The 57671-nt window shown below is 74.5% G+C and carries 46 protein-coding genes, 2 tRNA genes, 2 pseudogenes and 1 riboswitch (1 of these 51 running past the window's edge); of the genes and pseudogenes, 15 read left to right on the top strand and 35 right to left on the bottom strand.

Annotation, left to right across the window (positions count from 1 at the left end; genetic code table 11):
* From IE271_RS22495 to IE271_RS22475, 5 genes are all read right to left on the bottom strand, one after another.
* A protein-coding gene (locus tag IE271_RS22495; RefSeq protein ID WP_229919492.1) for a ricin-type beta-trefoil lectin domain protein crosses the window boundary here: on the bottom strand, window positions 1-1001 show its 5' portion. The gene continues 307 nt to the left of window position 1, outside the view; 1001 of the gene's 1308 nt are visible here — the first part of the coding sequence; it begins with the start codon at window positions 999-1001; its stop codon lies off the left edge, out of view.
* Between the two features lie 67 nt (window positions 1002-1068).
* Window positions 1069-2433, bottom strand: a complete 1365-nt coding sequence (locus IE271_RS22490) for an RICIN domain-containing protein (RefSeq protein ID WP_190192197.1) — start codon at window positions 2431-2433, stop codon at window positions 1069-1071.
* Window positions 2434-2453: 20 nt separating this feature from the next.
* Entirely contained in the window at window positions 2454-6590 is a 4137-nt protein-coding gene (locus tag IE271_RS22485; protein WP_190192196.1) for a hypothetical protein, read from the bottom strand.
* A gap of 456 nt (window positions 6591-7046) precedes the next feature.
* Window positions 7047-7466, bottom strand: a complete 420-nt coding sequence (gene panD / locus IE271_RS22480; protein WP_190192195.1) for an aspartate 1-decarboxylase — start codon at window positions 7464-7466, stop codon at window positions 7047-7049.
* Between the two features lie 261 nt (window positions 7467-7727).
* Window positions 7728-9665 carry an ABC transporter ATP-binding protein gene (locus IE271_RS22475; protein ID WP_190192257.1) on the bottom strand — a complete coding sequence of 646 codons (1938 nt, stop codon included), beginning with the start codon at window positions 9663-9665 and terminating at the stop codon, window positions 7728-7730.
* 440 nt (window positions 9666-10105) lie between these two features.
* Between IE271_RS22475 and IE271_RS22470 the strand changes: the two genes are divergently transcribed.
* On the top strand, window positions 10106-11185 hold the full coding sequence (locus IE271_RS22470; RefSeq protein ID WP_190192194.1) for a mechanosensitive ion channel family protein: 1080 nt from the start codon (window positions 10106-10108) through the stop codon (window positions 11183-11185).
* Window positions 11186-11320: 135 nt separating this feature from the next.
* On the opposite strand, the gene IE271_RS22465 is transcribed toward IE271_RS22470, so the two are convergent.
* Window positions 11321-11394, bottom strand: a tRNA-Pro gene (locus IE271_RS22465).
* A 103-nt stretch (window positions 11395-11497) separates the two neighbouring features.
* Here IE271_RS22465 and IE271_RS22460 point away from each other — a divergent pair.
* The 3 genes from IE271_RS22460 to IE271_RS22450 all read left to right on the top strand — a co-directional run bounded on the left by IE271_RS22460 (window position 11498) and on the right by IE271_RS22450 (window position 15448).
* Window positions 11498-12073 carry a DUF309 domain-containing protein gene (locus IE271_RS22460; protein ID WP_190192193.1) on the top strand — a complete coding sequence of 192 codons (576 nt, stop codon included), beginning with the start codon at window positions 11498-11500 and terminating at the stop codon, window positions 12071-12073.
* 120 nt (window positions 12074-12193) lie between these two features.
* Window positions 12194-12973, top strand: coding sequence for a precorrin-6A synthase (deacetylating) (gene cobF, locus IE271_RS22455; protein WP_190192192.1), 780 nt, complete (start codon window positions 12194-12196; stop codon window positions 12971-12973).
* 291 nt (window positions 12974-13264) lie between these two features.
* Window positions 13265-15448: an MDR family MFS transporter gene (locus IE271_RS22450; protein ID WP_190192191.1), complete on the top strand. Its 2184-nt coding sequence runs from the start codon at window positions 13265-13267 to the stop codon at window positions 15446-15448.
* A gap of 129 nt (window positions 15449-15577) precedes the next feature.
* On the opposite strand, the gene IE271_RS22445 is transcribed toward IE271_RS22450, so the two are convergent.
* From IE271_RS22445 to IE271_RS22435, 3 genes are all read right to left on the bottom strand, one after another.
* Entirely contained in the window at window positions 15578-16354 is a 777-nt protein-coding gene (locus tag IE271_RS22445; protein WP_190192190.1) for a sulfite exporter TauE/SafE family protein, read from the bottom strand.
* A 158-nt stretch (window positions 16355-16512) separates the two neighbouring features.
* The gene (locus tag IE271_RS22440; RefSeq protein ID WP_190192189.1) at window positions 16513-18069 is read right to left on the bottom strand and encodes a long-chain-fatty-acid--CoA ligase; all 1557 of its coding nucleotides are present in this window, start codon (window positions 18067-18069) and stop codon (window positions 16513-16515) included.
* A gap of 80 nt (window positions 18070-18149) precedes the next feature.
* Window positions 18150-19337, bottom strand: coding sequence for a thiolase family protein (locus tag IE271_RS22435; protein ID WP_190192188.1), 1188 nt, complete (start codon window positions 19335-19337; stop codon window positions 18150-18152).
* 117 nt (window positions 19338-19454) lie between these two features.
* On the opposite strand from IE271_RS22435, the gene IE271_RS22430 reads away from it, so the two are divergent.
* Both IE271_RS22430 and IE271_RS22425 read left to right on the top strand, forming a co-directional pair.
* Complete coding sequence (locus IE271_RS22430) at window positions 19455-20264, top strand: alpha/beta hydrolase (protein ID WP_190192187.1); 810 nt, start codon at window positions 19455-19457, stop codon at window positions 20262-20264.
* Between the two features lie 229 nt (window positions 20265-20493).
* Window positions 20494-20856, top strand: a complete 363-nt coding sequence (locus IE271_RS22425; protein WP_190192186.1) for a DUF3140 domain-containing protein — start codon at window positions 20494-20496, stop codon at window positions 20854-20856.
* A 203-nt stretch (window positions 20857-21059) separates the two neighbouring features.
* Here the strand turns inward: IE271_RS22425 and IE271_RS22420 are convergent, their stop codons facing one another.
* Window positions 21060-21962, bottom strand: coding sequence for a sugar phosphate isomerase/epimerase family protein (locus tag IE271_RS22420; protein WP_190192185.1), 903 nt, complete (start codon window positions 21960-21962; stop codon window positions 21060-21062).
* A gap of 252 nt (window positions 21963-22214) precedes the next feature.
* Here IE271_RS22420 and IE271_RS22415 point away from each other — a divergent pair, with 252 nt between their 5' ends.
* From IE271_RS22415 to IE271_RS22400, 5 genes are all read left to right on the top strand, one after another.
* Window positions 22215-23093 (top strand): Cgl0159 family (beta/alpha)8-fold protein, encoded by an 879-nt coding sequence (locus tag IE271_RS22415; RefSeq protein WP_190192184.1) that lies wholly within the window; start codon window positions 22215-22217, stop codon window positions 23091-23093.
* Between the two features lie 250 nt (window positions 23094-23343).
* The gene (locus IE271_RS22410) at window positions 23344-25860 is read left to right on the top strand and encodes a SpoIIE family protein phosphatase (protein WP_229919491.1); all 2517 of its coding nucleotides are present in this window, start codon (window positions 23344-23346) and stop codon (window positions 25858-25860) included.
* Between the two features lie 201 nt (window positions 25861-26061).
* Window positions 26062-26643, top strand: a complete 582-nt coding sequence (locus IE271_RS22405) for an Rv1733c family protein (protein ID WP_229919490.1) — start codon at window positions 26062-26064, stop codon at window positions 26641-26643.
* A gap of 246 nt (window positions 26644-26889) precedes the next feature.
* A complete protein-coding gene (locus IE271_RS43365) occupies window positions 26890-27024 on the top strand; it encodes a hypothetical protein (RefSeq protein ID WP_268256211.1) in 135 nt (44 codons plus the stop codon).
* 340 nt (window positions 27025-27364) lie between these two features.
* Window positions 27365-28912 carry an aKG-HExxH-type peptide beta-hydroxylase gene (locus IE271_RS22400; protein ID WP_190192182.1) on the top strand — a complete coding sequence of 516 codons (1548 nt, stop codon included), beginning with the start codon at window positions 27365-27367 and terminating at the stop codon, window positions 28910-28912.
* Between the two features lie 211 nt (window positions 28913-29123).
* Here the strand turns inward: IE271_RS22400 and IE271_RS22395 are convergent, their stop codons facing one another.
* The 3 genes from IE271_RS22395 to IE271_RS22385 all read right to left on the bottom strand — a co-directional run bounded on the left by IE271_RS22395 (window position 29124) and on the right by IE271_RS22385 (window position 31955).
* Complete coding sequence (locus IE271_RS22395) at window positions 29124-29903, bottom strand: LuxR C-terminal-related transcriptional regulator (RefSeq protein WP_190192181.1); 780 nt, start codon at window positions 29901-29903, stop codon at window positions 29124-29126.
* 495 nt (window positions 29904-30398) lie between these two features.
* Window positions 30399-30770, bottom strand: a complete 372-nt coding sequence (locus IE271_RS22390) for a hypothetical protein (RefSeq protein ID WP_190192180.1) — start codon at window positions 30768-30770, stop codon at window positions 30399-30401.
* A gap of 801 nt (window positions 30771-31571) precedes the next feature.
* The gene (locus tag IE271_RS22385) at window positions 31572-31955 is read right to left on the bottom strand and encodes a hypothetical protein (RefSeq protein WP_190192179.1); all 384 of its coding nucleotides are present in this window, start codon (window positions 31953-31955) and stop codon (window positions 31572-31574) included.
* A gap of 192 nt (window positions 31956-32147) precedes the next feature.
* Here IE271_RS22385 and IE271_RS22380 point away from each other — a divergent pair, with 192 nt between their 5' ends.
* Complete coding sequence (locus tag IE271_RS22380; protein WP_190192178.1) at window positions 32148-32627, top strand: HIT family protein; 480 nt, start codon at window positions 32148-32150, stop codon at window positions 32625-32627.
* 245 nt (window positions 32628-32872) lie between these two features.
* Window positions 32873-33142 carry a hypothetical protein gene (locus IE271_RS22375; RefSeq protein WP_190192177.1) on the top strand — a complete coding sequence of 90 codons (270 nt, stop codon included), beginning with the start codon at window positions 32873-32875 and terminating at the stop codon, window positions 33140-33142.
* On the opposite strand, the gene xynA is transcribed toward IE271_RS22375, so the two are convergent.
* From xynA to IE271_RS22305, 14 genes and pseudogenes are all read right to left on the bottom strand, one after another.
* Window positions 33132-33842: an endo-1,4-beta-xylanase XynA gene (gene xynA, locus IE271_RS22370; protein ID WP_190192176.1), complete on the bottom strand. Its 711-nt coding sequence runs from the start codon at window positions 33840-33842 to the stop codon at window positions 33132-33134. The genes IE271_RS22375 and xynA overlap by 11 nt on opposite strands.
* A gap of 1181 nt (window positions 33843-35023) precedes the next feature.
* Window positions 35024-35097, bottom strand: a tRNA-Pro gene (locus tag IE271_RS22365).
* A 188-nt stretch (window positions 35098-35285) separates the two neighbouring features.
* Window positions 35286-35651, bottom strand: coding sequence for an MmcQ/YjbR family DNA-binding protein (locus tag IE271_RS22360; protein ID WP_190192175.1), 366 nt, complete (start codon window positions 35649-35651; stop codon window positions 35286-35288).
* Between the two features lie 195 nt (window positions 35652-35846).
* Window positions 35847-36362, bottom strand: a pseudogene (locus tag IE271_RS22355) (GNAT family N-acetyltransferase); the annotation flags it as partial.
* A gap of 32 nt (window positions 36363-36394) precedes the next feature.
* Window positions 36395-37000: a helix-turn-helix domain-containing protein gene (locus IE271_RS22350; protein ID WP_190192174.1), complete on the bottom strand. Its 606-nt coding sequence runs from the start codon at window positions 36998-37000 to the stop codon at window positions 36395-36397.
* A 51-nt stretch (window positions 37001-37051) separates the two neighbouring features.
* Complete coding sequence (locus IE271_RS22345; protein ID WP_190192173.1) at window positions 37052-37957, bottom strand: LysR family transcriptional regulator; 906 nt, start codon at window positions 37955-37957, stop codon at window positions 37052-37054.
* A gap of 31 nt (window positions 37958-37988) precedes the next feature.
* Window positions 37989-39203: a glycine C-acetyltransferase gene (locus IE271_RS22340; protein WP_190192172.1), complete on the bottom strand. Its 1215-nt coding sequence runs from the start codon at window positions 39201-39203 to the stop codon at window positions 37989-37991.
* 56 nt (window positions 39204-39259) lie between these two features.
* Complete coding sequence (gene tdh / locus IE271_RS22335) at window positions 39260-40288, bottom strand: L-threonine 3-dehydrogenase (RefSeq protein ID WP_190192171.1); 1029 nt, start codon at window positions 40286-40288, stop codon at window positions 39260-39262.
* Between the two features lie 259 nt (window positions 40289-40547).
* Entirely contained in the window at window positions 40548-41129 is a 582-nt protein-coding gene (locus IE271_RS22330) for a GAF domain-containing protein (protein WP_190192170.1), read from the bottom strand.
* A complete protein-coding gene (locus IE271_RS22325; protein ID WP_190192169.1) occupies window positions 41126-41725 on the bottom strand; it encodes a GTP-binding protein in 600 nt (199 codons plus the stop codon). Before IE271_RS22325 ends, IE271_RS22330 begins: the two co-directional genes overlap by 4 nt.
* Window positions 41703-42074 (bottom strand): DUF742 domain-containing protein, encoded by a 372-nt coding sequence (locus IE271_RS22320; RefSeq protein ID WP_190192168.1) that lies wholly within the window; start codon window positions 42072-42074, stop codon window positions 41703-41705. Before IE271_RS22320 ends, IE271_RS22325 begins: the two co-directional genes overlap by 23 nt.
* 2 nt (window positions 42075-42076) lie before the next feature.
* A complete protein-coding gene (locus tag IE271_RS22315; protein ID WP_190192167.1) occupies window positions 42077-42508 on the bottom strand; it encodes a roadblock/LC7 domain-containing protein in 432 nt (143 codons plus the stop codon).
* Between the two features lie 86 nt (window positions 42509-42594).
* Complete coding sequence (locus tag IE271_RS22310) at window positions 42595-44685, bottom strand: sensor histidine kinase (RefSeq protein ID WP_190192166.1); 2091 nt, start codon at window positions 44683-44685, stop codon at window positions 42595-42597.
* A gap of 345 nt (window positions 44686-45030) precedes the next feature.
* A complete protein-coding gene (locus IE271_RS22305) occupies window positions 45031-46341 on the bottom strand; it encodes an MBL fold metallo-hydrolase (RefSeq protein WP_190192165.1) in 1311 nt (436 codons plus the stop codon).
* A gap of 269 nt (window positions 46342-46610) precedes the next feature.
* On the opposite strand from IE271_RS22305, the gene IE271_RS22300 reads away from it, so the two are divergent.
* The gene (locus tag IE271_RS22300) at window positions 46611-47237 is read left to right on the top strand and encodes a TetR/AcrR family transcriptional regulator (protein WP_229919489.1); all 627 of its coding nucleotides are present in this window, start codon (window positions 46611-46613) and stop codon (window positions 47235-47237) included.
* Window positions 47238-47397: 160 nt separating this feature from the next.
* Here the strand turns inward: IE271_RS22300 and IE271_RS22295 are convergent, their stop codons facing one another.
* The 3 genes from IE271_RS22295 to IE271_RS22285 form a co-directional block, all read right to left on the bottom strand.
* A complete protein-coding gene (locus tag IE271_RS22295) occupies window positions 47398-48183 on the bottom strand; it encodes an SGNH/GDSL hydrolase family protein (protein WP_190192253.1) in 786 nt (261 codons plus the stop codon).
* A gap of 255 nt (window positions 48184-48438) precedes the next feature.
* Window positions 48439-49377, bottom strand: coding sequence for a M23 family metallopeptidase (locus IE271_RS22290; protein WP_190192164.1), 939 nt, complete (start codon window positions 49375-49377; stop codon window positions 48439-48441).
* A 4-nt stretch (window positions 49378-49381) separates the two neighbouring features.
* A riboswitch (cyclic di-AMP (ydaO/yuaA leader) is annotated at window positions 49382-49546 on the bottom strand.
* Window positions 49547-49841: 295 nt separating this feature from the next.
* Complete coding sequence (locus tag IE271_RS22285; RefSeq protein ID WP_190192163.1) at window positions 49842-51947, bottom strand: alpha-galactosidase; 2106 nt, start codon at window positions 51945-51947, stop codon at window positions 49842-49844.
* 214 nt (window positions 51948-52161) lie between these two features.
* Here IE271_RS22285 and IE271_RS22280 point away from each other — a divergent pair, with 214 nt between their 5' ends.
* Window positions 52162-52959, top strand: coding sequence for a tyrosine-protein phosphatase (locus IE271_RS22280; protein WP_190192162.1), 798 nt, complete (start codon window positions 52162-52164; stop codon window positions 52957-52959).
* A 128-nt stretch (window positions 52960-53087) separates the two neighbouring features.
* Here the strand turns inward: IE271_RS22280 and IE271_RS22275 are convergent, their stop codons facing one another.
* The 5 genes and pseudogenes from IE271_RS22275 to IE271_RS22255 all read right to left on the bottom strand — a co-directional run.
* The gene (locus IE271_RS22275) at window positions 53088-53204 is read right to left on the bottom strand and encodes a DUF6126 family protein (protein ID WP_190192252.1); all 117 of its coding nucleotides are present in this window, start codon (window positions 53202-53204) and stop codon (window positions 53088-53090) included.
* 47 nt (window positions 53205-53251) lie between these two features.
* On the bottom strand, window positions 53252-53905 hold the full coding sequence (locus IE271_RS22270) for a helix-turn-helix domain-containing protein (RefSeq protein ID WP_190192161.1): 654 nt from the start codon (window positions 53903-53905) through the stop codon (window positions 53252-53254).
* 168 nt (window positions 53906-54073) lie between these two features.
* Window positions 54074-55474, bottom strand: coding sequence for an aspartate aminotransferase family protein (locus IE271_RS22265; protein WP_190192160.1), 1401 nt, complete (start codon window positions 55472-55474; stop codon window positions 54074-54076).
* Window positions 55471-57390 (bottom strand): 1-deoxy-D-xylulose-5-phosphate synthase, encoded by a 1920-nt coding sequence (dxs, locus tag IE271_RS22260; RefSeq protein WP_190192159.1) that lies wholly within the window; start codon window positions 57388-57390, stop codon window positions 55471-55473. Before dxs ends, IE271_RS22265 begins: the two co-directional genes overlap by 4 nt.
* Window positions 57391-57445: 55 nt before the next feature.
* Window positions 57446-57671: pseudogene (locus IE271_RS22255) on the bottom strand (flavodoxin-dependent (E)-4-hydroxy-3-methylbut-2-enyl-diphosphate synthase); the annotation flags it as partial.

The raw sequence follows: 57671 nt of genomic DNA, 5'->3' as shown, positions 1-57671 counted from the left end.
TGGGTGCCGTCGGTGCCCCGCCCGGCGCTCAGGCACTTCCCCGAGGCCTTGCTCACCAGGGCGTCGCCCGCGACGGTCACGGGGGCCCCGGCCGGCTTGCCGCCCGCGGCGGGCTCGTCCTTCTTCCCGTCCGACCCGGTGGGGGTCCGCGTCTTCTCCCCGGCCGCCCCCGCCGCGCCCCCGTCGTTCCCCTTCTCGTCCTTCTCCTCCTTTTCATCGCCCTTCCCGTCCTTGTCCGGGGAGGCGGACTCGGCCGACGGGGAGGAGGAGGGGGAGGGCGAGGGCGAGGAGGATCCGGCGGCGTACTGTCCGGGCGGTTCGGACGCCCCGGCCCCCAGGACCGTTCCGTCCGTGGGGCCGACCGCCGCCGCCGGGGCGGACCGGTCCCGGTCGGGCCCCAGGAGCAGGAACGGTACGGAGACCAGCACCACCCCGGCGACCGCCGCGGCGGCCAGGACCGACTTCTTCGGGCGCCCGGACGCCGTCTGAGCCGCCGTGCCGGCCGACTGCTCACCGGACCGGACCGCCGCGACCGGGACCGACACCGGCTCCCGGGCCGGTGCCGCGGCAGCCGCGGCGGCCGGGACGTCCGCGCCGGGGTCCGTATCGGGGTCCAGGGCGGGGTCTACGTCGGCGTCCGCGCCGGGGTCCGGGGTGGGAGCGGGAGCAGGGGCAAGAGCTGGGGCGGGAGCGGATTCCGGGCCGGTCCGCGAGGTCCCGACCGCGGTCTCCGGCCCTCGTGTGCCGGTGCCACTGTCCATGCCGGTGCCGGTGCCACTGTCCATGCCGGTGCCGGTGCCACTGTCCGCACCTGTGCCACCGGTGGTGCCGGTGCGGCCTTCGGTCGCCGCCGCCGCGCGCGCGACGGCCGGGGCCAGTTCCGCCGTCGGAGCGGCCACCGGCTCGGGCAGCGCGAACGCCTGACGCACCTTCGGCACCCCGGTGTCCGCGGCGGCCGGGGACGCGCCGGCCGGTTCCGCGCCGTCGTTCTGGGGGGACATCTGTCCTGCCTCGCAATCGTCCGGGTCGGGTCCTCAGCGGCTGAGGGGGTTCAGAGGGCCGGCGGACTCAGGAGAAGGACCACAGGTGGTCGTCCTTCAGGTTGCAGTCGAAGATCGTGAGCCGGGCGTCCTTGCCTCCGACCCCGTAGTAGCCGGACACGTCCAGGCAGCGGTTGCCGCTGGCGTAGTTGCGGATCCAGAACTTCCCCGCGGACTTCTTGTCGAGGTACCAGAGCTGGTTGTCGGCCGTGCTGCCGTCGCAGTGGAACTCGGACACCGGCGTACCGGCGGGCCGGCCCCCGTACTCGCCGAGGTCCAGGCAGTAACCGTCCTTGCTGTTGCGGATCGTGAAGAGGTCGGCTCCCGACGGTCCGGCACCGTTCTGGGCCACCACGAGGTCCCACAGCTGGTTGTCGCCGCTCCGGTCGCACGTGAACTGGTTGACGGGGCCGTTCACGGTGCCCTTGCCGTAAGCCGGGACGTCCACGCACATCCCCGTCATGACGTTCTTGACCAGCACCTTGGTGGTCGTGTCGAAGTTCGCGCCCTGCGGCAGGGACCGTCCCGGGGTCGCCTTGGGCTTGACCGCCGCGGCCTTCTTCTCGGTCTTGGGGCTCGGACTGACGGAGGGCGAGGCGGCCGACGCCTCCGGTGTCGTCCGGGGCTGCGCGGCGGCCTCGGTCTTCTTCGCCGGCTTGTCCTCGGGCGCGGTCCCGGTCTTCTCCGGCGTGGCGGAGGGCGGGGCGGTGGCGTACCCGCCGGCTCCCTGCGTGGCGGCCGGTCCGTCTCCCTGGAGGACGGTGCCGCCGACGGGCTCCGCCCGGTCGGACCCGGCGGACCGGTCGTCGTCCGACCCGGTCACGAGGAGGAGCGGCACGCTGATGAGGACGGCTCCGGCGATCGCGGCCGCCGCCAGCACCGGCTTCCTGGGACGGCCGTTCGGGACGTCGTCCGCGGCCGTGCGGCCGGACTCCCGGACCGCGGAACCGGCCGCGGCGGACGGCATGCCGACGACGACGGCGGACGGCGGGTCCGTGACGGCGGCGGCCTCGGGTTCGGAGGCGGTCCGGGACGGGACCTGCTGGGCGGCGGCCCCCTGGGCGTCCGTACCCTGCGCGTCCGTCTTCTGGGTGCCCGTCTCCTGAGTGCCCGTCTTCTGGACGTCCGCCTCCTGAGCGTCCGCCTCCCGCGCACTGTCTGCGGGGGCGGGGGCGGGCGACGCCGGGGCGGTGCCGGTCTCCGTCACGGGGGCGCCCGCCGGATCGGCCGCGGACGTGACCGCGGGTCTCCCGTCGCCGTCCGCGGCGGACCCGCCGGACGCCTTGGCGAGCCGTTCGAGCGCGGAGCCCGGTTCGGCCGCGACCGCGGGCAGGACGGACGCCCTGCGCACGGTGGGGTTCGACGGCGTCTTCCCGCCTTCTTGCTGCGGCATCGGTACTCCGTTCGGTCGTCTCACTGGTCGGGGGAGCCCACGGGCCCGGCGCAGCGTCCGGGCCAGTCGAACGCCGCGGCTCCCGAGGAGTGCCGGGCCAGGGCCTGGTCGAGGCGGGCGAGCACGGCACGGTCCTGATCGTCCAGTGGCGCGTGGCTGAGGGGGACGGGGGCCGGACCGGCCGGCAGCTCCCGCAGGAGGACGAGCGGCGAGGGGCCCTCGGCCCGCACCTCCAGCACCCGGAACGCGGTGCCGGGCGCGAAGACCACCTCGTCGTGCCGGGCGTCGGGGCCCGCGTCCTCGGACAGCTGCCGCACCCGGCGGCCGGTCACCGACCAGATGGCGTACCGGGCGCTCGCGGGGGACGGGCCGCGGCCGTCGCACGGCAGCGCGCTCACCGGGGCCGGGCCCCGCAGGACGGTGCCGGGGGCCGGTGTCCGGGTGGTCCCGCCGCCGGCCGGTCCGGCACCGCGGAGCGCCGCGCCGCGGAAGGACGGCATGCGCCGCAGGGCCGAGGCCACGCAGGCCGCGTAGGGCAGCAGCCGCGGGTCGTCGGTGCGCAGGCACCGGTTCAGTTCCTCGTGGCCGAGCGGGCTGCCCGGCGCCTGCAGGTAGAGCAGCAGTGCGATCAGATCGGCGCGCGCGGCCTCCTGCTCGTGGCCGCGCAGCGCGGGCATGCGGTTGAACGTACGGGTGACGACCGCCGCCTGGCGGTCCCACGCCGAGTCGGCGAGCGCGCGGAACGCGGAACGCTCCTCGGGCGTGCTCTGGTGCCCGGGCAGGAACGGCACGGGGGGCAGCGGCCGCGCGGGAACCGCCGTCGGCGGCGGCATGGGGGCGGCGCCCGTACCCGGTGACGCGGGGGGCGTCGCGGCCGTACGCGCGGGCGGGTCCGACGGCCGGTCGCGACGGGGGCGCTCCTCGGCGGCCCGGGGCGCGGCACCGGCGGGGGTGGGGGCGGGACGGCTCGGAGAGCCGGGCAGGGACGGTCCCCCGCGTCCGGCGTCCCGACCGCCGCTGCTCACGGGCGGGTTGGGGCCCGGGGCCTGGCTTGGAGACGCGTCCGGGCGCGGGGCCGAAGCCGGGCGCGGGGTCGCGGCCGGGTCCGGGGCGGAGTCCGGAGCCGGGGCGGCGTTCGGGGTCGGGGCGGCGTTCGGGGTCGGGGCCGGGCTCGTCCCCGTGTCGCCGCCCGGGCGCGCGGGTCCTCCTGCCGGAGGTACGGACGGGGGGACGGCAGCGGGCGCGGGAGCGGCAGGGGTGGTCCGTGCCCGCGCCCCGGCATCTCCCTCTCCCCCCGCCGGAGTGCGCGTGGGAGGCGCGGCAGGAGCATCACCCGGCACCGGAGGGACCGGTGGGCGCTGCGTCCGCTCCTGCTCCGGGCGCGGTCCGCGCTCCTGACCGGCCGTCGGCGACGGCGGGACGGGGCGGGACGGGGACCGGGGCGGCTCGGCGCCGGCAGCGCCGTGACCGGGCGCCGCGCCGGCTCCCGGCGTCGCGGGCCGGGCCGGACCGGGCCGGTGCGGCCCGGTGGCGGGCGGAGTCGGCGCACTCGCTCCCGCGGGAGGCGCGCCGGCCGGTGTCCCGGTCCCGGCGGGACCCGGGGGAACCTCCGTCGCGGCTGAACCGGAACGAGGCGGAACGGACGGCAGCCCCGACGCGGAGGCGCCGTCCCGGCCGGTGCCCCGACCGGAGCCCGGACCGGCGGGCGACGGGGGTGCGGCGGGTCCTTGCGGGCCGTGGGCACCTGTCGGCGCGGGTGCGGCAGGCCCCTGCGGGCTGCGGGGACCCGTCGGCGCGGGTGCGGCAGACCCCTGCGGGACACGGGCACCGGCCTGCGCGGCGGCTCCGGTTCCCGTCCGGCCGGGAGTTCCGGGTCCCGTCCCGTCGGGGGCTCCGGAGCCCGACGGCGCAGGTCCCCCGGCGCCCGCCGAGGCGGAAGCACCGGCAGCCGCCGGACCGGACACCCCGGTACGCGTCGGGCCGGCGGTCCCAGGCCCCGTAGCAGGAACTCCGGCACCCGCAGGCCCAGCGGTCCCCGGGCGCGCCGGGGCGGAAGCCCCAGGACCCGCAGGAGCAACGGTCCCTGGAGCCGCCGAGGCAGGAACCCCGGCAGCCGTAGAACCAACGGTCCCCGGGGCCGTCGGCCTGGAGGCCCCAGGACCCGTCGGGGCAGGTACCCCGGCGCCCGCCGGGCCGGGCGTCCCGGCACCCCTCGGAGCAGGCGCAGCGCCGGACGTGTGCGGGGCGGGGGTCCCAGGAGCCGCGGGCCTCCCCGGTCGGGGCGCCGCACCGGGCGCGTTCCCTGCAGGCACGTACTGCCCGGCAGGGGCCGCCGGCCCGGAAGGCGCCTGCTGCCCGGCGGACATCTGCCGCCCAGCAGGAGCCCCGGACCCACCAGGTATCTGCTGCCCAGCAGGGACCCCGGGCCCAGCAGGTATCTGCTGCCCGGCGGAAGCCCCTTGCCCAGCAGGCATCCGCCGTCCGGCAGGAGCCCCGGGCCCGGCGGGTACTCCCGGTCCGGCAGGCACGTGCTGTCCGGCAGGGACCCCTGGTCCGGCGGGCATCCGCTGCCCGGCGGGAGCCCCGGGGGCGGCGGCCGGCCCCGGACCGTGCGGCGCCGTCGTGTGCGCCGTCGCGGCGGGTCCGGCGGTCGCCGGCCTCTGCTGCGGCTGCCCGTACGCGGGGTGGCCCGCGGTTGCGGGCACGGGGCGGCCCGCGGTCGCGCCCTGCGCCACCGGCGGAGGAGGCACGGCGGCCGGCGCCCTGCCGAACGCCGCGAAACGCAGGCTGCGTACCTGGTACTCGGCGGCCAGCCGGCGCAGTTCCTGGCCGCCGTCCACGGCGGTGCCGTGGACGTGCACGCGCGCCCGTGCCGACACCCCCGACGGCAGCCCGCCGAGCAGTCGCTCCAGCACCGGCCACAGCGACCGGTCGAGCGCCTCCCCCGGCAGGCCCACCTCGATGTCCGGTCCCTGGGGGTCCACGGGCCTGCCCGCGAGGGCGGGCGGCTCCGCGTCCGTCCCGATGATCGACACGCCCGCCCGGGTCACGGCGGCCTGCCACCGGTCGGACAGGCGCACCACGCCGCGCTGGGGGTTGCCCGGGCCGGGCAGCGGCGGGCTCCAGCGCAGCAGGCGGGGCGAGGACGCGCCGGGCGCGCAGATCACGGAGTCGACGAACGGCTGCCAGCGCGGGGCCCCGTCGGCCCCCACGGTCGTGGAGCGCACGGTGTCGAGGTGCCGGGTGCCGGACTCGGCGAGCAGCGGCAGCCCGCTGTAGACGACGACCTCGGCACCGACCAGTTCGGCGGCGTCCTGGCCGACGCGCAGCACGTCCCGGCGGCCGCCCGGCGCGAACCGCAGGACGGAGCGCGCGGCGGCGGGCAGCGCCGTCACGACGTCCGCCACGTCGTCGGTGACGACGTCCTCGCCGTCCGGCACGCCGAGGACGACGAGGAGGCCGTGCCGGTCGACCGGCACGGCGTAGCAGAGGTCGCCCGGGCGCGGGGCGCGGGCGCCGTCGGGGCGGATGAGCACGCCGGCCGGGATCTGCTCGACGACGCAGCCGCTGCGGGTACGGGACGGCAGGGTGCCCGGGACGGGCTGCCAGAGGGGGGCGGGCTGGCGGGGGCCGAGCGCCACGGGCTCGGCGCCGGGCGAGAAGCGCCACCAGCCGCGTTCCCGGCCGCCGGCCGCCCCGTCGTCGGACGGCACGTCGTGGACGAAGAGCCCGCCGCCCGGCACGCCGAGGACCGTGCCGTCGGGGGCGATGACGTCGACCTCCCAGGCGTCGGCGATGCGGCGGGCGACGGCCGGCCGGCCGGGGCGGTCGTCGCCCGCGCCGGACATGGCCAGCCGGATGGTGCCCATGCCGTCGCTGCACAGGGTGTCCAGCAGGGCGCCGAGCCGCGCCCACAGGGCGGCGGCCGTGTTCCCGTCGGCGCCCGCGACGACGGTCACCGTGTCGTCGCCGTCCACCTCGAGGACCCGGGTGAGGTCGGCGATGTCCGCGGGGCCGAGCAGCTCGTCGGAGGAGCGCCGGACCAGCAGGAGGCGGTCGTACTCCTCGACGAGGAGGCCGGGCCGGGAGGACTCGGCCTGCGGCGCCCGGCCGGTGTCGGACGGGCGCGACGCGGCCCGGCGCAGGCCCCAGCGCATCAGCGGTGGCCCCTTTCGACGACCGGCAACGGAAAACGCGTGGCCGACACCATTTCATACGCCACAAACATCGAAAGTGAATCCCGGGTTACGTACGTGAACTGGTATGGGGAATTGGACTCGGACCCGTGCACCGGCTTACCGCGATGCCATACCGGTGATCTTCTGGGCAACACTCCCCACCTGGCAACTCCCTTGTGCGGCGGGCGATCCGAAAGGCCACCGGACGACGCGTGCGAAGGCGACGGCATTCCCCCGCACCTGCCTGTCGTACGAGGAACCGGTGTCTCCGGATCATACTTGGCCACCCTGTCCGGATGTCACGATGGATCCACTGGGACGAAATACCGCATGCCGTCGAAAAGCGGCCGTACGGTGCCGTGTTGGGCGGACCGCGGAAGACGGGGAGGGGCGGCCGGAAGACCGGCCGCCCCTCCCCGTCGCGTCGCCCGCGGATCAGGCGCCGACGGCCTGCGGGCTGCGCTCGGTGCCGGAGCCCGGTACCGGCTCGGACGCGTCCGAGCCGAGCGCCACGATGCGGTTGCCCTGGTCCACGTGCACGACGCGGGGTCGCAGTTGCCGCGCCTCGGCGTCGGTGACCTGGGCGTAGCTGATGATGATCACCAGGTCGCCGGGGTGCACCAGGTGCGCGGCGGCGCCGTTGATGCCGATGACCCCGGAGCCGCGCTCGCCCTCGATGACGTACGTCTCCAGGCGGGCGCCGTTGGTGACGTCGACGATGTGGACGAGCTCGCCGGGCAGCAGGTCGGCGGCGTCCAGCAGGTCGGCGTCGATGGTCACGGACCCGACGTAGTGCAGGTCGGCCTGGGTCACGGTGGCACGGTGGATCTTGGACTTGAACATGGTGCGCAGCATCGAGGCACTCCCGGAAGTAGGCTCCCTGCCTGCGTTTTGCAGGTCAAGGGCTGTTTGCTCAGCTTACGACGCGGAGCCCCGCCCCAGTAGGCCCGCACCGGGTCGCCCCGGCCACACACCGGCGGCCCGGTCACCGCCCCTCACGCCGCCACCACTCGTGCCGCCACCCGCTCACACCGCCACCACCCGCGCCGCCACCGCTCACACCGCCACCACCCGCGCCACCGTCGCCCGCGCCACCGTCGCCCGCGCCACCGCCGTCTACGCCGCCGGCTCCCCCGCCGCGGTGCTCCCCGCGGCACCGGCGGGCCCCGCCTCCCCGTCCGGACCGGCAAAGGGCTCCCCGGCCCCGGCGAGCCGGGTGCGGTGCAGCTGCGCGTACCGGCCGTCCGCCGCGAGCAGTTCCTCGTGCGTGCCGCGCTCCACGACGCGGCCGGCCTCGACCACCAGGATCAGGTCGGCGGAGCGCACGGTGGACAGGCGGTGGGCGATCACCAGCGCGGTGCGTCCCTCCAGCGCCTCGGCGAGCGCCTCCTGCACGGCGGCCTCGGAGGTGTTGTCGAGATGGGCCGTGGCCTCGTCCAGCACGACGACGCGCTGGCGGGCCAGGAGCAGCCGGGCGATGGTCATGCGCTGGCGCTCGCCGCCCGAGAGCCGGTAGCCGCGCTCGCCGACCACGGTGTCGAGGCCGTCGGGCAGGGCGCGGACCAGGTCCTCCAGGCGGGCCCGGCGCAGAGCGTCCCACAGTTCGTCCTCGGTGGCCTCCGGGCGGGCGAGGAGGAGGTTGGCGCGCACGGAGTCGTGGAAGAGGTGGCCGTCCTGGGTGACCATGCCGACCGTACGCCGCAGCGCGGCCGCGCTCAGGTCGCGCACGTCGACGCCGCCGACGCGGACGGCGCCCTCGTCCACGTCGTACAGGCGGGGCAGCAGGTGGGCGACGGTGGACTTGCCCGCGCCCGAGGAGCCGACGAGCGCGACGGTCTGCCCGGGCCCGGCGCGGAAGGAGACGCCGTGCAGGACCTCGGCGCCGCCCCGGGTGTCGAGGGCGGCGACCTCCTCCAGGGAGGCCAGGGAGACCTTGTCGGCGGACGGGTAGCCGAAGCGGACGCCGTCGAACTCCACGGCGACGGGGCCCTCCGGCACGTCCCGCGCGTCCGGCCTCTCCGCGACGAGCGGCCTCAGGTCGAGCACCTCGAAGACCCGCTCGAAGCTGACCAGGGCGCTCATCACCTCCACGCGCGCCCCGGCGAGGGAGGTCAGCGGCGCGTACAGCCGGGTCAGCAGCAGGGCGAGGGAGACCACGGCGCCCGCCTCCAGGCCGCCGCGCAGGGCGAACCAGCCGCCGAGCCCGTAGACCAGCGCGAGGGCGAGCGCGGAGACGAGGGTGAGCGCGGTGATGAACGCCGACTGGGCCATCGCCGTACGGACCCCGATGTCGCGCACGCGCCGGGCCCGCGCCGCGAACTCGGCGGACTCCTCGTCGGGCCGCCCGAAGAGCTTGACCAGGGTGGCGCCGGGCGCGGAGAACCGCTCGGTCATCCGCGTGCCCATCGCCGCGTTCAGGTCGGCCGCCTCGCTCTGGAGCCGGGCCATCCGCCGGCCCGTACGCCGCGCGGGGACCACGAACACCGGCAGCAGGACCAGCGCGAGCAGGGTGATCTGCCAGGAGAGGGTGAGCATGACGGCGAGGGTGAGCAACAGTGTGACCACGTTGCCCACCACACCGGACAGGGTGTTGCTGAACGCCCGCTGCGCGCCGATCACATCGTTGTTGAGGCGGCTGACGAGCGCCCCCGTGCGCGTCCGGGTGAAGAAGGCGACGGGCATGCGCTGCACGTGGTCGAAGACGGCGGTCCGCAGGTCGAGGATGAGCCCCTCGCCGAGCGTCGCCGACAGCCACCGGCCGAGGAGGCCGAGGGCCGCCTCGGCGAGCGCGATGAGGGCGATGAGGACGGCGAGGCGTACGACGGTGTCCGCGTCGCCGCCCGACACGATCGCGTCGACGACCCGCCCCGCGAGGACGGGCGTGGCCACGGCGAGCAGCGCGGTCGCCACACCGACCAGCACGAACCGCGCGATGCGGCGGCGGTGGGGGCGGGCGAAGGCGGCGACGCGGCGCAGGGTCGCGCGGGCCAGGGGCCGGCGCTCCCGCTGGGCGTGCGTGACGCTGTACAGCTGGGTCCAGGCGGTGGTCTCCATGCTCATGCGGACGACGCTAGGACCTCAAGCATCATTGAGGTCAAGGTCCGGGACCGCGCCCTCCTCACCGCCCGCCGCCGCTCTCCGCGGCTTTTCATCGCTCCGCGCCGCCCTCCGTCGCCAACCGTCATCACCCGTCACCTTCCATCACCCCCCGCCGCTCCCCACCGCCCGTCGTCCTCCCCGTCGCTCCCCGCCGCCCGGCGCCGTCGTCCGCGGTCGTCCGCGCGCGGGGCGGGACCGCATCCCCGGCCGCCCGGCGGGGCCCTCGCCGCGCGGACCGCCCCGCGCGTACGGCAGGATGATCGGGTCCGCCGTTCGACGGCCTCGGAACAGGCGGGAAACGCCCGTATGTTCAGCATTCATGAGCAAGGTGACAAGGTGACGACACATCACATACCGGGGGCGCGGCCCGTGTCCGGCTCCGCGGGAGGCGCCCGGTGAACCGCGCCCTCACCGCCCACGACCTGATCGTCGCCGGGGTCTGGCTGGTCGCCGGCGTCGTGGCGGGCCTGCTGCTGCGCCTGCTGATGCGCTGGCTCGCGAAGCACGCGACCCGGACCCGCTGGACCGGCGACGACGTCGTCGTCGACGCGCTGCGCCCCCTGGTGCCCTGCGCCGCGATCACGGCCGGCGCCGCGGCCGCAGCGGCGGCCCTGCCCCTGAAGGCCCGCATCGAGCAGACGGTCACCCAGACGCTGACCGTGCTGCTGATCCTCGTGGCCACACTGACCGCCGCCCGCGTGGTCACCGGCCTCGTGCGGTCCCTGGCGCAGTCCCGGTCGGGCGTCGCGGGATCGGCCACGATCTTCGTGAACATCACCCGCGTCGTGGTGCTCGCGATGGGCTTCCTGGTGGTCCTGCAGACCCTGGGCATCTCGATCGCCCCGCTGCTCACCGCCCTGGGCGTGGGCGGTCTGGCCGTCGCGCTCGCCCTGCAGGACACCCTCGCCAACCTCTTCGCGGGCGTCCACATCCTCGCCTCGAAGACGGTCCAGCCCGGCGACTACGTCCGCCTCACCAGCGGCGAGGAGGGCTACGTCGTCGACATCAACTGGCGCAACACCGTGGTCGAGGACCTGTCGAAGAACCTCGTGATCATCCCCAACAAGCAGCTGGCGGGGACGAACATGACCAACTTCAGCCGTCCGGAACAGCAGATGACGCTCACCGTGCAGGTCGGCGTCGGCTACGACAGCGACCTGGAGCACGTCGAGCGCGTCACGTCCGAGGTGGTCGCGAACGTGATGACCGGCGTCTCCGGCGCCCTCCCCGACCACGAGCCAGCCGTCCGCTTCCACACCTTCGGCGACTCCCGGATCGGCTTCACGGTGATCCTCGGCGTCGGGGAGTTCAGCGACCAGTACCGGATCAAGCACGAGTTCATCAAGCAGCTGCACAAGCGGTACCAGGAGGAGGGCATCCGCATCCCGGCGCCCACCCGCACCGTGGCCCTGCATCCGGGCGGCACCGCTCCCGGCATCCCCGCGCAGCGCGACGGGTCGGCGACGTTCTCGTAGGCTCTCGCAGGGACTAGGTCCTCGCAGGGGCGCCGGTTCACGCGGGGACGCCGGCGGCGTTCCCCCGGGACGGGACGGCCCCGCGACGCACGAAAGGGTCTCCCGGGCTCACGCCCGCGGAGACCCTTTCCGCTGTCGGGACGACAGGATTTGAACCTGCGACCCCTTGACCCCCAGTCAAGTGCGCTACCAAGCTGCGCCACGTCCCGATGCGTCCCGTCGCGGCCAAAGCCGCGTGAACGCTCGGACAGAACTTTACCTCACCTGCGGCACCGCTCCGTGAGGGGCACGGCCCGGGGGACAATCCAGGGCATGAACGGGACTTCTGACACGGACCGCGACCGGGACGACGAGGGGCCGGGCCGGCACGAGGGCGGACACGGCCCGGGCCGGGACGGCCGGGACCGGGACAGCGAGGGGCGGGCGCGCAACGCGCGGCCGCGGGACGGCCTCGGGCGGCCGCTGCCGTACGGGGCGGACGGTGTGGAACGGCAGCCCGAGGGCGTCGTGCGGGCCCCGGAGGAGACCGTCGCCGAGGCCCAGGCCCTGCTCACGGCGGGCAGGCCCTTCCACGCGCACGAGGTCTTCGAGGACGCCTGGAAGTCCGGGCCGCCCGGGGAGCGGACGCTGTGGCGGGGCATGGCGCAGCTCGCGGTGGGCCTCACCCATGCGGCGCGCGGCAACGCCAAGGGCGGGGCGCGGCTGCTGCGGCGCGGTGCGGGGGCCGTCGAGGAGTGGGCGGCGGTCTCCGGGACGCCCCGGCCCTACGGGATGGCGACGGCGGACCTCGCGCGCTGGGGCCGGGAGCTGGCGGACGCGGTGGAGCGGGCCGGGACGGCGGTGGACGCGGCGGCCTCGGCCCCCGTGCTGCGCCCCGACGGGCGGTAGCGGGGCAGGGCGGCCGACGACGGTGCACGGTGGGACCGGGCGCGGAGCGGGGCCCGGCGGGACCGTCCGCGCAACAGGGCCCGGCGGCCGGGGCCGGGCGGTGTGCGGCAGACTCGGGGCGTGCGAAGGATTCATGTCATCGGCATCGGGGCGGGCGACCCCGACCAGCTGACCCTGCAGGCGGTCAAGGCGATGCGGGACACGGACGTGTTCTTCCTGCTCGACAAGGGCGAGGCCAGGTCCGGCCTCGTGGGGCTGCGCCGGGACATCCTGGACGCGCACCTGCCCGAGGGGACGTACCGGCTGGTGGAGGTGCGCGACCCGGAGCGCGACCGCGCGGCCGGGGGTACGGCCTACTCCCCCGCCGTCGGGGACTGGCGCAGCGCCCGCGCCGGCCTCTACGAGCGCGTGATCGCCGAGGAGCTGGGCGCGGACGAGAGCGGCGCCTTCCTGGTCTGGGGCGACCCCGCGCTGTACGACAGCACGCTCGGGATCCTGGAGGAGGTCCTGGAGCGGGGCGCGGTGGCGTTCGAGTACGACGTCGTGCCGGGCGTCAGCAGCGTGTCGGCCCTGGCCGCCCGGCACCGCACGGGGCTGAACCGCGTGGCGCGCCCCGTGCAGATCACCACGGGCCGGCGGCTCGCCGAGGGCCTGCCCGACGGCGTCGACGACGTGGTCGTGATGCTGGACGCCCACCGGGCCTACGAGCGGTACACGGACCGGCAGGGCGAGGACATCGACATCTACTGGGGCGCCTACATCGGCACGCCCGACGAGATCCTGCTCTCCGGCCCCCTGGCCGAGACCGCTCCCCGCATCACGGAGGCGCGCGAGGAGGCACGGCGCCGCAAGGGCTGGATCATGGACACGTACCTGCTGCGGAGGAACCCCCGGGACTGAGGCGCGCCGGTCGCGGAGGAACTCCGGCGGTGGGGCGCCCTGCCACCGGAGCCGCCTCCCGCCACCGAAACCGCGCCCCGCCACCGAAGCTGCGCCCCGCCGCCGAGTGCGCGCCCCGTACCCTCCCGGCCCCCGTACCCTCCCGGCCCCCGTACCCTCCCGGCCCCCGTACCCTCCCGGCCCCCGTACCCTCCCGGCCCTCGTCCCTCCCGGGCTCCGTCCCTCCCGGCCCTCGTCCCTCCCGGTCCCGCCCCTCCCGGGCTCCGTCCCACCCGCCCGGACAGTCTCCGCATGCACACTCCACCCATCGGTGTGAGAGTGGCGGATGTGACGCCTCCGACGACCTCCGACGCCACCGTGTCCCCGTCCGCCGGGCGGCCCGCCGGGTCCGCGGGGGGCGGCGCGCCCGCCGCGCCGCAGCCGCCCGTCCTGGACTCCCGCCGCCGCAACGTCATCGTCGTGACGATCGTGCTCGGGATGCTGCTCGCGGCCCTCGACCAGACCATCGTCGGCACCGCGCTGCCCACGATCGTGTCGGACCTGGGCGGGGCCGAGCACATGTCGTGGGTGGTCACGAGCTACCTGCTCGCGGAGACCGTCGCCACGGTGCTGGTCGGCAAGTTCGGCGACCTGTTCGGCCGCAAGGTGGTCTTCCAGGTCTCGGCGGTCGTCTTCGTCGTCGGGTCCTTCCTGTGCGGCCTCGCCGGCAACATGACCCTGCTGATCGTGTGGCGGGCCATGCAGGGCGTCGGCGCCGGCGGCCTGATGGTCACGGCGATGGCGCTGATCGCCGACGTGATCCCGCTGCGCGAGCGCGGCAAGTACCAGGGCGCGATCGGCGCGGTGTTCGGCCTGGCCACGGTCGTCGGGCCGCTGCTGGGCGGCCTGTTCACCGACCACCTCAGCTGGCGCTGGGCCTTCTACGTCAACGTGCCCGTCGCGATCGTCGTCGTCATCGCCGCGGCCCGCACCATCCCGGTGGTGAAGTCGGCCTCCCGCCCGGTGATCGACTACCTGGGCATCGCGCTGGTCGCGATCGGCGCGAGCGCCCTCATCCTGGCGACGAGCTGGGGCGGCAACGAGTACGCCTGGGGCTCGCCGGTCATCATCGGCCTCTTCGCGGGCGGCGTCGTCGCCCTCGCCCTGTTCTGCCTGGCCGAGACGCGCGCGGCGCAGCCCATGCTGCCGATGCGCCTGTTCCGCAACCCGGTCTTCACCGTCTGCTCGATCCTGAGCTTCATCGTCGGCTTCGCCATGCTCGGCGCGCTGACCTTCCTGCCGACCTACCTGCAGTACGTGGACGGCGACTCGGCCACGATCTCCGGCGTGCGCACGCTGCCGATGGTGGTCGGGCTGCTGGTCATGTCCGTCATCAGCGGCAACGTCGTCGGCAAGACCGGCACGTACCGGATCTTCCCCATCATCGGCTCGCTGGTCATGGCGCTCGGTCTCTTCCTGCTGTCCCTGATGGACGCGGGCACCAGCGGCTGGCTGGAGTCGCTGTACATGCTCGTGCTCGGCGCCGGCATCGGCCTGTCCATGCAGGTCCTGACGATCGCCGTGCAGAACACCGTGGACTACGCCGACCTGGGCACGGCCACCTCCGGCGTCACCTTCTTCCGTACGCTGGGCAGCTCGTTCGGCACCGCCGTGTTCGGCACCATCTACGCCAACACGCTGCGGCCGAACCTCACCGACGGCGTCGCCGAGGCCGCCCGCACCGGCGCCGCCGATCCGACGGTCATCGGCCGGGCCGCCACCAGCCCCGAAGGGCTGCACGACCTGCCCTCGGCGGCGGCCGCGCCCCTCATCGGCGCGTACGCGGACACGCTGCGGACCGTGTTCCTGTGGACGGTCCCGGTGGCGCTGCTGAGCTTCGTGGTCGCACTGTTCCTGAAGCAGGTGCGGCTGCGCGACAGCGCCCGGCTCGGCTCCTCGGACATGGGCGAGGGCTTCGCCTCCCCCTCCCCCGCGGACTCCCGCCAGGTGCTGGAGTCCGCCGTCGGGAGGATCATCGGCAGTACGACGCTGGAGACCGCCGGGCGGATCGTCGCCGAGTCCGACACCCGGCTCGACCGGGCGGGCGCCTGGGCCGTCATGCAGGTCGACCTGTACACCCGGCTGGTCGGCCACGCCCGTCTCGGGCTGATCTCCGCCCGCCGCCGGATGCCGCCCGAGGTGCTGGTGCCCGTCTTCGAGCGGATGGTCGAGGAGGGCTATCTCACCCGCGACGGCGCGTTCTTCTCGCACACACCGGCCGGCGCGCGCGAGGCGCGGGTGATCAGCGAGGCGTGGGCCGCCTGGCTGACGCAGCGCGTGGAGCGGTCCCTGGGCCGCCCGTCCGGGCAGGACCTGCGCGCCGCGGTCGACGCCATCGCCAAACGCCTGCTGGTCGAGGACCTGACGACCGGGTTCGCCTCGGGGTCGCACCTCGACGCCCCGGCGCGCGCGACGGCCTCGGCGGGCGCGCGCTGACGACCGGACCGCGGCCGGACCGCGACCGGGCCGCAGCCGGGCCGCGACCGGGCGGTCCGGGCCGTCCGGCCCGTCCGGCCGACGCCGGTCGGCGCGCCCCCCAGCGTCCGGGCCTCCCGGCCGGCACGGTCAGCGCAGCAGGAGCTGGAGCCCGCCCAGCACCGTCGCGGCGATCACGAGCCGCTCGAAGAGGCGCTGGTCGATCCGGTCGACGGCGAACTTGCCGATCAGGGCTCCGGGCAGCACGAACAGCGCCAGCACCGCGTCGAGCAGCAGCGAGCGGCCGTCGATCAGGCCGAGGCCGACGCTGAAGGGCACCTTGGAGACGTTGACGATCAGGAAGAAGAACGCCGAGGTGCCGAGGAAGCCGAGCTTGCGGAAGCCCGCCGAGAGCAGGTACATCGACATCACGGGGCCGCCCGCGTTGGCGACCATGGTGGTGAAGCCGCCGAGCACCCCGTAGGAGCGGGCCTTGACCCGCCCGGCGCGCGAGGCCACCGGCTCCGGGCCCTCCTCCTCCCGGTCGGCCCGGCGCCGCCGCCACACCGTGACCCCGGCCATCACCAGCAGGATCACGCCGATCGAGACGCGGACGGCCGCGTCGTCGGCCCACAGCAGGAAGAGGGTGCCGACGACGACGCCCGCGGCGACCGCCGGGAACAGCCGCCACAGCGTGGGCCAGTGGGCGTGCCGCCGGTAGGTGAGCACGGCGAGCACGTCCCCGACGATGAGGACCGGCAGCAGGACGCCGGTGGACTCGCGGGCGGGCAGGACGGCCGCGAAGATCGCGAGGCTGACCGTGTTGGCCCCGCTGACGGCCGTCTTGGAGAAGCCGACGAGCAGGGCGGCGGCTGCGAGGGCGGCGAACTCCCCGGTGGAGAGGTGCCAGAGCGTCATCGTGTCCATTGCGGGACCCGATGCTACGTGCACCTATATGCCGCGGGCGCCGGCGTCTCACGGACGGCGCCGCCAAACGACACCGCCGGGCGAGGCGTACGGTCGTCGCCGGTCCGCCGGGCGGCGCGGCGCGCAGTCGTCGCCGGCCCGTCCGGCGCCGGCCGGCCTCACTCCGCGTACCGCGCCCGCAGCTCCCGCTTCAGCACCTTCATGCTGGGGCCGAGCGGCAGGTCGTCGGCGAACTCGACGCGGCGCGGGTACTTGTGCCGCCCCAGGCGCTCCTTGCACCAGGCCGTGAGCGCGGCCGCGTCGACGCTCCCGGCCTCGGTCCCGGCCCCGGCCCCGCCGTCCGTCCCGGCTCCGGTCTCCTCCGGGGCGCGGACGACCACCGCGCAGACCTCCTCGCCGTGCAGGTCGTCCGGTACCCCGATCACGGCGGCCTGGGCGACGGCGGGGTGCCGCATCAGGGCCTCCTCGACCTCGCGCGGGTAGACGTTGTAGCCGCCGCGGATGATGACGTCCTTCTTGCGGTCGACGATCCGCAGGAAGCCGTCCTCGTCCTTGGTGCCGAGGTCGCCGGTGCGGAACCAGCCGTCGACCAGCGCCTTCGCGGTCTCCTCGGGACGGCCGAGATACCCCGAGAACACGTTGTGGCCGCGGACGACGACCTCGCCCGTCTCCCCCGCCGGCAGCAGCTCGATCCGCTCCTCGACCTCGGCGCGGGCGATCTCCACCTCCACGCCCCACAGGGGGTGCCCGATGGTGCCGGGCCGGGTGCCGAGCAGCGGCTGGTTCACCGTCGCGCTCGGCGAGGTCTCCGAGAGCCCGTAGCCCTCGTAGACCTTCGTACCGAAGGCGGCCTCGAAGCGTTCGAGGACGGCGACGGGCAGCGAGGCGCCGCCGGAGACGCACACGCGCAGCGCGGGCAGCTCGGCGGCCTCGGCGGCGGCCGCCACGAGGCCCACGTACATCGTGGGCACGCCGTGGAAGGTGTTCACGCCCTCGCGCACCATCAGCTCGATCGCCTTCGCCGCGTCGAAGCGCGGCAGCAGGACCAGCGTGGCGCCCGCGCGCCAGGTGGAGTTGAGCGAGACGGTCTGCCCGAAGGCGTGGAACAGTGGCAGCGCGCCGAGCGCGACGTCGTCGGAGCGCAGGTCGTTGGCGTCGAAGGCGTTGACGGTCGCGTTCATCACGATGTTGAAGTGGCTGAGCACGGCGCCCTTGGGGACGCCGGTGGTGCCGCTGGTGTAGAAGACGACCGCCGGGTCGTCCGCCTCGCGCCCGACGTACGAGGGCAGCGGCTCGGCCCGCGCCGCCAGCTCCTCGAACTCCGCGCCCAGGGCGACCACGCGCACGCCCGCCGCCCGCGCCGCCGCGGCTCCCGTCCCCGCCTGCGCCGGGTGGCACAGCAGCAGGCCCGCCCCGCTGTCCCTCAGGACGTGCTCGACCTCCTCGGCGGTGAGGAGCAGGTGGACGGGGACGACGACGGCGCCCGCCGCCACGATCGCGTAGTAGGCGTGCGGGAAGTCGGCGGTGTTGGGTGCCATCAGCGCCACCCGGTCCCCCGGCCGTACCCCCAGCGCGGCGAGGGCGCCGGCCTGGGCGCGGGCGCGCTCCCACACCTCGGCGAAGGTCAGCCGCAGGTCTCCCTCGACCAGGGCCGTCCTCGCGGGGCGGCGGCGGGCGTTCTCGGCGAGGATCGCGGCGACGGACAGGGTTGCCATGGAGGGGTGCTCCGTTTCTTGCGTACTGGTGGGGGGTCCGGAGGTCCCTCCGGGTCAGGGACGTTCGAGGTCCCTCCGGGTCAGGGGCGTTCGACGAGCACGGCGCTGCCCTGGCCGACGCCGACGCACATCGTGGCGAGGCCGCGCCCGGCGCCCGTGCGGCGCATGCGGTGCAGCAGGGTGGTGAGGATGCGGGCGCCGGAGCAGCCGAGCGGATGGCCGAGGGCGATGGCGCCGCCGGTGGGGTTCACCCGCTCGGGATCGATGCCGAGCAGGTCGACGCAGGCCAGCGCCTGGGCGGCGAACGCCTCGTTGACCTCGGCCTCCTCGACGTCCCCGATCTCCCAGCCGGCGCGGGCGAGCACCTTCCGCGTGGCGGGTACCGGACCGATGCCCATGACGTCCGGGTGGACGCCCGCCGAGGCCCCGGCGACGTACCGGCCGAGGGACTCCAGGTCCAGCTCGCGCAGGACCTCCTCGCTGACGAGGACGAGGCCGGCGGCGCCGTCGTTCATGGGCGAGGCGTTGCCCGCGGTGACCGTGCCGTCCGCGCGGAAGACGGGCTTGAGCGAGGCGAGCCTGTCGTACGAGGTGTCCTCGCGGACGCATTCGTCGGCGCCCACCACGACGCCGTCGGGACGGGTGACGGGCACCAGCTCGGCGCCGAAGCGGCCGTTCTTGCGGGCGTCGGCGGCGAGCCGGTGGCTGAGCAGCGCGAACTCGTCCTGCCTCGCGCGCGTGATCCCGTACTTCCGCGCCACCTCCTCGGCCGTCTCGCCCATGGCGAGGACGCCGTGCAGCTCGCGCATGGCCGGGTTGACCAGCCGCCAGCCGAGCCGGGTGTCGAAGGTCTCCATCGCGCGCGGCAGCGCCTCGTCGGGGCGCGGCAGCACGAAGGGGGCGCGGCTCATGGACTCGGAGCCGCCCGCGACCACGACGTCGGCCTCGCCGGAGGCGATGGCGCGGGCGGCGGTGGTGACGGCCTCCAGGCCGGAGGCGCACAGCCGGTTGACCGTGGCGCCGGGCACGGAGTCGGGCAGGCCGGCGAGCAGGGCGGCCATCCGGGCGACGTTGCGGTTGTCCTCGCCGGCCTGGTTGGCGGCGCCCCAGTAGACGTCGTCGATCCGGGCCGGGTCGAGCGCGGGCAGTCCGGCGACGAGGTCGCGGACCACGGTCGCGGCCAGGTCGTCGGGGCGCACGGTGGACAGCGCCCCGCGCAGCCTGCCGATGGGGGTGCGGCGGGCGGCCGCGAAGTGGACGGGACGCACGGTGACGGCTCCTCACTGAACCACACTTAATTAGCACTGCTAGTTTCGGACTATAGACCGCTGCCCGGCTCCCTGGGAAGATCCCCCGTGACCTCGGCCGACGACGATGGAGGAGCGATGACCCACTCGCGCGAACACACCCTCACGGGGACCCACGGCACGCTCGCGGTCCGCGAGTGGCCCCGGGAGGACCCGCGCTACGTCGCCCTGCTCGTCCACGGCTACGGCGAGCACGTCGGCCGGTACGAGCACGTGGCCGACCTGCTGACCGGGCACGGCGCGGCGGTGTACGGGCCCGACCACACGGGGCACGGCCGGTCGGCGGGCGAGCGCGTGCTGATCGAGGACTTCGAGGACGTGGTCACCGACGTGCGCGCGGTGGAGGAGGTGGCGCGCACCGCCCACCCCGACGTGCCGGTGGTGCTGATCGGACACTCCATGGGCGGCCTGATCGCCGCCCGGTACGCCCAGCGGTACGGCGACGGACTGGCCGGTCTCGTCCTGTCCGGACCGGTGATCGGGTCCTGGGAGCTGCCCCGCCGGCTGCTCGCGCTGGACGAGCTGCCCGACGTGCCCATCGACCCGGCCACGCTCTCGCGCGCCCCGGAGGTCGGCGAGGCGTACGCGGCGGACCCGCTGGTGTGGCACGGCCCGTTCAAGCGGCCGACGCTGGAGGCGCTGGTCCGCGCCCAGGAGACGGTCTCCAAGGGCGGGGACGTGGGTCCGCTGCCGCTGCTGTGGGTGCACGGCGGCGACGACCGGATCGTGCCACTGGAGGGCAGCCGCCCCGGCGTGGCGGAGCTGCGCGGCACCGACTGCGCCGAGCGTGTGTACCCGGGCGCGCGGCACGAGGTCTTCAACGAGACGAACCGGACCGAGGTGCTCTGCGAGGTGACGCGCTTCGTCGACCGGGTGCTCGCGGACTGAGCGGGTGCCCGCGGACCGAGCGGGCCGGCCGGACGGGGCAGGGCCGGACGGGGCAGGGCCGGACCCGGCCGCCCCGGAGCGGGGCGGCCGGAGAGGACGGTCCGGTCAGGACGCCCCGGACCGGGGCCGGGAGCGCCCGCCGCGGTGGTCGGCCCCCGTGTTTCCGCCGTTCCGCTCCGGGCACTCGCACCGCGGTACGACCGCGAGACGAGAACGGAAGGGACGCGCCATGGCCGACACCCTGGAACTCGACGCGCTGTGGGAGGAGTTCCACCGCCTGGTGAACATGACCTCGGCCGAACTCTCCGCCTGGCTCAAGACGGAGGACGCGCACGAGGACACCGAACCGCTTCCCGACCAGGCGGGCTCGCCCACCGGTCAGCACGTGCTGGGCATCCTCCAGAAGCGCCGCGTGGACCTCACCGAGGCCGACGTCGAGGTGATGCGCCGGGTGGTGGACACCCTGGAGTCGCAGACGGACCTGGAGAAGGAGCCGCAGGCGTACGGGACCGAGCGCCGCCACCGGCTGATGTCACTGGGCCACGACCCGCTCAAGCCGTCCGCGAAGACGTCGCCCGGAGCGTCCGCCTGACCGGCCGGGACGTCACGGGCATCGCGGGGCGGGCCGGGGCGTGTCCGCCCCGGCCCGCCCCGCCGCCCGTTCGTGAGGGTCCCGCCGCCGGTTCGTGAGGACCCCGCCGCCCGTCCGCGGAGAACCGCTGCCCGTCGGCGGGAGCCCGCCGCTCGTTCGCGAGGGCCCGTCACGGCGTCCGTGGAGGGCCGCGCCGCGTCCGCTCAGGCGCCGCAGGAGCGCAGGAAGCGGCGGGTGCGCCGGGCGACCGGCAGCGGGCGGTCGGGCTCGCACGGGTACATGTCCTGCTCGACGATGGCGAAGAGGTCCACGCCCAGGCCCTGCGCGGCGGTGAGCACCGGTTCGAGCGCCGGGACGCCCTTGGGGGGCTCGCACATCACACCACGCTGCACGGCCGGCCCGAACGGCACCCCGTTCGCCACGACGTCGGCGAGGATCTCCGGGTCCACCTGCTTGAGGTGCAGGTACCCGATGCGCTCGCCGTACGTCTCGATCAGCTTGACGCTGTCGCCGCCGCAGTAGGCGTAGTGGCCGGTGTCCAGGCACAGGTCGACCAGGTCGCCGTCGGTGGCGTCGAGGAAGCGCTCGACGTGCTCCTCGGTGTCGATGTGCGTGTCGGCGTGCGGGTGCACGACGATGTCGAGCCCGTAGCGCTCGCGGACCTCGCGGCCGAGCCGCTCCATGCCTCCGGTGAGGTGCGCCCACTGCTCGCCGGTCAGCTCGGGCGGCTCGACGATCTCGGCCGTCCGGTCGTCCCGCCAGAAGGACGGGATGACCACGAGGTGCCGCGCGCCCATGGCGCGGGTGAGCTCCGCGACCCGGCCGACCTGCTCCCAGGTGGCGTCCCAGACGGCCGGGCCGCGGTGCAGCGAGGTGAAGACGGTGCCGGCCGACACGCGCAGCCCGCGCCGGTCCACCTCGTCGGTGAGGCGCGCGGGGTCGGTCGGCAGATAGCCGTACGGCCCGAGTTCGATCCACGCGTAGCCCGCCTCGGCCACCTCGTCCAGGAAGCGTTCCCAGGGCACCTGCCGCGGGTCGTCGGGGAACCAGACCCCCCACGAGTCGGGTGCCGAGCCGACCCGGATGCGGTCGAGGGCAGTGGTCATCGCGAAGTCCCTTCCGGCCCGGACCTCGGTCCGGTTCCTGTCCGTTCACACGGATGCCGCGCTCGGCGCGATCCAAGCACCTGAGGTGCCCGCTGTCCATGGTTTGTCCGGACACCATGACGCGCAGGTCAGTATGTAAGTACAAACGCTTGACAGTGCGCCGGGGAAAGTCCTACACCTGGAGGGCTCCGCGCCCCACGGCCGGCGCGCCGCCGGTGCCCGCCGATCCGACCTCCGGAAAGAGAGCCTCCCTTGAGTATCGGCATCCCCGATCTGGTCACGGTGAGAGCCCGGCGTCCCGAGGCCGTCGCCGAGGCGGCCGCCGCCCGTGCCCGCCGCCCGCTGATCGGCGAGAGCGGACGGCTCCTGATCGTCGCCGCCGACCACCCGGCGCGCGGCGCGCTCGCGGTCGGCGACCGCCGCCTCGCCATGGCCAACCGGGCCGACCTGCTGGAGCGGCTGTGCGTCGCGCTGTCCCGGCCCGGCGTGGACGGGGTGCTCGCCGGCGCCGACGTGCTGGAGGACCTGCTGCTGCTCGGGGCCCTGGAGAACAAGGTCGTCATGGGCTCGATGAACCGCGGCGGCCTGGCCGGCGCCGTCTTCGAGATGGACGACCGCTTCACCGGCCACCGCGCCCGGGACCTCGCCCGCCTCCGCTTCGACGCGGGCAAGCTGCTGCTGCGCATCGACTACGCCGACCCCGGCTCCCTCACCACGCTGGAGTCCGCCGCGCGGGCCGTCGACGCCATGGCGGAGCTGCGGCTGCCGGTGTTCGTCGAGCCGTTCGTCAGCCGCCGGATCGACGGCGTGGTCCACAACGACCTGAGCGCCGAGGCCGTCACCCGGTCCATCGCCGTCGCCTCCGGCCTGGGCGGCACCTCCGCCTACACCTGGCTGAAGCTCCCGGTCACCGACGACGCCGACGCCATGGCCGGGGTCCTGGAGACCTCCACCCTGCCCGTCGTCCTCCTGGGGGGCGACGTGGGACGGGACCAGGAGGGCGCGTACGAGCGGTGGCGCAAGGCGCTGCGGCTGCCGACCGTGCAGGGCCTGGTCGTCGGCCGGTCGCTGCTGTACCCGGCCGAGGGCGGCGTGGAGACGGCGGTGGACACGGCGGTCGGACTGCTGTGAGCCCGAGCGGGCCCCTGCCCCGGATCCGGTCCCGGTCCCGGCGCGAGCCATGACCACAGCCCGGCCCGGCCCAGCCGCAGTCATGGCCGTGGCCACGGCGCACGCTTTCTCACCCGCCACTCCCCCTCCCCGGCGCCTCGACGTGCGGACCGCCCTCTCCCGAGGGTCAATGGATGGGCGACGGCGAGCGGTCCCCGTACGAGGGGGCCGCCCGCCAGGGACCCCCAGGGACAGGGAGGGCCGCGGTGCAGTGAGCGCGAGCGAGGACGACGACACCGCCGGGCGGCGGCCCCGTACGGCCGACGCCGCGACCGTGCTGCTCGACGGCGACGGCGTGGTGACCGGCTGGACCGCCGAGGCGCAGCGGCTGCTCGGGTACGCGCCGGACGAGGCCGTGGGCCGGGCGGTCGCGGACCTGGTCGTGCCCGCCGACACGGCGCGCCTCCCGGGCCCGGCCGGCGCGGGGCGCGACGCGGACGGCGGCTGGGCGGGCGCGCTGACCGTACGGCACCGGGACGGGCACACCGTACGGCTGACGGTGCGCGCGGCGCCCGTGCCGGACGGCCCCGGCCCGGTGCGCTGGGTGGTGCTGGCCGGACCGGCCGGCGCGCCCGGCTCGGACCTGCCCTGCTCCGTACTGGACCAGCTGGTCGCGGGCTCGCCGGTGGGCATGGCCGTCCTCGACACCGGGCTGCGGTACGTGTGGTCGAACGCCGCCCTGGAGCAGTTCGGCGGCGGTCCCGCCGCGCGGCGGGCCGGCCGCAGGATCGGCGAGGTGCAGCCGGGCCTGGACGCCGAGGGCCTGGAGGCCGTGATGCGCCGCGTCCTGGAGACGGGCGAGCCGGTGCGCGACCACGAGCACGTGGGCCGGCTGCGCTCCGCCCCGTACCGGGAGACGGCCCACCTGATGTCGTTCATCCGGCTCGTCGACGAGCGCGGGCGCCCGCTGGGCGTCTCCTACACGGTCGTGGACATGACCGAGCGCTACCGGGCGCGGCGCCGGCTCGCCCTGCTGGACCGGGCCGGCGAGGTCATCGGCGCCCGCCTCGACGTGACGGGCACCGCGCAGGCGCTGGCGGACGTGGCGGTGCCCGAACTCGCCGACTTCGTCGCGGTGGACCTGCTGGACCCGGTGCTGCAAGGAGGCGAGCCCCCGGCGTCCCTGGAGCCCGGGCCCGCGCCGGACCGGGTCCCCGGCGGACGGGCGGTGCCGCTGCGGCGCGCGGGGCAGCGGTCGGCGCACCCGGAGGAACCGGAGGCGGCCGTCCCCGCCGGGCACCTGGTCCCGTACCGCCCGGACTCCCCGCCCGCACGCTGCCTTAGCGAGGGGACCTCCTGGTGGGAGCGGCGGCTCGGCCCGCTCGCCGGGGAGTGGGCCGCCGGCGCTCCCGACGGACGGCCCGCCCTCCCCGGACCGGGGCCGCACAGCGCCCTCGTGGTACCGGTCCGGGCCCGCGGCTGCACCCTGGGCGTCGCCGTGTTCCTCCGGCGCGGGCACCAGGACCCCTTCGACGCGGAGGACGTGGGGCTCGCCGAGGAACTCGTCGCACGCGCCGCCGTCTGGATGGACAACGCCCGCCGCTACACGCGCGAACGCGACGCCGCCCTGGTCCTCCAGCGCAGCCTGCTGCCGTACCGCATCCCCGAGCGGGCGGCGGTGGACGCCGCCGCCCGCTACCGGCCCGCCGACGCCCTCGCCGGTGTCGGCGGCGACTGGTACGACCTCATCCCGCTGTCCGGCGCGCGGGTGGCGATGGTGGTGGGCGAGGTGGTCGGGCACGGCATCGAGGCGGCCGCGGCGATGGGGCGGCTGCGGGCCGTCGTGCAGACGCTCGCCGACCTGGACCTGCCGCCCGTGGAGGTGCTCGCGCACGCCGACGACCTGGTCGCCCGCGGGGCGCGGGAGCTGGACGCGGGACCCGGCACCGGCGGCCCGCGCGCCCTGGGCGCCACCTGCCTGTACGTCGTCTACAACCCCGTGACGGGGCACTGCGCGATGGCGAGCGCCGGGCACCCGCCGCCCGTGGTCGTCGCCCCGGACGGCACGGTTTGGTCGGTCCGGATGCCGGTGGGGCCGCCGCTGGGCGTGGGCGGCCCGCCCTTCGAGTCCGTGGGGACCGACCTGCCCGAGGGCAGCGTGCTCGCGCTGTACACCGACGGGATGCTGGCCGCGGACGGCGGACCGGCCGGGGACGCGGACCACGACCGGGGCCGGGAGCGGCTGCGGGCGGCGCTCGCCGCGCACGCACGCCGGCCGCAGCCGCTGGAGCGGTGGTGCGAGGCGCTCATGGACGACCTGGTGCCCGAGCGGCCGGCCGACGACGCCGCGCTGCTGCTGGCCAGGACCCACCGGCTGGCCGGGGAGCGGGTCGTCTGCTGGGAGCTGGCCGCCGACCCGTCCGCGGTGCCGCGGGCCCGGCGCGAGACCGTACGCCGACTGGCCCAGTGGGGCCTGGACGAGCTGACGTTCCCCTTGGAGCTGGTCGTCAGCGAGCTCGTCACCAACGCGGTCAACCACGCCACCGGGCCGATCCGGCTCCGGCTCATCCGTGACCGGTCGCTGATCTGCGAGGTCTCCGACGCCAGCGCCACCGCGCCCCATCTGAAGCACCCCCGGGTCACCGACGAGGGCGGCCGGGGACTCTTCCTGATCTCCCGCTTCACCGAGCGCTGGGGCACCCGCTACACCTCCGAGGGCAAGGTCATCTGGACCGAGCAGAGCCTCGCGGAGCCGGACGGGCCCGACGCCGCCGGACCGCCGGAGTGAGACGCATGCACCCGCCGAGTCGTCGGCGTGCGGCGCGTACGTCCGCCGAGCCGTCGGCGTGAGACGCGTACGCAGCGACGCTCGCCCCGGCTACGGCAGACGTTCGCTGTCGGTGCCCCGCCGCTCCTCCCGGGGCGCTCCGGCGGCCCGCCGGGAGCACACTGTCGGGAGGGTGTCGGTGCTACGAGGGGGTGTCGGCCGATGCCGGGAACACGTCGTACGACGGTGCGTCTGTGGCGCTGGCGGCAGAACCCGCTGCGACGGCGCAGCGACCTCGCCGAGGCCTGGATCGTGCTGCTCGCCTGGGTGATCGCCGTACTGGGCGGGGTGATCTCCGCGCTGGTCGTCCACGACCTGGTCGTACGCGGTCTCGACGGCCGGCGCGCGGGGTGCAGCGACGTCACGGCCGTGCTGGTCGCGGACGCGCGGGTCGGGGCGGCCTCCACCGTGGCGGGCGAGAACCGCGCATGGGCCCCGGTCCGCTGGACGGGTGCGGACGGCGCGGTGCGCACCGGCCGCGCCAAGGTGCCCGCCGACGCCGCGGCCGGCACCCGTGTCACGGTGTGGGCGGACAGCCGCGGCGAGCTGACCTCGCGGCCGCCGTCCCGTGCCGAGGCACGCTTCCAGGGGACCATGACCGCGACGCTGGCCGCGGCGGGCGCCGGCGGCACCGTCCTGGCCGCCGCCCGGCTGGCCCGCGCGCGCCTGGACCGGCGGCGCATGGACGCCTGGGCACGGGAGTGGGACCGCTTCGACACGCGGCGGGGGCGCCGGACCGGGTGAGGGTCCGGTTCCGCCGCCGCGCGGGCGGTGGCCGCAAACAGCGAGCGTGCGGGACGGACACCGGTGCACGGCCGCCGTTACGCACGAGGCGCAAGTGACCCACCGTCACTGCGGTGACACGGGACAACATTCGGGACAACGGCCCCATCAGGGCGGGACGGGGGCGCCGGAGAATGTGACGGCCGGACGGGGCGCACCACGTCCCGCCCGGCTCGTACCGTCCACCGACGACCGAAGGGCTTGAACATGCTCGTGGACCACATCGAGACCCCCGACCTGGCTCCCGAGGCGTACCTCGACGACGAGGCCTCGACCGTCGCCGTCGACGCTCCGGAGGAGCGCGCCTGGCTCCCGTCCTACCAGGCGGCCCTGACCGCCTGACACGCGGCGCCTGAGGCCGGGCGCCGGACCCACGGGAGGGTCCGGCGCCCGGCCGGGACCGATGCCCGGCCGGAACCGACGTCCGGCCGGGACCGGCGCGCGGCGCCCGGTGCGGCCGCCTCCGCCGCGTCACCTCCTCCGCGACACCCCGCCACGCCACCTCTTCCGCAGCGCCTCCGGAGCACGCGCCTCCACGGCGGGCGCCTCGGGGCAGGCACCTCGGGGCAGGCGCCTCCTTCGTCGCGGACGTCTCCGGGCGGGCGCCTCCGGCGGACCGGAGCGACACCCGCGGGAACCCTGCGGGGAATCACACGAAAAGCCAGCAAAGGGACGGTTCGTCATGCCCGCTTCCTCCTCCACCGGTTCCGCCGGTTCCCCCGAGCCCGCCGGCACGCCGTCGGCCACCGACGCGGTGGCCCGGGCCGACGCCCTGCTCAGCGCCGACGGGCAGTTCGGCGACTCCGCCGCCATCGCCGAACGCAACCTCGCGCGGTTCCGGCTGGGCCTGACCATGCTGGCGCGCCACGACGCCGAGGGCGCGGAGGTGCTGCGGGCGACGGCCGCGGCGCCCGACGAGCGGCTGCGCCCGCTGCTGTACGACCCGGTACTGCGCAACTGCTTCGAGGTCGACCTCGTGGAGCTGGAGCGCGGCCGGCTCGACCGCAGCTCGTTCGCCGCCTACGTGGGCGACGGCGCGGCCGACCCGTCGGCGGACGCCCCGTCCTCCACGGGTCCCTGCGAAGCCCTCGCCCACCCGCACCTGCGCGCCTGGCCCGGCCTCGGCGACGCCTGGGTGCTGACGGAGCCGGCCCCGCGCAACGACGCGCAGAAGAAGTTGGGCGAGCGGCTCATGGAGCTGTACCGGGACGCGCTCGGCAGCGGGGCGGCGGCTCCGGTCCGCCCCACGGACGAGGTCATGGCCGGCCTGCGCGCGGGGGCGGACCTCCTCGCGACGCTGCTGCCGTCCTCGGGGGCCGGTGTGCTCGGACACGTCACCGTGGTCGGTTTCACCCACCGGGAGAGCGAGGAGGGACCCCTGCAGTCGATGTCCGGCGGCGACCCGCTCCCCTCGGCGGTCCTGCTGGCGCCCGAGCGCTGCGCCTCCCCGTGGCTCGCCGCGGAGAGCCTGCTCCACGAGGGCGCCCACCTCAAGCTCTTCGACGCCCTGCGGACGGGCTCCCTGGTCGCGAACCCCACCGAGCGCGTCCCGATCCCGTGGCGGATCGGCTCGTGGACCCTCATCCGGGTCTTCGTCGCCCTGCACTTCTACGTCCATGTACTGGCGTTCCGGGCCGCCGCGGCCGCCGCCGGCGAGGCGGTGCGCGAGAGGTTCGGCGCGCCCCCGTCGGTCGAGGAGATCGACGAGCCCAGCCCCGGCACCCCCGCCGCGCAGGACGGTACGTACCGGACCGCCGCGGAGCGGGCCCGCCACCTCGCGGAGTGCGTGCTGTCCCTGCCCGACGAGGCGCTGACCGAGAACGGCCGGCGGTTCGCCCGCTGGCTCCTCGCCGCGCTGCGCCTGGTGGACGCCGAGGCGCCCGAGCCACCGGCCCGGGCCGCGGCGGCGGCCGCCGGGTCCGGGGAGGAGGGGCGCCTGCCGGAGATCCCGTCAAAGGGCGTCCTGGAGCGGGTGGCACCGGTCGACGCGTGCGCCCTGCCCGGCCTGGGGCAGCTCATCGTGGGCACCACGCGGTCGGCCCGGATGCACTGGCTGAACGCCCGCTCCTGGACGGTCTACTCCCTGTGCGACGGACGCGACCCCGCCTCGCTGCGCGCGGCCTACGCCCGCGCGGTGGCGCTGCCGGCCGACTCCGAGGAGGCCGGCCGGCAGGTCGCCAAGAGCCTGCGCCGCCTCCTGGCGGCGGGGCTCGTCACCCACAGCGGGTGAGACCCGGCACGGTCACGCACGGCGGGTGACTCCCGCCCGGCCGCCCACGACCGGTGCCACCCGCTCCCGCCCTCCGCACCCGGTGCCGTCCGGACACCTGAACCGGACGGCACCGGCCCGGAGCGCACACGCGCGGCGAGCGCCCACCGCGGACGCCCACGACGGGGTGCCGTCCACCCCGGAGCCGGCGCCGTCCGCCGCGCCTACGCGCCTACGCGCCCGCCGAACCCGTGCCCGTGGAACCCGTACCCGCCCGGGCGCCGGCGTCGGCGCCCACGCCGCTTCCCGTACCCCCGCCCCCGCCCCCGCCCGCACCGGGACCGGCGGTCTGCAGACCGGCAAGCCGCGCCGAGACCATGGCCTCCAGCCGGCTCGACACCTGGATTTTCGGCAGGATGGCCGAGACGTAGTTGCGCACGGTCTTCTCCGATATGAACAGCTCCTGGGCTATCCGACGGTTTCCGTAGCCGAGGGAGACCAGTCGGAGCACCTCGCGCTCCCGGTTCGTGAGGGCCGGGAACGGGAGCGCCTCGCGGGATTCCGCCAGTCCTTCCAGAAGAGCGGAGAATTCGCCGCCGCCCCGCGGTCCCACTATGACGTAGCCCTGCCGCACGGCCCGCACGGTACGCAGCAGATCCACCGTCTCCGTATTCTTCAGCAGATAACCCGTGCCTCCCGCCATCAGGGTGGCCAACAACAGCTTGTCGTCGTCGTATTCAGGGGACACCGAGGCGATCAGCCGGGCCGCCGGATACTGCCGGCGCAGCCGCTCCAGCAGTTCGACCCCCGCGCGACCGGGCGGATCGAGGTCGACGATGACCACGTCGGGCCTCTCCTCGCGGACCACGCGCACGCCCGCACGCGCGTCCCGCGTCCCCGCGGCGACGGTCATTCCGCCGCTTTCCAGCGCGGAGCGCAAGCCGTTCAGGATCAGGGGAATTCCTTCTATTACCACCACACGAATATCAGCACATTGCAACGTATCGCCCACTCTGCCCCATTCCTAGCGCCCTGACGGCGTGCGGCATGCACAACGGTCTTCCACACGCCGCTTGATCGGCTTTCACCTTGCAGAGTAGAACTTCGCTCACTTTGCCGACCGGCACGGCTCCGCACCGTACGGGCGGCAGGAGGAGCGAATAGGAGCCGGGGCCACGGACCGGTGAACGCGCAAAGCGTCCGGCCCCGCACGGAGAGCGAGCCCAATTCGACGAGGACGAGCCGAAGATGAGGAGAGACGGCATATGGCGGACCGACTGCATTTCGACTAAGGAGAGCGGTCAAGGGCCGACCCCGAGCGGACCGGCGCACCGCCCCGCTCGCGTCGGGGCGCCACGGAAGGCTCCCGTCAGGGCAGGCCCCGGAAACACGTCAGGGGCCGCTCCAGAACGACCCCTGCGACCGCGCTTCCACGGTCGGGACGACAGGATTCGAACCTGCAGCCCCTTGTCCCCCGGCGGTGCTGTCGCTTCCTGAGCCCCGCCTCTCAACCGACCAGCGTCTCGAATCCCGTGGCGTCGCAGTAGGACACCACACGGCTCTCGGCGCCCGCGTCGCCGCCGACGGCCGCCGCGGTGTCGCGGAGGACATGACTGCCGTCGTGGTCCAGCCCCTCACGGTCCAGCACCTTCGCGGCGGCAAGAGCCGCGTCGCCCGCCGCCTCGGCACTTCCGTCCGCGGCCCTCCTGGCGTCCTGCCAGGCACCCAGCCCGGTGCAGTAACTCCGCTCCCGCTCGTCGGACCGACCCGGCGCGTGCGGCGACGAACAACCGCCGATCACGCCGATGACCACGACGGCAGCCGCGGTCCGCGCGACTCTGCCGACGGCCCCGCGGCCGGATCCCCCACTGCGCGACACGCATACCCCTTCTCCAGTGACAACCACAGATACCACCGAGCGAAGGCCCCCGCCGGCAGCGGTGGGGACCTTCGCGCCCGGAAGCCGGCTACTCGCTCCGCACCGCCGTGCCTCCGGGAATCCGCAACGAGTATCTGTCATACGCCCGGTGCAGCACCACCGTCACCGGACCCGAGGTGAACACCTCGCTGACCACGTACTCCTTCTTGCTCTCCGTTTCGACTGCGTTCTTCGCCCGCACTGCACGGACGGAGTCACCGGCAGGCGTACACGCTTGCCGCTTGCCTCTTCTTTCCTCGATGCTTTCCGCTAAATGATCACGAGATGGAAGACCCTAGGGGCCTGTTATTCCTCACACTCGGACGTCGTAGTGCTCCAAGACTGCTTCACCGCTACTGACCTGGGGAGATGCGTTCGATCATTCGGTGAGCCACGCGCGGGCTCGGCTTCGTCCGGTCCCTCCGGTGGCCACAGGACGGACCAGTCCATCCCGGCCCCGTTCCACACGGCGAAGACCGGCCTCTAGCCGAGCGGAGCGGAGCGGAAGCACGCTGCGGCCGCCGCAGTATCGGGTCGTGGAATCCGTGGATCGCCGGGCGAAGGCGGGCCAGGCGCCGGAAGGAGGCCAACGCCTCCGGCAGGTCGTCCACTTCGCCCGCCGCGCTCCCCTCCTCGGCCGGCTCCGTCGCCTCGGCGGGAACCAGCCGAGGACGAACGGTCTCAAAGCCCGGATCGGATCCGTTTCCACCTGCTCGATCCAGTCCACCGCTGGTACCGGTCCGGGCTCCGGGACCGGTCGTACTACGTCCAGCGCCTCGCGGCCCAGCGGGCGGTCGAGCTCCCATTCGGCGTGGTCGAAGTCGGCGGACACGGACGGCGTTCGCCTGCAGAGTGCGGCGCCGAGAGGAGGCAGCCCTGGTCCAGGCGGGCGAAGACATGGACGGGCAGCGGCTCCCGGAAGGCGAACCGCGCATGGAGGTCCGAAGCCCTGTCCCCGCGCAGCAGCACCTTGGTGGAGTCCTGGACGCCGCTGACCCCCGGGTTGTCCCCGGGCACGACGATGACGACGGTCGCGTCCGCCCCTGCCCCGATGAGAGCCGGGCCCATCTCGTACCGGCGGAGCCGGGCGCCGGCGAGGGACCCTGCTGCCGCCTCGGTGACCAGGGACGGCAGCGGCTGCGACATACGGCCACCCTACTGACCCCGGGGCGATCCGCTCCGAGGTCACCTTCCTCGGTGACTGCCAGAACGGGCACTGTGCTGAGGATTCTCAAAAACGGCCTGGGGGCTCCTCGCCCCACTTGCCCGGTCTTCGACCCGTGCGAGGGGACGGGGATCGAAGAGCGGTCCGTGCTCACCGGAATGTAGGTTCTGACCATGGCTGGTGACTGGCGGACGGACCGGGTCGGGACCGCGCTGAAGGGTGAGAACCCGACCGTGATGCGGCGGTTGACTTCGGGGTTCGCGGTGATCGGGGATGTCCAGTTCCTGCCGGGATACTCGGTTCTGCTCGTGGACGAACCGGATGTGCAGCGGTTGTCGGACCTGCCGAGGACGAAACGGCTGTCGTTCCTGTCGGACATGGACCGGCTCGGTGAAGCGGTCGAGCGTGCCTGCCGGCGGCTGGACCCGGCTTTCCGCCGGGTCAACCTGGAGATCCTGGGGAACACGGACCCGTTCCTGCATGCGCATGTCTGGCCGCGGTTCGAGTGGGAGCCGGCCGATGCGGTGGGCAGGCCGGTGTGGCTCTATCCACGTGAGCGGTGGAGCGACGAGCAGTTCGGGCTGGGTCCGCAGCACGACGTGCTGCGGGAGACGATCGGCAACGAACTGGATCAGCTGGGCCCGGTGGCCTGACCGGTGCGGGCCCGCCGGCCCTCAGGTCGGCGGCCCGGTGATCGACGGCGGCCGGCCGATGCTCACTGGAGGCATCCGAGCGGAACGACGCCGGTGACGCGATCGGCGATCGTAGGGCCGGCGACTTCCCAGGTGCCGAGCAAGGCGACGAGCGTGCGGGTGCGGGTGTGGGTGCCGAATACTGCGTCGGTGCAGTTCAGCCCTGCTGTCGCGTCGCCGACAGCGGTCGGCAATGATCACTGCTCATGCTCGTACGCCTGGCCTGCATCGCCGTCACCCACGCCTTCACCGCCCTGCGGCCGATCCCGATGAGCGACCACGACAAGGACGTCGAGATCCTCGCGTTGCGTCACCGGCTCGCCGTCCTGCACCGTCGGCCCGGCGACCAGCGCCTTGGTTTCCAGGCGGCCGACCGTGTCTTCCTGACCACGGCGGCGGGTTCGCCACGGCTGCGGGACCCGATACGAGGACGGAGCCCGCAGCCGGTCGTTCGCCGGACAGAGGTCAGCCGCTGACCGTGATGGTCGAGCTTCCGCTGCTCTGATAACCCTCGGTGGCCATGATCATGTAGTACCTGAACTGGCCCATGTTCATGCCCGCGCGGGCCCAGGCGTCGAAGTGGTTGCCCGTGGTGATGGTGCCGGAGCCGCTGGTCACCTTCGACTGCCGGACGCTCCAGTACTGGTCGAAGGTGCGGGTGCCCTCGACGGAGGGGGCGTTGTACCGCGTCGTCTTGTAGATGTCGTACGTGCCGCCGTCGCTGTAGACGGTGCCCCTGTACTCGCCGGTCGGCCGGTAGCTGCCCCAGTTGTCGACGATGTAGTACTCCACCAGCGGGTTCGACGTCCAGCCGTAGAGGCAGCCGTAGCCGTTGCCCGACGGGTTGAAGTAGCCGGTGTAGCGGACCGTCCTGCGCCCGCCGGTGTTCCAGCCCTTGCCGGCGACGAAGTTGCCGCAGTTGGTCCACCGGGTGCTGTAACTGCCGCCGCCGTTGAGCGTCATGGAGACGGAGCCGCCGCCGTCGGTCCAGAACGAGTAGTACATGCCGTCGTAGCCGGTCTGGTTGGTGGTGATGGTGGTGGCGGCGTGGGCGGTGCCGGGCAGCAGCAGTCCGGACGCGGTGGCGAGCGCGACGGTGCCGGCGCCGCCGAGGAAGCCTCGTCGGCTCAAGCCGCTGAAGGGAGCGGGGTTCTGCTGGATCCGGTCCTGTTGCATGCGTCCTCCCGATGAAGGCTGGCGGGGGTCGGGCGGCTTCTGCCGTCCGCGGCCTTGCATGGAACACGGCGGCGGTGACCCGTCGTCGTGCCGCGACGACCGACCGCCGTCCCCGGCCACATGACGCGAGGGGAACGACGGTCTCCTGTCGTTCGGTGGCCACAGTTTTCGTAAAGCGCCATGAGCCTGTCAACACTTTCGACAATCTTTCGGAAACATTTCCTTAATCAGAAGAGGTCTTGGTGAGCACGTATTCGCTGGTCAAGTTGCCCCTCACGCGAACCATCGCGAGGGATGGAATGACATACGGAAGGACCGTGACGCAAGCATGTCCACGCCCTTTCGAAACTTTCGACTGGGCGTGGACACGACTGCGGCGGCCCCCTGGGGACGACTGCGCGCGAACGGCCCGGCCCGGGTTGCCGCATACGATGCGGCGAGATCCGCGACCGTCACCTACGTCGAGGTGCGGTGCCGCACGCGGACCCTCGAATTCGTCGGCCTCGCCCCGACGGACGCCTCGGTCCCCTCGATCGCGATGCGTCGACCGGGATGAACGAGCCACCACCCGTCGCCGGCTTCAGCGGACGGCCCGGGACGGTGTCATCACCTTCCGCTGCGACCCGGCCCACCCCTTCACGGGGGCTCTCGACGCGTGTTCCACCGCACGGCAGCCCCCGCACCCGTCCCGGGGCACGGGCAACGCGTCGGTCCGGAAGGAGGAGGTCCGCCTCGCCGTGTCCGTCAGCGGCTCCGGCAACCTGCTCGTGACGGTCCGGCTCCGCGGTCTGCACGCCGTCGGCCCCTTCGAAGCACGGCTCGCGGAACGCTTCCCGCATCCGAAGGTCAGCGAGGCACCGTCTTCCTCCACTCCCGCACACGCACGGGCCGGCTCCCCGACACCACCGGCCGCGCCACCGGACATGCCCTCTTCTCCCTGCCGCAGGTTTGACCTCTTTCACCGCGCCCGGGCGGCCTCCCGTCAGCCCTCGCCGCACCACCGCCGGTCTCCGCGATGGTCACTTCTGCGGTTGAGCGGTCGGTGCCGGAACGGGAGCAACCAGACAAGGGGACACCGGAAGCGCGCTCCTGTTCCCGTGCTCCCAGCCGGAAGCACGGCAAAACAGAAAGAGGCCGTTCAAAAACGGCCTCTCACCTGCGACGTTCGATCATTCGAACAGTCGGGACGACAGGATTTGAACCTGCGACCCCTTGACCCCCAGTCAAGTGCGCTACCAAGCTGCGCCACGTCCCGTTGCCCGCTGTGACCTGGGGTTTCCCCTGGCCGAACGTGCACGGAAACCATACCGCACTCGGGCCGGTGGTCGCGCACAGGTTTACTCCGGTCCGCGCGTGGCGGCGCGGCGCCGCCCACGGGCGAGGACGTGGGTGACACCCACGGACGGGGACGCGAGTGACACCCGTGGGCAAAGGACGCGGATGTCACCCGTGGGCCGGCACCCCGAGTCCCGGGTGCGCGTCGAGCAGCCGGGGCGGTGCCGCCTGGCGCCAGGAGTCGGCGAGGATGTCGCGCAGCTCCGCCTCGTCCTCGAGGGCCGCGAGCCGCACCCTCACCCACGCGGAGAACGCCTCGTGGTCGGCGACCCAGAACTTCCCCGGCTCCGCCAGGACCAGCTCGTCGCGCTCCACCTTGGGACAGCGCACGGCCATGGAGGTCCCGTCCTCGGGCAGCGTGGCGAACATCTTGCCCGCGACCCGGAACGTCGGCATGTTCCAGGCGGTCTTCTCCACCGTCTCCGGCAGGGACAGGGCGATACGGCGTACGTCTTCGGCGTCGGTGTCCGGCATGGGACGCACCGTAGCCAACCCCACTGACACTCAGCTCCCGATGACGGTCTTTTCCCGGTCGTCCCCTTCCCCGACGACGGCCTCCTCCCTGTCCTCCCCTCCTCTGGCGACCCCTTCCTTGCCGCCCTCTCCTCCGGCGGCCCCTCCCCTGCCGGTCCCTTCGCCGCCGGCCCCGGCTCCGCCCTCGGCGTCGGCCCCGCCCTCGGTCCCAGGCCCCACCCGCTTGAAGTAGAGCGTCGTCGGGCGGAGCACGCCGTCGGGTGTCAGCGCGTAGTCCGGGACGGTCCCCACGCGCGTCCACCCCGCCGACCGGTACAGGGTCTCGGCGGGGCTGTCCGTCTCCGTGTCCAGGGTGAGCAGCGTGACGCCCGCCTCCGCCGCCGCGCGCTCGGCGGTGGCGAGCAGGGCCCGGCCCAGTCCCCGCCCGCGCCCCTCCCGGTGCACCATCAGCTTGACCAGTTCCGCCCGGTGGCGGCTGTTGGGCCGGTCCGCGAAGGCGAGGCTCACCGTGCCGACGATCCGCTCCCCCGCGTACGCGGCCCACACCGCCAGCGAGCCGTCCCCGGCCGGGGCCGCCCGCCCCCGCCACCAGTCCGCGGCCTCGTCCCGGCCCAGCGGCGCGAGGAACCCGACCGAGGCGCCCCCGTCGACGGCGTCGACCAGGAGACCGGCCAGAGCGGGTGCCGCCTCGGCGACCTGGCCGCCCGCCAGCCGTACGACACGTACCTCGTCCTTCGTCGTCGTCACGGCAGCACCACCGCCAGCGCGTACCGCACGTCCTCGGGGCCCGGGCACCAGAACCGTGTCGGTCCCCACACCCTCAGCCGCAGGCAGTCCCCGGCGCCGAGGCGGTGCCCGACACCGTCGGCCGTGACCTCCAGGGAGCCCTCCAGCACCCAGACGTGCTGTTCGAGGCCCGCGACGGGCGGGCGGTCGTAGGCGATGTCGGCGCCGGCCGCGAGCCGCCCCTCGACGAGTTCGCCGCGCAGGCCCGGGTGCGGCGGCGACACCGAGCGGCGCACGAAGCCGGAGGCCCGGTCCTCCCACACCGCCTGGTCGGCCGCGCGCACCAGGGGCGCGGGGGCCGTCTCCACCTCGCTGAGCAGCTGGGACATGGTGCGTCCGTACACCGCGCACAGGCGGTTCAGGAGGGCGGCCGTGGGGCTGGTCTCGGCGCGCTCGGCCCGGGACAGGGTCGAGCGGCTCACTCCGCTGCGCTCGGCCAGTTCCCCGAGCGACCAGCCGCGTTCGGCCCGCAGCGCGGCCAGGCGCGCGCCCAGCCGCACGTCGACCGGGTCGGGCTCCGCTCCCCCGCCGCCCTGGGCGACACCTTCCGTATTGCGTCTCATATTCGGGAATCTAACCCGGATGTGAGAAACAGTGCCAGAGGGCGGCGTCCGTCACCCCAGCGGTGCCGCCTCCCGCAGCGCCTGAAGGACCGGCCGGATCAGTGGGTGGCCCTCCGCCCCGCGGCGTACGGCGGCGAAGACCCGGCGGGTGGGGGCGGCGCCGTCGACGGGGCGGACGACCACCCCGGTGGTGTCCGTGCCGCGCAGGGCGGAGCGGGGCACCAGGGCGACGCCCGCGCCGGCGCAGGCGAGGGCGACGACGGCGCGGAAGTCGTCCGAGGAGTGTTCGAGCAGCGGCTGGAACCCGGCGTGCTCGCAGGCCAGGACCACCACGTCGTGGCAGGGGTTGCCGGGGTAGGGACCGATCCACGGGTCCTTGGCCAGCTCGGCGAGCGGCACCTCGGTGTGCCCGGCGAGCCGGTGGCCGACCGGCACGACGGCGTCGAACGGCTCCGCGTACAGCGGGACGTGCGTCAGGCGCGGGTCGTCCGCGCCCGGGGCGCCCCGGTACTCGACGGCCACCGCGACGTCGACCTGCCGGTCGAGGACCATCGGCAGGCTGGCGTCGCCCTCCGCGTCCTGCACGCGCATGCGGATGCCGGGCGCGGTGCGGGCGAGGCGCGTCACCGCGGGGGCGACGACCTGGGCGATGCCGGTGGCGAAGGCCGCCACCGTGACCGTCCCGGCCTCCCCCGAGCCGTACGCGGCCAGCTCCGCCTCGGCCCGCTCCAGCTGGGCGAGGACGGCGTGGGTGTGGCCGAGCAGGATCTCGCCCGCGGGGGTCAGCCGTACGCCGCGCGCCCCGCGGTCTACCAGGCGGTGGCCGGTCTCCTGCTCCAGGGCGGCGAGCTGCTGGGAGACCGCCGAGGGGGTGAGGTGGAGCGCGGCGGCGGCGGCCGTCACCGTGCGGTGGTCGGCCACCGCCCGCAGGATGTGCAGCCGCCGCGCCTCGATCATGCGGCCGATTCTCTCAGGCCGGACGTGCAGGTCAGGCCCCGGCCTCCTCGGCGGCCAGCTCCGCGCGGGCCGCGACGAAGGCGTCGACCGCGCGGTGCACGTCCTCGGCGGAGTGCGCGGCGGACAGCTGGACGCGGATGCGGGCCTGGCCCTGCGGGACCACGGGGTAGGAGAATCCGATCACGTAGACGCCGCGCTCCAGGAGCAGCTCCGCCGTCCGGCCGGCCACGGCGGCGTCGCCGATCATGACGGGGGCGATCGGGTGGTCGCCGGGCAGGACGTCGAAGCCCTCCTCGGTCATCCGGGAGCGGAACAGCGCGGTGTTCTCGGCGAGCCGCACCCGCAGGTCGTCGGCCGACTCCAGCAGGTCGAGCACCTTCAGGGAGGCCGCCGCGATCACCGGCGCGAGGGTGTTGGAGAACAGGTACGGGCGCGAGCGCTGGCGCAGCAGCGCGACGATCTCGGCGCGGGCGGCGACGTAGCCGCCGGAGGCGCCGCCGAGGGCCTTGCCGAGGGTGCCGGTGAGGATGTCGACGCGGTCCATGACGCCGTGCAGCTCGGGGGTGCCGCGGCCGCCGGGGCCGACGAAGCCCACCGCGTGCGAGTCGTCGACCATGACCATGGCGTCGTAGCGGTCGGCGAGGTCGCAGATCTCGCGCAGCGGGGCCACGTAGCCGTCCATGGAGAAGACGCCGTCGGTGACGACCAGCTTCCGGCGGGCGCCGCCCTCGGCGGCCTCCTTCAGCTGCCGCTCCAGGTCGGCCATGTCGCGGTTGGCGTAACGGAAGCGGCGGGCCTTGGACAGCCGGATGCCGTCGATGATCGAGGCGTGGTTGAGGGCGTCGGAGATCACCGCGTCCTCCGGGCCGAGCAGTGTCTCGAAGACACCGCCGTTGGCGTCGAAGCAGGAGGAGTACAGGATCGTGTCCTCCTGGCCGAGGAACGCCGAGAGGCGGGCCTCCAGCTCCTTGTGCACCTCCTGGGTGCCGCAGATGAAGCGCACGGAGGCCATGCCGTAGCCCCAGCGGTCCAGCGCCTCGTGGGCGGCGGCGAGCACGTCGGGGTGGTCGGCGAGGCCGAGGTAGTTGTTGGCGCAGAAGTTGAGGACCTCGCCGGGGCGGCCGCCGGCGGTGACGCGCACGGTGGCGGACTGCGGGGTGCCGATGACGCGCTCGGGCTTGTGCAGCCCGGCGGCCCGGATCTCGTCGAGGGTGGCGCGCAGGTCGTCGCGTACGGAGTCGAACATGGGGGTGCTCCTGAAGGTGCTCGCACGGGAGGGGGAAGGCTGCGGACGGAGGCGGGTCACGCGCTCCAGTCGAGGACGATCTTGCCGCTGCGGCCGCTCGCCGCGTCGGCGAAGGCCGCCTCGAAGTCGCGGTGGTCGTAGCGCCCCGTGACCACGGGCGCGAGGTCCAGGCCGCCTTCGAGCAGGACCGACATCGCGTACCAGGTCTCGAACATCTCGCGGCCGTAGATGCCCTTGATGGTGATCATCGAGGTGACGATGCGGGACCAGTCGACCGGGAACTCCTCGGAGGGCAGTCCGAGCATCGCGATCCGGCCGCCGTGCGTCATGTTGGCGATCATGTCGCGCAGCGCCTCGGGCCGGCCGGACATCTCCAGGCCGACGTCGAAGCCCTCGCGCAGGCCGAGGGCGCGCTGGCCGTCGGCGACGGTGGCGCCGGAGACGTCGAGCGCGAGGTCGGCGCCGACCTTGCGGGCGAGCTCCAGGCGCTCCTCGCTGACGTCGGTGACCATGACGTGGCGGGCTCCGGCGTGCCGGGCCACGGCCGCCGCCATCAGCCCGATCGGCCCGGCCCCGGTGATCAGTACGTCCTCGCCGACCAGCGGGAACGACAGCGCGGTGTGCACGGCGTTGCCGAACGGGTCGAAGATCGCCGCGATGTCGAGGTCGACGGGCACGCGGTGCACCCACACATTGGTCGCGGGCAGCGCGACGTACTCGGCGAAGGCGCCGTCGCGGCCGACCCCGAGTCCGACCGTGGCCCGGCACAGGTGGCGGCGGCCGGCCAGGCAGTTGCGGCACGTGCCGCACACCAGGTGCCCCTCGCCGCTGACCAGGTCGCCGACGGCGGGCCCGGTGACGTCGCGGCCGACCTCGACGACCTCGCCCACGAACTCGTGCCCGACCACCAGCGGCGCGCTGACGGCCTGCTGCGCCCAGCCGTCCCAGCGGTGGATGTGCAGGTCGGTGCCGCAGATGCCGGTGCGCAGCACCTTGATCAGTACGTCCGCGGGGCCGACGGCCGGCTCCGGTACGTCCGTGAGCCGGAGCCCCGGCCCGGCCTTCTCCTTGACGAGCGCCTTCACGCGACGGCTCCTGATGTGCGGGCCCCGGACCCCGGGCACGCCGAAGGAGCCCGTACCGGGGAGGTGAGTGGGATCGTCCAGCAATCTGCCGTACGCCACCGTCCCCGGTCCATCGAGGATTTCTTAAGCTGCGCCGCAGCTCCGCTTCACGTTCGGGCCGGGGCCTTCGCCGCGCCGTCCCCCCGTACCGTCCGCCGTGCGGCCCGCCGTGCCGTGCGCGCCTTCCGCATGCCCTCCGTGTGCCGTCCGCGGGCCGTCCTCAGATGCCGCCGTCGCGCAGTTCGAGCTGCTGGACCAGTTCCGCCGCCATCGACTTGATGGTGTCCAGGCCCGCCCGGCCCCACGGCCGCGGCTCGACGTCGACCACGCAGATCGTGCCGAGTGCGAAGCCCGTCCGGTCCATCAGGGGGGCGCCGAGGTAGGTGCGGACGCCGAACTCGTCGACGACCGGGTTCCCCGCGAACCGCGGGTAGTCGCACACGTCCTCGAGGACCAGCGCCTTGCGCCGCACCACCACGTGCGGGCAGAAGCCGTGGTCGCGGGCCAGGTAGCGGCTCGCCGGGCGGCGCGGGCGGCGCGCCTCGGCGGTCAGCGCCTCGCCGCCGCCCGTGCCGTCCGGGGTGTGCAGCCCGGCGAAGAACTGCCGGTGCTCGTCGATGAAGTTGACCATCGCGTACGGCACCGCGGCGACCTCGGCGAGCCGGTCGGCGAAGGCGTCGAGGGCGGGCTCGGGCCGCTCCCCCAGGCCCAGCCGGCGCAGCCGCCGCACCCGGTCGGACGCGTCCCTGTCCTCGGGGGTGAGCAGCAGCCGACCGGCCGGACGCGGCGGGTCGTAGCTCATGTGTGGGCTCCGTGGCTGGGGGCGGTCGCGGGCGCGTGCGCGAGGAGGTGGCGTACGAGGGTCAGCAGCGTCTGGATGGCCGAGCTGGAGATGCGGGCGTCGCAGCACACGACGGGGATATCCGGGTCGAGGTCGAGGGCGGCGCGCACCTCGTCCGGGGCGTAGCGGAAGCCGCCGTCGAACTCGTTGACGGCCACGATGAAGCCCATGCCGCGCTGCTCGAAGAAGTCGACGGCCGCGAAGCAGTCCTCCAGGCGGCGGGTGTCGGCGAGGATCACCGCGCCCAGCGCGCCCTCGGAGAGCTCGTCCCACATGAACCAGAAACGCTCCTGCCCGGGCGTCCCGAACAGGTACAGCACGTGTTCGGGGTCCAGGGTTATGCGACCGAAGTCCATCGCGACGGTCGTCTCGACCTTGTTCTCGATGCCTTCGAGGTCGTCGATCCCGGCGCTGACCGTGGTGAGGAGCTCCTCCGTGCTCAGCGGCGTGATCTCGCTCACCGCGCCGACGAAGGTGGTCTTGCCCACTCCGAAGCCTCCCGCCACCAGGATCTTCAGCGCGGTGGGGAAGGGGTCAGAGCTGTCGTCGTAGTCCATCGAGCACTGCCTCCAGAAGGGACCGGTCCGTGGGATTGTGGTGGAAAGCCGGGAACTTGGTGGTCAGCGCCCCGCAGTCGACGAGGTCGGACAGCAGCACCTTGGTGACCACCGCCGGGAGCCCGAGGTGGGCGGCGATCTCGGCCACCGAGACGGGTCCCCGGCACAGGTCGAGCGCCTGGTTGTGCTCCGGTCCGAGGTAGCCGCGCGGGGCGGCGCCGGTGGACATCACCTGTGACAGCAGATTCATCGTCAGGGTGGGCCGGGTCCTGCCGTTGCTGACCGTGTAGGGGCGCACCAGCCGGCCGGCCGCGTCGTCGAGCCAGGGCCCGTCGCCGGCCGCGGCCACGCTCAGGGCCTCGTCGCACGCGGTTCGGCGGGCTGCCGGGGCGCCGTCGTCAGGTACGGCCGCACGCTCTTGACGAGCATCGCCATCTCGTAGCCGAGCACGGCCGCGTCGGCCTCGCGCCCGGCGAGCACGGCGAGGCAGGTTCCGGACCCCGCGGTGGAGACGAACAGCAGCGTCGAGTCCAGCTCGACCACGACCTGGCGCACCTCGCCGCCGTCGCCGAAGCGGATGCCCGCGCTGCGGCCGAGGGAGTACAGGCCCGAGGCGAGCGCGGCCATGTGGTCGGCGCTGTCGTCGTCCAGGCCGTGGACGGACTTCACCAGCCCGTCGCAGGAGAGCAGGACAGCGCTCCTGGTGTGCGGCACGCGCTGGACGAGCCCGCTCATCAGCCAGTCGAGATCGGATACCTGGGAGATCGGCACATCGCTCGCCATGGTGGATCGGCTCCTTGGAGTACGAAGGTCCGCGCGGAAGGAGGGGAGGGCGCGGGCGTGGGTGGGGGCGTCGGGAGGGACGGGGGTCATCCGGCCGGTGCGCTCCCGTCGTGCCGGGGTGCGGAGGTCCGGTCGCCCGGGGCGGGCGCGGTGTCGTGCGCGGCGCGCGCCTCGTGCGGCGCGGACGTCCCGTGCGGTCCGTACGGCTCGTACAGCCCCTGCCGTACGGGGGCGGAGGGGGCCGGGGCGGGGCGGGCCGCCTCGGGGCGCGCGTCGGCCGGGGGCGCGGCGGGCTCCGCCGGATGTGCCTCCGCGAGGCCGACGCCGCGCCGGAACGCCGCCACCAGGCCCGGGTCGTGGCCGACGACGACGCCGTCGTCCTGGCGCGGGGCGGGCCCGCCGCGCAGCTGGGGGGCGAGGTGCTCCTGGGCGCGGCGGCGGGGCAGCAGCGGCTTGTCCTTGGTGCCGCGCGGGACGCCGCCCCGCGGGGCGGGCAGCAGGGAGGCGTTCTCGTCCACGGCCCGCCGGTCGCCGGGGTGGATGCCGGGGACGGCGTCCGCCGGGGTGCGCCGCTGCCCGGAACCGCGCACCGGCAGCGGGACGGGGCCGCCGTCGGCCGCGCCGTGCTGGTGACCGCGCTGGACGGCCGGTTCGGCGGTGCCGTGCTGCACGGGCTCGGGGGCGGCGGGCGCCGCAGCCGGCGGGCGTGCCGCGTCGCCGGGAGCACCCGGCGTCCCGTCCCACGCCGGGGGGACCGGTACGGAGCGGGGCCGCGCGCCGTGCGCGGCCTCGCCGCGGGGTCCGCCGGGCGGGACGGCGCCGTCCGCCGGGTCGCCGTACCCCGTCGTGTCGCGCGCCCACGCCTCGCCCACGAGGGTCACCGGTCCCGGCGCCGCGTGCGCGGGGCCACCGTGCGCCGGCGCCCCCGCCTCCACCGCCGCGCGCTGCTGCCCGAGCACCTGCTCCTGGTGGCTCTCCGCGCCGAGCAGCTCCTGCGGGACGATGACGGCGGCCTGCACGCCGCCGTAGATGTTGGTCTGCAGGCGGACGTGGATGCCGTGCCGCCGCGCGAGCTGGGAGACCACGAACAGGCCGATGCGGCCGTCCTGCAGCAGGCTCGCCACGTTGACCTGGTCGGGGTCGGCGAGCAGCGCGTTCATCTTGTTCTGCTCGGTCACCGGCATGCCGAGGCCGCGGTCCTCGACCTCGACGGCGAGCCCGGAGGTGACGAGGTCGGCGCGGAGCAGGACCTGGGTGTGCGGGGCGGAGAACACCGTGGCGTTCTCGACGAGTTCGGCCAGGAGGTGGATCACGTCGGCGACGACGTGCCCGCGCAGCGTGCCGGCGATCGGCGGCACCAGTTTGACGCGGGAGTAGTGCTCGACCTCCGCGATGGCGGAGCGCAGGACCTCGGTCATGGAGACCGGGTTGCTCCACTGGCGGCGCGAGACGGCGCCGCCCAGGACGGCCAGGTTCTCGGCGTGACGCCGGATGCGGGTGGCGAGGTGGTCGATGTGGAAGAGGCCCTTGAGCAGGTCGGGGTCCTCGATCTCGTTCTCCAGCTGGTCGAGGATCGAGATCTCGCGGTGCACCAGCGACTGCAGCCGCCGGGCGAGGTTGACGAAGACCTCCAGCTTCTGCTCGCTGCCCGTCTGGCTGGAGAGCTGGGCGGCCTGCACGACGGTGGCGACGGCGACCTCGTGGGCCCGGGCGAGGTCGTCGGCGAGCAGTTCGAACGGGTCGGCCCCGGCACCCGCGCGGGCGCGCGGGCGCCGGGCGGGCGGGCCGTCGCCGCGGCGCAGCGACACGACGACCTCGCGCAGGTCGGCCTCGCCGCCGGCGCTGGTGCGGCGCAGCGCGTCGACGCGCTCGCGGACGGACCGCACGGCGCGCCGGGCGGCGACGGCGGCGATCACCACGGCGGCGAGGGTCACGACGGCGGCCCCGCCGAGCACGCCCCACAGGGCGGGTCCCGGCCGGACGCCCGCGGAGCGGACGAGGAACAGCACGGCGGCGCCGGCGCCGAGCGCCACCGCGACGGGCGGCAGGACCGCGAGGCGCAGGAGCTGGTGGCGCAGGGAGGTCTCGGCCGGCGCCGCGGTGCGGGCGACCTGCCTGCCGTGCCGTCCGCCCTCGCGGCGGTCTGCGCGTGCGGCCGGTGCGCGGAGGTGAGACATCGACGTCCTCGTGCTGGTGGTGGGGGCGGCGGGAGGGCCCGGTACCGCGCCTGGGCAGGCGCCGTCGCGTGTCGGAGGGCAGGAAGGCCCGCCCTTCCGTCGCTCGACGGGCACTGACAGTAGTCGTCCTCGCGGCGGGTCCGGCGGTCAGTTGGGGAAGTCCGGCGGACAGCATCCCGCTCTGGTATGAGGGCTCGCACGGAAGACCGATAATGCCTCCGTCCGCTCGCTCCGGAGTCACCACGAGCCGGTCAGAGCTGGTCGGAAGCGGTCACGGACAAAAGGCGAGGGCCGAGGAGCAGGTGGCTCCTCGGCCCTCGCCGCCGGGCGGAACGCCCGTGCGCGTCAGCTCGCCGGGACGGTCTCCGCCGCGCCGGTGCCGTCGGCACCGTCCCCCGGGACGTCACTGTCCGTCCTCCCGCCGACGGCCGCGGGCGCGGGCGCGGGCGCGTCGGCCTCCCGCGCGGAGCCGGCGTCCCCGGCGGCGGCCTGCGACGTCGCGGCCTCGGCCAGCGGCCCGGTGCCGGGCCAGCCGCCCTTCGGCGCCAGGGCCACGCCGCGCCACCACGGCTCGGCCGGTACCGCCTCGGCCGCGGGCTCGAAGGGCTCGCCCGGACGCGGCAGCGCGACGCGCGCGCCGGCCGCGCGGGCGGCGGCGACGGTGCCCTCGCCGGGCTCGGCCCAGGCGTGCGGCGCCAGGTTGAAGGTCGCCCAGTGGATCGGCAGCATCGGCCCGGCGCCGACGGCGTCCCCGCCCTGGAGGTCCACGTGCGCCCGCATGCCCTCCTCGGGCGTCATGTGGATGTCCGGCCAGTACTCGCTGTACGCGCCGATCTGGATCATCGTGACGTCGAAGGGGCCGTACTCCGCGCCGATGTCCTGGAAGCCCTTGAAGTAGCCGGTGTCACCGCTGTGGTAGATCCGGTGGGTGTCGCCGGCGACGGCCCAGGAGGCCCACAGGGTGTGCTGGGTGTTGCGCAGGCCGCGGCCGCAGAAGTGGCGCGCGGGGGCGGCGGTGAGCGACAGCCCGCCGACCTTCGTCGACTCGTGCCAGTCCAGTTCGCGCAGCCGGTCCGCGGGCACGCCCCAGTGCTCCAGGTGCGCGCCGACGCCGAGCGGCACCGCGAAGAGGGTGTCCGTGCCCGCCAGCGCCTTGATGGTGGGCATGTCGAGGTGGTCGTAGTGGTCGTGCGAGATGACGACCACGTCGACCGGGCCGAGGGCGGCCAGCGGCACCGGCACCGGGTGCAGCCGCTTGGGCCCGGCGAAGGCGAACGGCGAGCAGCGCTCGCCCCAGACCGGGTCGAACAGGACCCGGTGCCCGTCGATCTCGGCGAGCACGCTGGAGTGGCCCATCCACGTGATGCGCAGCCCGGTCGCCGGCGGCCCGGCCAGGTCGGCGAGGGTGGTGCTGTGCACCGGCACCCGGCCGGCCGGGGCGCGGCGGGCGCGCTCCTCCTTGCCGAGGTAGGTCTTCGCGAGTTCCACCCTGGAGCCGACCGGCCCGGTCCGCGCCCTTTCCGGATTCCGGAAGACACCGTCCGCGAAGTGGGGTGATCTGCGGATGCGCGCCAGGCGCTCCCCGCTCGGGTCCGCGCCGAAGGCGGCGGGCTGCAGCGCCTGGAGCCCGGAGCGCAGGGAACGGAAACCGGTCACGGTACCTCCTGAGAGTTTCGGTCAGGTATGCCATTGTCGTCGAGGCCGCCGCACGGCGCCGGGTCGGGCGCGTGACGGTCCCGTGTCCGCGACGGTCCGCCGCGCGGAACGGCACATGGACCGCCCCCGGGGTAGGACGCCCGCGCGCCAGGGGGAGTTGAGCGTTCCGCAGTCCGCTCCCGCGTTGACCAGTCGTTCAGTACGGGCCCGCCGGGGGCCGTCGTGCGCCCGTAGCGCGGCGGAACCCCGCGAAGGACTAGGGTTGCGGCGTGGCGAGAGTGCGGTTGAGCGTGGCGGAGCGGCGCGAGGCGCTGCTGCGGGCGGCCATCGGGCAGATCGAGGCACGGGGTGTGGCGGCGGTGCGGATCGCCGACGTCGCCGCGGCCCTCGGCGTCAGCAACGCCCTGGTGCTCTACCACTTCTCGACCAAGGAGAAGCTGGTCGCCGCCGCCTTCGCGCACGCGGCCGAGGGCGACCTCGCGCGGCTGCGCAAGCTGCTGGGCCGCCGCACGACCGCGCTGCGCAGGCTGCGGGCGGCGGTGCGCTGGTACGCGCCGACCGGCCAGGCCAAGGGCTGGCGGCTGTGGATCGAGGGCTGGGCGGCGGCCCTGCGCGAGCCCGTGCTGCGGGACGTCGCCCGCGACCTGGACCGGCAGTGGAAGGCGGCGCTCACGGAGGTCGTCGCGGAGGGCGTGGCGGCGGGCGAGTTCCGGTGCCCGGACCCGGCGGGGGCGGCACTGCGCCTCACGGCCCTGCTGGACGGGCTCGCCGTGCAGATGACGGCCTACCCGGGCGCGATCTCGCGGGCCCGGGCGCAGGAGTGGGCGGACGACGCCCTGGCCCGCGAACTGGGCCTGGACCGGGCGGCGTTGACGGCCTCCGCCGGGCCGCGCTGAGGCCGTCCGGCGGGCCGCGCCGGAACCGCCCGCCGGGGTGCGGCGGAACCGCCGCACCCCGGTGCTGCGCGCACGGGCCGCGCGGTCCGGGTGTCCCGCGCGGCCGCGCCCTCCGGCGCCCCGCGTCCGCCGATGCCGGTGCCGGTGCCGGTGCCGATGATCAGGCAACGGGGGCGATCCTGCTCCTGATGTCCTCCGGGGACAGGGTCCCCTTGGCCACGACGTGGTCGCCGGAGGACTGGCCGCGCAGCCGCCGGCCGATCCACGGCACCAGGTGCTCCCGCGCCCACTGGATGTCGTCCCGCCGCACCTCGAAGGTGCCGCGGGGCGGCAGCGCCGGCCACGGCTGCTCGGGGTCGGCCGGCACGTCGAGGCCGAGGACCTGGCCGGCCCGCAGGGCGACCCGGGTGTGCCCCTCGGGCGACAGGTGCAGCCGGTCGCTGTCCCAGGCCCGCCGGTCCCGGACGCTGCGCAGGGACCACAGGTCGAGCACGGGGCAGCCGTACCGGTCGGCGATGGCCCGCACGTGCCCGTTGTACGTGGCGATCTTGCCGCGCAGGTGCTTCAGGACGGGGGTGTCACGGGTGTCGAAGCCGGTGGTCACCATGACCGTGCCGGCGGCGGAGGCGAGCGAGGCGACCGCCCGCTCGAAGCGCTCCGCGACCTCGTCGGGGTCGGTGCCGGGCCGGATGATGTCGTTGCCGCCGGCGCAGAAGGACACCAGGTCCGGGGCCATCTCCCGGGCGCGCGGGAGCTGGTCGGCAACGATCTGGTCGAGCAGTTTCCCGCGGACGGCGAGGTTGGTGTACTCGAAGGTCCCCTCGGGACGCCGGTCCGCCAGGAGCACCGCGAAGCGGTCCGCCCAGCCGACGAGCGCCCCGTCGGGCCCGGGGTCACCGACTCCCTCGGTGAAGCTGTCCCCCACCGCCACGTACGACCCGATCACTACTGCCTTGTTGTCTCTCTTCGAATCGTCTGCCACGTCGACTCACTATTCACCTTCGGATGTGAGCTACGCGACCGTAGGAAGGGGTTGACGAACGGTGAGATAGGCCACGGGTCAAGTGTTGGTCAACTTCGGAATACGCGGGTGGGCCCGCGACAGTACGCCGAAGGCCGGACCCCGGGGTGCGGGGTCCGGCCTTCGGGTGCTGTCCGTCGGGCCGCGCGCGGGCGGGTGCCCGCGGTGCGCGGCGGGGCGTCAGAGGCTGACGCCGTGGGAGCGGAGGTAGGCCACCGGGTCCACGTCGGAGCCGTAGTCCGGCGTGGTGCGGATCTCGAAGTGCAGGTGCGGCCCGGTCACGTTGCCGGTCGCCCCGGACAGACCTATCCGCTGGCCCTCGGTCACGGTCTGGCCGGCCGAGACGGAGAGCTGCGAGAGGTGGGCGTACTGGGCGTAGTGGCCGTCGCCGAGCTTGATGACGACCTGGTTGCCGTACGCGCCGCCCCAGCCGGCGGAGACGACCGTGCCCGCGGCGACGGCCTTGAGGGAGGTGCCGGTCGGGACGACGAAGTCGGTGCCGGTGTGGTAGCCGCTGGACCACATGCTGCCGGAGGTGTGGTAGGCGGTGCCGACGGTGGCGCCGTCCACGGGCAGGGTGTAGCCGCTGCCGCTGGTCCGCGACGTGGCGGCGGCCTCGTCGGCCGCGGTCCCGCTCCGCGCGGACGACGACTGCGACGAGGACGCGGTGGTGTCCGACGGCTTGGAGGACTTCGTCGACCCGGAGGACTCCGACGACTCGGCCGACCCGGACGACCCGGTGGTAGCGCCGGCGGAGGACTTGCCCGCGAGGGACAGCTTCAGGCCCGGGTGGATGAGCGACGGGTCGCCGCCGACGGCCTCGCGGTTGTCCGCGTAGAGCTTCTTCCAGCCGCCGCTGACGTGCTGCTCCTCGGCGATCTTCGACAGGTAGTCGCCCGACTTCACGGTGTACGTGGCCGACGCGGTCCGCGTGGCGGCGGAGGCGGACCCGGCGGCGTGGGCGGGGGCCGCCTGGACGGCGCTCTGCGGCGTGGCCGCCTGGGCGCCGGCCGCCCCGAGCAGGGGCAGGGCGAGCGCGGCCCCACCGGTTCCGGCGAGCGCGAGCGAACCGGTCAGGCGCAGGGACTTGGGACGGCGGTGCTTACCCTTTGCGGGCATGGCGAATTCCTCTCCGGCGCCTGCGAGGTGAGCTGTCGGGTGCGGACTGGAGATGCCCGGCCGCGCTGTCGCACGGCTTTACCCCGAGCCTGTTCCGGGAACCGGGCCAGGCGTCGTACCTGTGGTTCCCCCGCTCCTGCCGTGACGGGTGAGTGGGTGAAACTCCAGGCGGCGGCAGGATTAGGCGTCCGCCCGGGCTGCAGGGAACGTAAGCGAACGGGACGCGCGCCGACAACCGCCCGGTTCCGCTTCCGCGCCATTCCCTTGATCCTCTCCGGAAATCCCGGTCACCCTCCGTGGATTAAGGATCTTTTCTTTTCCGCAATTCCCCTTTTCCACCACGAGAATTACGTGAACATGGCGGCAACGGACGGTCACCGATATGACGCTGCTCACGAGCCCTCTCCTCAAGCAGCCTCATTCCGGTACCAGCTGGAACGAAGGCGCCAATCGGGACAGACTTCTCAGATGCGACGGAGGCGGAAAACTGCCGCGTCCAGGTCTCCCCGCAGCCCCGTCCGCAGCCCGTGGTGCGCCAGGACGGCCCCCCGGTACGTCTCGCCGGTCTCACGGCACGCGTACGCCGCGGCCGGATCGAGCCCGCGCAGCCGCAGCGGGGCGGCCGGCTCCCCGTAGTGCTGCGCCTGGAGCCAGGCCAGCACGACCACGTCGTCCCCGAGCACGTACTGCACCGCGCTCGAACCGCCCTGCGGGGCCCTGAGCCGGTGGAGGTCCCCGCGCTGCACGACCGGCCTGATCTCCTTGTAGAGCGCCACCCACTCCCGCGCCTCGGCCAGCTCCCGCGGGGTCCACCGCGTCAGGTCGCCGCCCACGCCGAGCACGCCGGCCATGGCGCTCACGAAACGGAACCGCAGGGAGCTGACCCGCCCGTTGAGCTGCGTGTTGGGGCTGTCGGTGACCCAGGCGGCCATGACCCGCGCCGGGTGCACCTGGGAGAAGCCGTGCTGGATGGCGAGCCGGTCGAGCGGGTCGGTGTTGTCCGAGGTCCACACCTGGTCGGTGCGCGCCAGGACGCCGAGGTCGATCCGGCCGCCGCCGCCCGAGCAGGACTCGAAGGCCACCCCCGGGTGCGCGGCCCGGAGGCGGTCCACCAGCCGGTACAGGGCGCGCACGTGGTCCACCCACAGCCGCTGCGGATACGGCTCGCCCGGCCATCCGGGGTCGGTGAAGCTGCGGTTGAAGTCCCATTTCACGTAGTCGATCGGCGCACTGGACAGCAGGGTGTCGAGCCGCTCCCACAGGTACTCCTGGACGTCCTCGCGCGCCAGGTTGAGCACGAGCTGGTTGCGGAGCTCCGTCCGGGTCCGGCCGGTCCTGGACTGCACCCAGTCGGGGTGCGCCCGGTACAGGTCGCTGTCCGGGTTGACCATCTCCGGCTCGACCCAGATGCCGAACCCCATGCCCAGCGCGTGCACCTCGTCGGCGAGCGGCTTCAGGCCGTGCGGGAAGCGGTCGGGGTGGGGCGTCCAGTCGCCGAGCCCGGCCCGGTCGCTGGTGCGCGACCCGAACCAGCCGTCGTCGACCACGAACAGCTCGACGCCCAGCTCCGCGGCCCGGTGCGCGAGCGCCCGCTGCTGCTCCTCGGAGATGCCGAAGCCGGTGGCCTCCCAGGAGTTGTAGAGCACGGGCCGGTCCCGGTCCGCGTCGGGGATCACGTGCGCCCGCTGGTAGGCGTGCCAGGCGCGGCTCGCCCCGCCGAAGCCGCCGTCGCTCCACAGGCCGGCGAGGACGGGCGTGACGAAGGACTCGCCCGGCTCCAGGCGCAGCAGGCCCGAGTCGTCGTGCCCGGCGCCGCCGGTGATCTGCACGCGCGCGTCGGGCAGCTGCGCGACGGCGATGCGCCAGCTGCCCGACCAGGCGAGCGCGCACGTGTACACCTCGCCGCGCTCCTCGGTCGCGTCCGTGTCGAGCGCTACCCAGGGCAGGTGGTCGTGCCCGGTGTGCCCGCGCCGGCTGCCGATCACCTGCTCGCCGTACGTGAGGTCCGAGCGCGCCAGGCGGGACTCCGCCGCCCAGCGCCCGTGCAGCTGGGACAGCCGCCAGCCCTCGCGCCACGGCAGCGTGAACGTCGCGGAGTCGGCGCGCAGCACCTCCAGGGCGGGGCCGTCGTTGGTGAGCGCGACCCACCTCTCGAGGACGTCGCCGCGCATCCGGTAGTGCAGCGCGATACCGAGCCCGCCGTCGCGGAAGCGCAGCCGCAGCGTGTCCCCGCCGGCCCCTCCCCCGTCCGCGCCGTCCGCGCCGCTCTCCACGTCGTACGCCTCGAAGCGCCACTCGGTGCCGCGGACCTCGTCCGTGCGCACGGACAGCGCGGGGCGCGTGAAGCGGGGGCCGCCCTCGACCGGGTACTCCTCGCGCCCGTCGAGCGGGGACTCGAACGAACCCGTCTCCGGGAGGGGCACGGCGGCCAGCGCCCCGGCGTCGGCGAGCGTGATCCGCGGCCCCCAGTGCAGGTGCAGCAGCTCGTCGCGGTCGGTGAGCCGCAGGGCGTAGCCGCTCGCGGGTCCCGTCAGGAGCCACGTCCGGCCGTCCGCACCGATCTCGATCACTCAGGCCCCCCACAGATACGAACAGGCATGATCACGTACCAACATCATCAGGGGTGGCGCACTCCCGGGCAATGCCGTGCGCGCCCCGCCGCCCGCCTGCCGCACCCTGCCGCGCCGGCGCTCCGGCACGGATGATTGCCCGTGGAATCCATGTCGTATCGTCGGGTCGCGCCCCGCCGGCGAGGTGCCGACGGCCCTGTGGGAGGAGCCCTTCGTGACACAGCAGATCCCTTCGACCGAGCCCGAGCTGACCGGTGTGCGCAACTTCCGCGACGTGGGCGGGCTGCCGACCGCGGACGGCCGGCGCGTGGCGCGCGGACGGCTGTTCCGCAGCGGCCACCTCGCGCACGCCACGGCGGAGGATGCCGCGTTCCTGGCCTCGCTGGGCCTGCACACGGTCTTCGACTTCCGCAACGCGGCGGACAAGCGGCTGGAGGGTCCCGACGTCGAGCTGCCGGGCGTGCGGAACGTGAACCTGCCGCTGTCGGACCCGGCGGACGGCGCCGAGTTCTGGCGGATGGTGCGTGACGGGGACATCGAGCAGCTGCGGTCGATCCTGGCGGACGGCAAGGGCGCGGACCGCATGATCGCCTCGTACCGGACGATCATTACCGAGCGCACCGCCGAGCACGGGCGGGTGCTGCGCGCGCTCGCCGAGGACAGCGTGCCCGCGCTCATGCACTGCGCGGCGGGCAAGGACCGCGCGGGGCTGTCGATCGCCGTGACGCTGCTCGCCCTCGGCGTGGAGCGCGAGGCCATCGAGGCGGACTACCTGGAGTCGAACGCGACGCACCGCCGCTACAAGGTGCACCGCAGCAGCACGGCACAGGACGCCCGCTCGCCCGAGGTGATGGAGCTGCTGAGCCCGCTGTTCGACGCACGGGCCGAGTACCTGGCCGCCGCCTTCGGGACGATCGAGGAGACCTGGGGCGGCGTGGACCCGTACCTGGAGCGGGGCCTCGGCGTCACGCCCGAGGTGCGGGAGCGGCTGCGCGAGCGCTTCCTCGACTGACGCGGCCCGCGGCCGGTCCGGGTCGTGCACGACCCGGACCGCGCACGACCCGGCCCGCACCGGACCCGGCCCGCGGCGGACCGGGGCGCACAGCGCCCGGCCGTCTCCCCGGCCGGGGCACCCGGCTCCTACTGGTTCTGGGCGCCCAGCTCGAACAGCAGGTAGACGAAGGCCGCGAACAGGTGGCCCACGGCGACGTAGATGATCAGCCGCACCCACAGGGCGCGCGGGAACTTCTCCTCCATGGACCGGCGGGCGGGCCGGGGCGTGGTCTGGGGCTGGGGGTTGTCGGTCACGACGTCTCTCCCGGGGTTCGGTGCCCGGCCGCGGGGCCGAGGCACAGCGCGGCGGCGGGGCTCTGCAAGAGGGTGTGGACGAAGAGGAGGTCGGCGCCGTCCTCGTCGGCGGCGGCGATGCGGTGCGGGGTCAGCGAGTCGAAGTGGGCGCTGTCGCCGGGCGCGAGCACGTGCGCGGTGTCGCCGAGGCGCAGCCGCAGCCGGCCGCGCAGCACGTGGAGCCACTCCTCGCCGGGGTGGACGCGGACGATGTCGCCCTGCGCCCCGTGCGGGACGTGGACGCGCAGCGCCTGCATGCCGCGCCCGGCGGACCCGGCCTGCCAGTACGTCCAGCCGCCCGCGCGCGTGGGCTCCATGTCGGCGGCGCGCACGACGGCGTCCCGCTCGGCGGCCGTCTCGCCGAGCAGCTCCGAGACGGTCGTGCCGTAGACGCGGGCCAGCGAGAGCAGCACGGGCAGCGAGGGCTGGCGCTGCCCGGTCTCCAGGCGCGAGAGGTGGGCGGGCGACAGCCCGGCGGTGCGGGCGGCGGCCTCCAGGGTGAGCCCGGCGCGCCGCCGCAGCTCACGCAGTTGCGGCGCGACGGCGGGCAGCGCGTCGTCGGTTCCTGGTTCCGGCGGCGGCTCGGCCGTCCCCGGTCGGGCAGGGCTCATACCTTGATTCAGCCAGAGGTTTGCCTCGGAGGCAAATTCCTTGCCTGAGAGGCAAAGAGTCACGGGAGCCTTCTGCCCCGCGGGTCCCGGCGGCCGTCCGGCCCGTCCTCGGGAGCGGTTCTCCGCAAGCCGTCCGCCCCGCCCGGCGGCGGGGCGGCGCCCGTCCGGTCAGCGGTTGGCGACCGCCTGCTTCACCAGTGTCCTCCCGAAGTCCCACATGAGGCCACCGCCGCTGTGCGCGTCGTCCATCACAGCGGTGAACGCCGTCACGAACCGGTCCACGTCCGCGTCGTCGATCACCAGCGGCGGGATCAGCTTGATCACCTCCAGGTGGTCGCCGGAGACCTGGGTGAGGATGCGGTGGCGCTGGAGCAGCGGGACGACCACCATCTGCGCGAACAGGCCCTTGCGGGCCGCCTGCAGCACGGTCCAGCGGCTGCGCAGCTTCAGCGACCTCGGCCGCCCGAACTCGATGCCGATCATCAGGCCCCGGCCGCGCACCTCGCTCAGCAGCTCGTACTCGTCCACGAGCGCCGCGAGCCGGGACTTCAGCCGCTCGCCGGTCGCCCGGGCGCGGGCGACGGTCTCCTCGTTCTCCATGACCGAGAGCACGGCGAGCCCGGCGGCCATGGCCTGGGCGTTGGCGCCGAAGCTCGCGGAATGGACCAGGACCCGGTCCATGGACGAGTAGACCTTCTTGAAGATCCAGTCCCGGCCCAGGGTGGCGCCGACCGGGACGTAGCCGCCGGAGAGCGCCTTGGCCACGCACACCAGGTCCGGCTCGACGCCGTCCTCGTGCTGGTAGGCGTAGAAGTCACCGGTCCGGCCGAGGCCCGTCTGCACCTCGTCGGCGATGAGCAGCGCCTTGTGCCGGTGCAGCAGCTCCTGCGCGGCCCGCAGGTAGCCGGGCGGGCTCTCGTACACCCCCTTGCCCTGGATCGGCTCGACGATCAGGGCGGCGACGTCGCCCTTCCTCAGCTCCCGGGCCAGCGCGTCGAGGTCGCCGAGCGGAACGGCCGTGTCCGGCAGCAGCGGCGCGAAGCCGTCCCGGAAGCCGTCCTCGCCGTTGACCGAGAGGGAGCCGGTGGTCAGGCCGTGGAAGGCGTGTGCGCAGTACAGCACGCGCGGCCGGCCGGTGGCGAACCGCGCGAACTTCAGCGCCGTCTCGACCGCCTCGGTGCCGCTGTTTCCGAAGAAGACCCGGTCCAGGTGGGGGCTGTGGGCGAGCAGCCGCTCGGCGAGCAGCCCGGGCAGCGGCTGGCAGTCGAAGCGGGTGAGGTCGGCGAGCGAGGCGTCGAGGACGTCGTGCAGCGCCCTGCGGACCACGGGGTGGTGGCGGCCGAGCCCCATCACCCCGAAGCCGGCGAGCATGTCCAGGTAGTCGTTGCCGTCCGCGTCGAAGAAGTGCGCGCCCTCGGCCCGTTCGTAGACCTTGTCGAAGCCGATGGTGTGCAGCATGCGCGGGAGCTGGTGGTTCAGGTACCTGGCGTGCAGCTCGTAGCGCTCGGCGCCGCGCTCGGCCAGCAGGGCGGCGAGGTCGAACTCCTGCTTTCCGGAAGGGCCCGTCATACGTCTTTCTCCTCGCTCTTCTCCTCGGTCCTCTCCTTGGACGCGCGCTCCCGGACGGCCGGGGCGGCGCCGATCCGCCCGGCGATCTCGACGGGCGTGAGCCCGATGTCGGCCAGTACCTCCGCGCGCTTGGCGTGCGCGAGGAACTGCTCGGGAATGCCGAAGCGCCGTACGGGCACGTCGACGTCGGCGTCGCCCAGCGCCAGGGCGACCGCGGAGCCGACCCCGGCGGCCCGGCTGTTGTCCTCGACGACCGCCACCATGCGGTGTTCGGCGGCGAGTGCGGGCAGCTCCGGGTCCACGGGCTTGACCCAGCGCGGGTCCACGACCGTGCAGCCGATGCCGCGCGCCCGGAGCAGGTCGGCGGCCTGCAGGCAGACGGACGCCATCACGCCGACCGCGACGAGCAGCACCCGGGGCTCCTCGTCGCGGCTGAGGACGTCCATGCCGCCCACCCGGCCGACGGCGGGCAGCTCGGGCCCCACGGACTCCTTGGGGAAGCGGATCAGCGTCGGCGCGTCGTCGACGTCGACGGCCTCGCGCAGCTGGGCGCGCAGCTGCGCGGCGTCGCGCGGGGCGGCGATCCTGAGGCCGGGCACGACCTGGAGGACCGACAGGTCCCACACGCCGTTGTGGGAGGCGCCGTCGGCACCGGTCACCCCGGCCCGGTCCAGGACGAAGGTGACGCCGCACCGGTGCAGGGCGACGTCCATGAGGAGCTGGTCGAAGGCGCGGTTGAGGAAGGTGGCGTAGACGGCGACGACGGGGTGCAGGCCGCCGGTGGCCAGGCCCGCCGCGCAGACCGCCGCGTGCTGCTCGGCTATGCCGACGTCCCAGACGCGGTCGGGGAAGCGTTCGGCGAACCTCCCCAGGCCCACCGGGTGCAGCATGGCCGCCGTGAGCGCCACGACGTCCGCCCGCTCCTGGCCGATGCGCACGATCTCGTCGCCGAAGACCGAGGTCCAGGACGGGCCGCCGGCCGGCGCCAGCGGCTCGCAGGTGCGCGGGTCCATGGCGCCGACGGCGTGGAAGCGGTCCTCCTCGTGCGCGAGCGCGGGACCGTAGCCGCGGCCCTTCTCGGTGAGGCAGTGCACGATGACGGGGCCGCCGAACCGCTTGGCGCGCCGCAGCGCCGACTCGACGGCCCCGACGTCGTGCCCGTCGACGGGCCCCAGGTACTTCAGGCCCAGGTCCTCGAACATGCCCTGCGGCGCGAAGGCGTCCTTGAACCCCTTCTTCGCGCCGTGCAGCGACTCGTAGAGGGGTCCGCCGACGACGGGCGTGCGCCTGAGCACGTCCTTGCCCCAGGCGAGGACCCTCTCGTAGCCGTCGGTGGTGCGCAGCGTCGCGAGGTGGTCCGCCAGGCCGCCGATGGTCGGGGCGTACGAGCGCGCGTTGTCGTTGACCACGATGATCAGCGGCTGGTCGCGGGCGGCGGCGATGTTGTTCAGCGCCTCCCAGGCCATGCCGCCGGTCAGCGCGCCGTCCCCGACGACCGCGACGACGTGGCCCGTGCCGCCCCGCACCCGGCGGGCCTTGGCGAGCCCGTCCGCCCAGCCGAGCGCGGTGGAGGCGTGGCTGTTCTCGACGACGTCGTGCTCGGACTCCTCGCGCGAGGGGTAGCCGGACAGGCCGCCCTTGCCGCGCAGCTTGGAGAAGTCCTGCCGGCCGGTGAGCAGTTTGTGCACGTAGCTCTGGTGGCCGGTGTCCCACAGGACGCGGTCGACGGGCGAGTCGAAGACCCGGTGCAGGGCGACGGTCAGCTCCACCACCCCCAGGTTGGGCCCGAGGTGACCGCCGGTCCGGGCGACCGCCCGCACCAGGAACTCCCGGATCTCGCCCGTCAGTGCGCCGATGTCGGCGCCGGACAGTTTCTTGAGGTCGCGCGGCTCCCTGACGGTCTCCAGAATCGTCACGCTCGGGCCCCCTCTCGGTCGTGCTTCCCTCGGACCGCGGCACTCGGGCGGTGGCTCATCCCGCCGTGGTGACGCGTGGGGCGCCGGGCGCGACGCCGTCCTTCTCCATCTCCTCGGCGATCCTCATCGCCTCCTCGATCAGCGTTTCCACGATCCTCGACTCCGGCACCGTCTTCACGACCCGGCCCTTGACGAAGATCTGGCCCTTGCCGTTGCCGGAGGCCACGCCCAGGTCGGCCTCGCGGGCCTCGCCCGGACCGTTGACCACGCAGCCCATCACC

It is taken from the genome of Streptomyces minutiscleroticus, assembly GCF_014650875.1.
GTDB lineage: Bacteria > Actinomycetota > Actinomycetes > Streptomycetales > Streptomycetaceae > Streptomyces > Streptomyces minutiscleroticus.
Note: the sequence above shows the minus strand (reverse complement) of the source record. Positions and strands in the feature narration are given on the sequence as shown.

Coding starts and splice junctions, on each gene's coding strand:
- IE271_RS22490 (WP_190192197.1), bottom strand. CDS start 2,433: ATGCCGCAGCAAGAAGGCGGGAAGACGCCGTCGAACCCCACCGTGCGC.
- IE271_RS22485 (WP_190192196.1), bottom strand. CDS start 6,590: ATGCGCTGGGGCCTGCGCCGGGCCGCGTCGCGCCCGTCCGACACCGGC.
- panD (WP_190192195.1), bottom strand. CDS start 7,466: ATGCTGCGCACCATGTTCAAGTCCAAGATCCACCGTGCCACCGTGACC.
- IE271_RS22475 (WP_190192257.1), bottom strand. CDS start 9,665: ATGGAGACCACCGCCTGGACCCAGCTGTACAGCGTCACGCACGCCCAG.
- IE271_RS22460 (WP_190192193.1), top strand. CDS start 11,498: ATGAACGGGACTTCTGACACGGACCGCGACCGGGACGACGAGGGGCCG.
- IE271_RS22450 (WP_190192191.1), top strand. CDS start 13,265: ATGCACACTCCACCCATCGGTGTGAGAGTGGCGGATGTGACGCCTCCG.
- IE271_RS22445 (WP_190192190.1), bottom strand. CDS start 16,354: ATGGACACGATGACGCTCTGGCACCTCTCCACCGGGGAGTTCGCCGCC.
- IE271_RS22440 (WP_190192189.1), bottom strand. CDS start 18,069: ATGGCAACCCTGTCCGTCGCCGCGATCCTCGCCGAGAACGCCCGCCGC.
- IE271_RS22430 (WP_190192187.1), top strand. CDS start 19,455: ATGACCCACTCGCGCGAACACACCCTCACGGGGACCCACGGCACGCTC.
- IE271_RS22425 (WP_190192186.1), top strand. CDS start 20,494: ATGGCCGACACCCTGGAACTCGACGCGCTGTGGGAGGAGTTCCACCGC.
- IE271_RS22420 (WP_190192185.1), bottom strand. CDS start 21,962: ATGACCACTGCCCTCGACCGCATCCGGGTCGGCTCGGCACCCGACTCG.
- IE271_RS22405 (WP_229919490.1), top strand. CDS start 26,062: ATGCCGGGAACACGTCGTACGACGGTGCGTCTGTGGCGCTGGCGGCAG.
- IE271_RS43365 (WP_268256211.1), top strand. CDS start 26,890: ATGCTCGTGGACCACATCGAGACCCCCGACCTGGCTCCCGAGGCGTAC.
- IE271_RS22400 (WP_190192182.1), top strand. CDS start 27,365: ATGCCCGCTTCCTCCTCCACCGGTTCCGCCGGTTCCCCCGAGCCCGCC.
- IE271_RS22385 (WP_190192179.1), bottom strand. CDS start 31,955: ATGTCGCAGCCGCTGCCGTCCCTGGTCACCGAGGCGGCAGCAGGGTCC.
- IE271_RS22380 (WP_190192178.1), top strand. CDS start 32,148: ATGGCTGGTGACTGGCGGACGGACCGGGTCGGGACCGCGCTGAAGGGT.
- IE271_RS22375 (WP_190192177.1), top strand. CDS start 32,873: ATGCTCGTACGCCTGGCCTGCATCGCCGTCACCCACGCCTTCACCGCC.
- xynA (WP_190192176.1), bottom strand. CDS start 33,842: ATGCAACAGGACCGGATCCAGCAGAACCCCGCTCCCTTCAGCGGCTTG.
- IE271_RS22360 (WP_190192175.1), bottom strand. CDS start 35,651: ATGCCGGACACCGACGCCGAAGACGTACGCCGTATCGCCCTGTCCCTG.
- IE271_RS22350 (WP_190192174.1), bottom strand. CDS start 37,000: ATGAGACGCAATACGGAAGGTGTCGCCCAGGGCGGCGGGGGAGCGGAG.
- IE271_RS22345 (WP_190192173.1), bottom strand. CDS start 37,957: ATGATCGAGGCGCGGCGGCTGCACATCCTGCGGGCGGTGGCCGACCAC.
- IE271_RS22340 (WP_190192172.1), bottom strand. CDS start 39,203: ATGTTCGACTCCGTACGCGACGACCTGCGCGCCACCCTCGACGAGATC.
- IE271_RS22330 (WP_190192170.1), bottom strand. CDS start 41,129: ATGAGCTACGACCCGCCGCGTCCGGCCGGTCGGCTGCTGCTCACCCCC.
- IE271_RS22325 (WP_190192169.1), bottom strand. CDS start 41,725: ATGGACTACGACGACAGCTCTGACCCCTTCCCCACCGCGCTGAAGATC.
- IE271_RS22315 (WP_190192167.1), bottom strand. CDS start 42,508: ATGGCGAGCGATGTGCCGATCTCCCAGGTATCCGATCTCGACTGGCTG.
- IE271_RS22310 (WP_190192166.1), bottom strand. CDS start 44,685: ATGTCTCACCTCCGCGCACCGGCCGCACGCGCAGACCGCCGCGAGGGC.
- IE271_RS22290 (WP_190192164.1), bottom strand. CDS start 49,377: ATGCCCGCAAAGGGTAAGCACCGCCGTCCCAAGTCCCTGCGCCTGACC.
- IE271_RS22275 (WP_190192252.1), bottom strand. CDS start 53,204: ATGGAGGAGAAGTTCCCGCGCGCCCTGTGGGTGCGGCTGATCATCTAC.
- IE271_RS22270 (WP_190192161.1), bottom strand. CDS start 53,905: ATGAGCCCTGCCCGACCGGGGACGGCCGAGCCGCCGCCGGAACCAGGA.
- IE271_RS22265 (WP_190192160.1), bottom strand. CDS start 55,474: ATGACGGGCCCTTCCGGAAAGCAGGAGTTCGACCTCGCCGCCCTGCTG.